Origin of the sequence: Acinetobacter sp. AC1-2 (assembly GCF_016124155.1) — a bacterium.
GTDB classification, from domain to species: Bacteria; Pseudomonadota; Gammaproteobacteria; order Pseudomonadales; family Moraxellaceae; genus Acinetobacter; species Acinetobacter calcoaceticus.
Genome location: NZ_JABFFO010000001.1, coordinates 692058 through 749728 on the forward strand (window position 1 = coordinate 692058; position 57671 = coordinate 749728).

Below are 57671 nucleotides of genomic sequence, written 5' to 3' on the forward strand. Positions count from 1 at the left end.
CTGTTCAAGAGCTTGCTCAGCATGGCGTGATGACAGGTCAAATTGGTGGCAATACAGTTTTCCATATTCCTCAAGAATATGAAAATATGTTGACTCAATTACAACAAGGTCTTATTGATGCATTAAATGAGCAATGGCCTGATACCCAATTTACAGTTGAATATGGTGCTGTAAATACGGCTACACCATATATCATTCAAAGTGCGCGTAAAGAAAAAGCCTTTCAAAGAGCAGCTGAGTTATTACAACAACAGCCAGTCATTAAAAGCCTCATAGAGACCTTTGATGGCGAATTACAAAATATTCAATTAAAGCCTTAACTTTTTAGTCCTGTGATGAGCTTGGAAAATATACAATTCCATGCTTTTTCACGGGATTGAAACATTCAGGTCACGTCACTGTCATTGTACTTTTCTATGTTAGCCATTTTAGATTTTAAATGGATTGTACATAGACATGAAAAGGCAATACGCAGGAATAACTTCTTTTAAATATTCATGTTTTTTATTGATCAGCGCACTTTTGCTGAGTGGTTGTAACGACTCATCAAATGATAATTCAAATGCACCAGACACAGGTAAAAAGCCTGTAATGCGCTGCGCTCCATAAACTTAAATAATAAAAAGAACCTGATCATGATTACACGTCGTAAATTTTTAAATTACTCTTTAAATATGGGCTTTGGTGCTGCGGCATTGGCGGCTTTCCCATCTAGTATTCAAAAAGCTTTGGCAATTCCTGCAAACAATAAAACAGGCACAATTCAAGACGTCGAACACGTTATTATTTTAATGCAGGAAAACCGATCTTTTGACCATTATTTTGGAACATTAAAAGGCGTTCGAGGTTTTGCTGATCGTTTTACGATTCCTCTACCGAGTGGCCGCCGTGTATGGGAGCAACTCAGAAGTAATGGGCAAGTTTTAACGCCTTTTCACTTAGATGGCACAGCCAATAATGCACAGCGAGCAGATGGTACGCCTCATACGTGGAATGACAGTCAGTTAGCATGGGACAATGGGCGTATGGCGAATTGGCCAGCCCATAAAACTGATATATCAATGGGATATTTTAAAGAAAAAGAAATTCCATATCAGTTCGCACTTGCGAATGCCTTTACGATTTGTGATGCCTATCATTGCTCTATGCACACTGGTACAGATGCGAACCGTTCTTATCATTTAACGGGTACAAATGGGGCGACACCGACCAAGCGTTCATTTGTAAATAATGAATGGGACTGGATTGATGGTAATCCAGCTACAGCAGATCGCGGTTATACGTGGAAGACTTATGCAGAACGTTTGGAAGAAGCCGGTGTAAACTGGATTTGTTATCAAAATATGCCAGATGAATGGGGCGATAATATGCTTGGTGCATTCCGCTCATTTAGAAAGGCAAATATCGCATCTGGCTATCCAGTTGCAAGTGGTGGTGAACCGAACAAACCCTATGCCGACACGGGACAAAAATTACCGTATAAAGCTTATGAAGCTGCGATTGATAATGCCAAAAATCCATTATATAAGGGCATTGCAAATACTTTACCGGGCAATAAACCAGAAGATTACCTCGACGCTTTTAAACGAGACATTCGTGAAGGAAAATTGCCGCAAGTCTCTTGGATTAATGCGCCATCAATTTATTGTGAACATCCAGACCCTTCAAGCCCAGTTCAAGGGGCGTGGTTTATTCAAGAAATTATTGATGCATTAACTGCTGTGCCAGAGGTTTGGAGTAAAACAGCACTGATTATCAATTTTGATGAAAATGATGGTTATTTTGACCACGTACCATCACCATCTGCGCCATCTCGACTTAAAAATGGTCAATACGCAGGGAAATCAACATTAAGCAGTGCCGATATGCAGGATGAATATTTTGATCATGCTGCACCAGAGGGAAGCCATTCTCAGCCTACACCTGATGGGCGTGTTTATGGGCCAGGGCCTCGTGTTCCATTATATGTGATTTCTCCATGGAGCCGTGGAGGTTGGGTCAACTCGCAAGTTTTTGACCATACGTCCGTGCTTATGTTTTTAGAAAAACGATTTGGTGTAAAAGAGCCGAATATTAGTCCATACCGCCGTGCAGTGTGTGGTGATTTAACCAGCGCATTTAATTTTAAAACTCCAAATGCTGATGTTTTACCGCAGCTCAATGGAAAGCAAACACGTTTACAGGCAGATGAATTAAGAGAAAATCAAGAGGCTTTACCTGCTGTTCCAGTACCAACAGATAGCAAGTTACCGATTCAGCAAAGTGGTATACGTCTGTCACGAGCATTGCCTTATGAGTTGCATACGAGTGCGCGTTGTAAAGCGGATGGAAAGGTGCAATTGATTTTCTCTAATACAGGTCAGCAAGCGGCGGTTTTTCATGTATATGACAAGCTCAATCTCGACCGTATTCCAAAGCGTTATATTGTAGAGCCGAATAAAACCTTAGATGATGAATGGGATGCTTTAAAAGATAACTTAGGTCGCTATGATTTATGGGTGTTAGGCCCAAATGGTTATCATCGTCATTTTAAAGGTGATACTCAACGTATTGTCGATAGTGGAATTAAACCTGAAATTCGAGTGTGTTATGACATTGCTAATGGTGATGTTTATGTAGAGCTTATGAATGACGGGGCTAAGGATGCGATATTAACGGTAAAACCGTGTGCATATCGACAGGATGCTCCATTACAACTTACCGTAAAAGCTGGTCAAGTTGTTAAGCAACATTGGGCTTTGGCTGATGTAGGGCATTGGTACGATTTTGAGATCACATGCCAAAGTGATGTGTCTTATTACCGACGCTTTGCTGGTCGGGTTGAAACGGGTGAGGACTCTTTTAGTGATCCTGCGATGATCTAAATAATGAAGAGGCAAAAAGAACAACTCATTTTCTTTTTGCCTCATTTTTTTATAATAAAAATTTCTCTAAAACGTCACGAGTAGACTCAGAAATTGGAACCGTTTTTCGGGTTTCACGGTCAACAAAGACATGCACAAAATGTCCTTGAGCTGAAGCTTGCTCTTGGCCTTGTTTAAAGATGGCCAGTTCATAGCGCAGTGAAGTGGTACCGATTTTACCAATCGCAACACCTACCTGAATAATTTCGGGAAAAGATAATTCCTGAAAAAAACTACAAGCTGAATCGACCACTAAGCCAATTGATTGTGATTGATGAATATCAAAACCTGTTTTTTGAATGAGTAAAGCATTTGCTGCCGTATCAAAATAGCTATAGTAAGTCACATTATTCACATGACCATAGATATCGTTATCTGCCCAGCGCGTTTGAATATCTAAAAAGAACTTAAATTGATCGCGGTTTTTTAAAACTGGTTTAGTCATTAATGAATCGCCTGATAAATTGCCAAAGCAGCAGCTTCTGTCATGTCACGAGGGTTATTTTGTAGCAAGCGAGTTTGTAGCATGGCATCTTGAGCAAGCTTAGGTAGACTAGACTCTTCAATATCCAAATCTCTAAGCTTTAAGACCAATCCACTACGATCTAAATGGTTTTGCATATGGTCAATAAACAGATCACACAAACCATCTGTGCTGCCATTGCTATATGGATCTAGCCATTGCATCAGTTCCGCATAGTATTTTTTTGCATTTGGTGCATTAAATTTTAATACTTCAACCAACACTAAGGCATTGGTATGCCCATGCGATAAATGAAAATGCCCGCCAAGTGGGTAAGCTAAAGCATGCACAGCGGCAACGGGTGAATTTGCAAATGCTTGACCTGCAAGCATCGAGGCGAACAGCATGTTTTGCCTTGCTTCTAGGTCATTACCGTTTTTAAGAACTTTCGGTAAGTTATGGTTCAGTAACTTCAAAGCATTTTTGGCTAAAATATCAGTATAAATATTCTTTTTATGCTTAGAGGTATATGCCTCAATGGCATGCACCATCGCATCAATACCTGTTGCAGCAGTAATATGTGCTGGAAGGTTTTGAGTAAAAGTAGCATCAAGAATTGCAGTATCTGCATACAGTACCGGAGAGACAATCCCCATTTTTGTTGTCTCGCCCGTGGTCACAATTGAGATTGGGGTCACTTCTGAGCCTGTACCAGCTGTAGTGGGAATTAAGATAAGGGGAAGGCGAGCTGTAGTTACCTGATTTACGCCATACATATCTTGCAAACTTTGAGTTTGGTCGGGATGTGCCAACAAAGCAATTACTTTTGCAACATCTAAAGAGCTACCACCCCCAAAACCAATAATGGCATCTACATTTTGCTGTTTTGCATAATTGGCTGCATCTAATACCACTTGTTCTGGTGGGTCAGCTTGAACATCGGCATAAATGACATGTTCAATATTAAGCGTATCTAAAATTTGAATGATGGGAACATGTAATTGATTTTTGATCATGCCTGCATCAGTCACTAGTAACAACTTACGGTAAGCTTTTGAAGACAAAACATTCTGTAATTCTTGTATAGAGCCTAAGCCTGAGATGATATTTGGAACGGTTTGAAATTGAAAATGGCTCATATACGTTATTTCCTTATTTTTGAACATTATTGTAGAAGGGTTCTTTAGGATTCAATCTTTAAGTAACTTAGCATAAGACACTTTAAAATAAAGTAGTTCTGAAGTGATTATGTTGAGTGTTGTATGAGATAAGCACTACTTTCATATGGTAGGAAGAGGAAGGTAGACGGAGATCCGCAAGTTATTTAAACGTTTATGGAAAGGTGGGCTTTTTGTTATTTATACTGTTTGGTAGATTTTCCTGAAGGCTACTAATTTATATAATGCTCTAACAATTTATAATTTTATTCGGTTCAAAAGTGAAAATTTCTAAAACTGTACTTAGTCTTATTGGATGTTCTTGTTTAATGCTTAGCTCAGTAGCAATGGCGAAAACCAGCTCTAGCGTCTATTCACCTAAAAATGGTGTAATTTGTGACAAATATATCTGCGCTGACAAGAAAGGTGTATCTAAAAAACTTACAGCCAAATACTTAGGAACTAACAAAGCGAACAGAGCATTCTCTCAAGGTGATTTTGATACTTCAGCATTCACACTCTCAAATGGTGTGTTCTGTGATACCAAAACAAAACTATGCCATGTTGATCGATACTTTGAAAATGGACATCGTAGTAAAGTTGATAGAAAAATGACGGATAAACTTTTTAAAAATAAATGATTTTTATCCTAGTTTTACTAAAAAGCCCATAATAATTGGGCTTTTTTACATCTGAATAAAAAGTGAAATGAACAGAAAAAAATAATATAAAAAAGTTATTCCTTTGTGTAAAAGCCCTCTGATGAGGGCTTTATTATTTTCTTGAAAATTAGAAGATCAGATCGTTTGTCGACTGATTTATCAACTTTTAATCTATTGATAAACATTATTTTCCTTTTCAAGCCATGTGAGTTTTGACAAAATGCAACACGTCACAATGGTCAATTCAATTCTGACAATAATTTATAGTTTTGTTAGGATTTTGCATGCACCATATTTATTTCTATGTAATTCAAATATTTGGAAGTAATTTCTAATGGAAACACAATATAAGGTGTTATGTGTCTGTTTAGGAAATATTTGCCGTTCTCCCACGGCTGAAGTGGTTTTTAGACATTATTGTGATGCACATAAACTCAATATACTTGTCGATTCTGCTGGAACGAGTAATTATCATCCAAACAAAGCACCAGATCAGCGAAGTCAGCTGCACGCTAAAAAAAGAGGTTATGACTTATCTTCTTTACGTGCAAGACAGCTTTCAACTCAAGACTTTTTAGAATTTGACTTGATTTTGGCAATGGATCATCAAAACTTTGATGATATTCATGACATGCTACAAAGTGCGGTTTCTCAGTTTGGTACACATCAAATTCGTGCAAAAGTAGCGTTAATGAGCGAACATGATCCCCAATATCTGCAACAAGCCTTGCCTGACCCTTATTATGGCGGTGCTGAGGGTTTTGAACGTGTACTCAATCAATGCGAGTCCAGTAGTTTGGCGTGGATAAATATTTTAAAAAAACAATTGAATGTTTAAGAATAGGTTTTTCAATACGATGCAAATTCAAAATCATGTACAGCTTAAGCCATTCAATACTTTGAGTTTAGATGCAACAGTGTCTCACTACACCAAAGTTCAAACTATTCAGGATATTGAGGAAGCTTTGGGTTTTGCTGAGCAGCATAATTTAAATGTACTTGTACTATCGGGCGGTAGCAATATGCTACTGCCGCAACAGATCAATGCTTTGGTTATTCATCTAGATATTCAAGGTATCGAAGTTTTATCGAACGATGATGACTTTGTTCGAGTTAATGTTGGTGCAGGTCAAGTCTGGCATGATTTCGTTTTATACAGTACTCAGCAAAATTGGTTTGGCTTGCAAAATCTCGCACTTATTCCTGGCTTAGTCGGTGCTTCACCTGTACAAAATATTGGTGCTTATGGGGTAGAAGTAGGTGAGTTTATTGAGTCGGTACAAGTATATGACCGTAAATTAAAAGAAACTCAGACAATTTTAGAAGCAGACTGCCATTTCGCCTATCGTCATAGCATTTTTAAAGATGATCCGAACCGTTACATTATTACGCATGTGACTTTTAAATTGCTTAAACATCCCCATTTAAAGCTTAACTATGGTGATTTGAAGCAAGCAGTTGGAGATAATCAGACTGCCGAGAACTTACAAAATCAAGTCATTCATATTCGTCAAAGTAAGTTACCTGATCCAAAAGAATATCCAAATGTCGGAAGTTTCTTTAAAAATCCGATAGTTAATCCTCAAGAATTTGAGCGCTTAGTCACACAATTCTCAACAATTCCACATTATCCTCAAGCCAGTGGAAACGTTAAAATTGCAGCAGGATGGTTAATTGATCAGGTGGGTTGGAAAGGTAAACAACTTGATATGGTGGGTATGTTTCATAAACAGGCATTGGTTTTGGTGAATTATGCCAATGCATCTCTTACTGATGTAAAGAAAACTTATCAGGCTGTGCAACATGATGTTGATCAGCGTTTCCATATTATGTTAGAACCAGAGCCTGTGCTTTATAACAGTTTAGGTTTAATTGAAAATCATACGGAATAGTTTTATGCCACAAGTACACTTAATGGTACGTTTAGTACAAGTAGTCACCGCGCTATTTTTACTATTGGGCTGTTTCGTGGTTTTTTTATATTCGCCGTTTTATTCAAAATTAATTGTAGCTGGACTTAATTATTTTGTACCGGTTGATGTTAATCAAGTCGCTGCTGAAAGCCAGAGACAGGCTGCATTAAGTGAGCATGACAATTTAGAACCAGGCTCAAATCTATGGATTGCTCGTCAAGCATATTTAAAGCTGACTGAAAAAGCTTTACGTGAAAAAAAGACAACAGATCTGACCTATCTTCAAGAAAACTATAAGGCTTTACAGCAAATTATTCTCTTAGAAGAAAAGGAGCAAGATTCAGAGGCAGCCGCTTCCGTAACGGTTCCTTTAGTGGTTAGAAACTCAGAAATTGATGCGGCGGATGAAGCAAGTGGCCCTATTGATGAAGCTCTCTTTATTAATAGTTCGGAAAATAAAGCACTTACAGAGCAATATACTGAGTTTTTAGCAAGAAAACCTGTGGTACCAGAGCATCAAAAAGCTGTCAGTGAACCTGAACAGAAAATTGAATATGTGCGTAAAAATCCATTACCAGTGCAACCTAAAAAGTTATCAGAACCTTATGCAATTGTTGTGTTGGGTGGAGGATTAACTTTAGATAAAAATGGTAAGGATATTGTTGTTAATGGCTATACGCGTTTGCGATTAGAAAAAACTTTAGAAGTTGAAAAACAAAATCATCTCCCGATTGTGCTTAGCGGTGTAGAAGCACCCTATATGCAAGCTTGGTTAAAAGAGCGCGGTGTTGACGCAAAGCTATTAGAAAAGCGTAGTATGAATACCTGTGAAAATACACGTTTTAGCTCTTTATTGCTTCAGAAAAAGGGTGGAGCACCGACGGTCATGCTGGTTACAGATGAATACCATATGCCGCGTACACGCCGACTATTTGCTTTAAATGGCATAGAAACAATTCCTGTGGTAGCTCAAATGCCGACAACGCTTACCCGTTGGCAGCCTAGTCAACAAAATTATGACCATAGTCGTCGTGCAAATTATGAATTACTTGCGACAATTCGCGACATGTTGTTTGGCTCAAGTGATTGTCGAGAGGTACCTTAATGTCAGATATCCCATTTCTCAATCCTGCCGTATTAAAACAATTAGATTTGCCAGTTCCCAACCGTGATCTTACGCCACAGGTTTTAAGCCCACTCAATTTAAATACATTAGAGGAACCATCTCGAGATTTGCTGGCCTACCGCAAATTGTATGGTTTGCATTTACTTGAATGTGATCATTGGCAGGGTTATGTTCAGATGCCTTTATTTCGCTTACATGTGCAGGTTTTCAAACCTAAAATAGAAAAAATACAAGGTACCGTCTGTTTGCTACATGGCTATCTTGAGCATAGCGGTATTTATCAGCCTATCATTCGTGAAATTCTTGAACAAGGCTTTAGTGTTATTACCTACGACTTACCAGGGCATGGTTTAAGCAATGGTTCACCAGCAAGTATTCAAAATTTTGACCACTACCAACAAGTTTTGATGGCAGTTTACCAATATGTGAAACATGCAGACCAGCTACCAAAACCGTGGGTTGGAATTGGGCAAAGCACGGGTGGGGCAATTTGGATGCATCATTTATTAGAATATGCTGAAAAACGCCAAGATCCGATTGTAGATAGAGTCTTATTACTTTCACCTTTAATTCGTCCTGCAAAAACCGCATGGTGGCATAATCCGGTCGGGTTAGGCATTATTCGCCGTATTAAACGCCAAGTACCAAGACACTTTAGACGTAATAATCATAATCCTGAATTCTTACGCTTTATTCGCTTAAAAGATCCGTTGCAACCTCGGATGATGGGAATGGACTGGATTTTGGCAATGTCAAAATGGATGCAAGAAATGGAAGAACGGCCCGCTTGCCGTATCCCTGTCTGGCTTGCACAAGGTGCTCTTGATCAGACGGTTGATTGGCGTTACAACATTGAATTTATTCGTCGTAAATTTAGGCTTCAAACGCTACTAATGCTCGAAGAAGGTTCACATCAATTAATTAATGAACGTGCAGATATACGTGCGGCTTTAACAGGATTGATTCCAGCCTTTTTACATGCGAAACCAAAACATTTTTATTATTAAAAAATAATGCATCTATCCAATAATTCTGGATAGATGCATGACTTAATCTATCTGCTTTATTTTGAATTTTGATAAAGCTGCATAAAGTTCTTATAAACTGAAGATTGTTTTTGTGGACTATACATATTGCGTTCAATCGTTCCTTTATCCGTTTTTATCAAAACGTTTACATTTTGAGCATTTTTAAACTCTTGCAAGAATTGGCTTGGAATAATAAAGAAAGTTGTTGAGTGTTTAGGTACTAATCGACTTACATTCGTTTTTTCAGTCGCTTGAGCGGGCTGATAAGTAAATCGTTTGCCATCAATATCAAATATTAACTCATTAATATCATAAAAGTTATAACTACTACTTAAATGAACATCTACGCGGAGCTGATCTTTTTGATTCTCGTTCCATTTAACGAGCAAGCTGGGACATAATTCAGTTGGTAAACAGTTGAGCTGACCAGCTGTCTTTACTACTGTAGGAGCTGTTGCTTTATCTGTACCAAATTGTGTGGTGCTGCAAGCCGTTGTAAGTAGACAAGAACCCAATAAGAGTAGAGATTTCTTCATCATATAAATTCCAAGATAGTATGTTTAATATTATTTATGTTAAGGCCAATAATTTTGACATAAATTAACGTGTAGTTGGGCTTAAAAATACAAATGGTTTTGCAATTTTAAACGAAGAAGTAGCATCACCTGCATAGATATGGCTTTGATCGGGCCCTAAATCAAGTCTACGTGTTTTACCATCTTTAAAGTTAATCCTTTTTAAGTCAACCCAAAACACATTTGGTGATAGGGCAGATTCGAAAAAATAGAGCATCTGTTTATGATCGGCCACAGTTCGCCAACGAGTCGAAGAGATATTAGGTTCTTCTTGAGTATTTAGTCCATAGGGAACAGATGCATTTCGAATGACACTAAATACAGAGGCTTGAGTCTGTTTACTATCATCATTTTTAGGAATTGCATTAATATAAAATGATGCACGTGCAAAGCGATCAGATGCTCGGTTTGTACCAGGGAGCATGATCGTTCCACCAATTTGTTTCCAATATTCGGCAAGTGCGAGTTGCTTATCGAAAGTAGGTGAGTTAGTCATGACTTGATAGCTACGACTATGGTGAATCACTTGCTTTCCGTCAATATATTCAATAATTGCGCTATCACCTGTTTTGTCAGAAATAGATAAATGCAGGGTGGTAAGCCTTGATTCACCTGGAACATTGTCGGTAACAATGGTGTAAGGTTCTTTTTCTAAGGCTTTAACAGCCTCATCTACAGTTGCGAAATTATCGAGTACATATTGTGCCCAAGCAGCAATGCTTAATAATGGTTTATTAGATTTTTTTACATCTGGATATTGAGATTCTACTAACCATAAAATATTGGCAACCAATCCAGCTTCATTCATGCCATCTGTTGTGGAAACCTCATAACCTGTAGCAATCACACTTCCATATTTAGATGTCCATTTTATTGAATTGGAGCCTGCACTACCATCACGGGTAACCCCGCTTGGCATAATCCACAAATTTGTACCCGTATCAACTTTCCAGTCCATCGAACGAGCAGTAATAATGTGCTGGTTATTGCCTAAATATACAGCGCGTGTACAAGCAACAGCATAGCTACTTAAGCCTACCGCCAGTGCAACAAAAGAAGAGATGAATGTTTTTTTCAACATAATGAGATACCTTCTTGTTATAAGCATTAAAAAGTTTTTATTAAATAAAATTAAAATGTGTACGTTATTTATACTTTTATATTAGGTGAAAAATCGATTAAATACAAATTAAAAGGAGAGTGGAATTTAATCAAAAATCACATATTATTTTTAAATATGGAAGAGCATCACACTATGAATGTAATGCTCAAATTATAGGCTTAATATAAATCAAAAATGATTGGCATCAGCCATATTCCACATTCGATAATAAAAATTATCATCGTCGTTATTAAGTTCAGATTGTAAAAGTTCACCTTCTTTTAAGAAAAAATGCAATTGAGCATAGTTCTTAATTTCACGATCGTTTACTCGCTGAGCCAAATGATGGGCTTTAATATCCGAAGGATGGCGTAAACCAGCCGCAGCAATCATTTCTGATAATGCATGCAAGGTATTTTTATGAAAATTAAATACTCGTTCTGATTTGGTCGGTACATCAATTGCTTTTTGACGGTCTTTATCTTGGGTTGCAACACCTACAGGGCACTGGTTAGTGTGACAGCTTTGTGCCTGAATACATCCAACAGCAAACATGAAACCACGTGCTGAGTTAACCCAATCTGCACCTAGTGCAAAAGTACTGGCAATATCGAATGCACTAATGATTTTACCACTCGCACCAATCTTAACTTGATCTCTTAGCCCTGCGCCGACAAGTGTGTTATGAACAAAGCGTAAGCCTTCACGTAATGGTGTACCAATATTATCGCTAAACTCAATTGGTGCTGCACCTGTACCGCCTTCAGAACCATCAACAACGATAAAGTCAGGAACAATTTTTGTTTCAAGCATTGCTTTAACAATACTCATAAATTGCCAAGGCTGGCCAATACACAGTTTAAAACCAACTGGTTTACCGCCAGATAATGTGCGCAACTTCTGCAAGAAATGCATCATTTCAATTGGGGTAGAAAAACTAGAATGCTTTGCAGGAGAAATACAGTCATGATCGCGAGAGACGCCGCGGATTTCGGCAATTTCTGCGGTGATTTTATGTTTAGGTAAAATACCGCCATGGCCCGGTTTTGCACCTTGGGAAAGCTTCAGTTCAATCATTTTGATCTGTGGTAATTGAGATTGTTTGGCAAACTTTTGCTCGTCAAATTTGCCATCTATGGTACGGCACCCAAAATAACCACTGGCAATTTGCCAAACAATATCACCGCCATTTTCTAGATGGTAAGGGCTTAAACTACCTTCGCCAGTATCATGATAAAACCCACCTAACTGTGCTCCTTTATTTAACGCACGAATTGCGTTGGCACTTAAACTACCAAAGCTCATGGCAGAAATGTTCATGATTGATGCGCTATAAGGTTGAAGGCATTGTGCATTACCAACCTGAATACGGAAACTCTTTGGATCTGCTGGGGGGCAAGGGCTTATTGAGTGGACAATAAAGCGATAGTTTTCTTGATAAACATCAATAATTGAACCAAAGGGTTTATCTGCATTTTCATTTTTAGCACGTTGATAAACTAGACTTCTTTGCATACGCGAAAAAGGTAGAGCATCTTGATCCGCTTCAATAAAGTATTGACGAATTTCTGGGCGTATATCTTCAAACAAAAAACGGAAATGCCCCATAATTGGGTAGTTTCTTAAAATTGAATGTTTATTCTGCAAAACATCATAAAGGCCTAATAAGCTTAGTGCACCTGTGAGTACCCATAAACCGTTAAGTAGAGTATCTGAAATAAAATAATAGATACTATGAGGGGTATATACGGTGCGAAACCATGTAATGCTGAGTGCAGTAAAAATACATAAGAACCAGAGAGAATGGCGTGAAAAGAATGTATTGAGAAATTTATGTCGAATGATTTGTGCTGGACTCGCCATATTGGAACAAATTCCTAATGTTTTACTGGCACATACCTTGCCAAGAAGCAAGTAAAACTACAAGTATGAAATTGTTAGTTTTAGGGGACAAGAAAGAGTACATTCAAAGGTTCACTTGATTTGGAAATATATTTTTAAATAGAAAGTATTTTGACTATAAATAATATTTAATCTGGAGATTTTAGCATTAAGATAAATTATAAAATTAATGGATTTTATAAATATTTAGTTGTACTGAAAAATATATTTTGTTAAATTTTTTTTAAAACCTGTATATAAACTAAATGTAAATTTAGATTTATTTAAAAATGGAAAAATTGTTTGAATGCTATTTGTACATTTTTGGTTTAATTAAGACTGTGCTATTTAATTATTCTTTGCTAATATAAATAAATTGAAATAATATTTTTTAATAGACATTACTACAACTATATAAGATTCTAAAAATTATTTAAGGACTGAAATGAATTGGAAATTATTAATATACTCTATTCTTCTAACAGGAGTCTTTTTATTAACTTTAATGTTCTATTTAGGTTTTGATTTAGATACTTTTAAAAAAGTCGCTCTAATACAAAGTTTGTTAGTAGCTGCGGCTATCATATTTGACTCTATGGAACGAAAGAATAATCCTATTTTTCCAGGATGTATCGTTTATCCCTTAATTGGTATTGTATTTGTTTTAGGGTTTACGCCTATTCTAGATTTTTTTGCTGAAAGACCAAAAGGATTTCATAGTTGGGATATTAGGAATATGTTTGTGATCAACTTTAGCAGTGCAGACTATCAATTTAGGGAACTGGCTTGGTATGGCAAAGCCTATATACAGTTAGGTTTTGCTATGGTTGGTGGATTTCTTGGCTTATTTTTTCATCTAATTTTTAGAAATAGTTAAGTTAATGTCACTTTCTTTTTGGTAGGTGAAAAGTGGTTTTAATTATTGAAAATTCTTAAAAAATCCTAGAACTGTTATAAGTTACTTAGATTTCTTATTCATAAAATATCATTTTCTTATTCATTTAAAATATATAGAACAATCAGTAGCTTACTTTTTGTTCTTGTTTTTTTTGACCAATGGTTAAAAAATTATAAAAGACTAAAAGTGATGGTAAATTTTAACTAATGAAAAGCTATCATTTTTTAGTAAAACTAATAAAAGCTAAATGCAAGTATCGAAAATTGATATAAAAAGTGTGATAAACCATAAAAATTTTTCTAATTGAGAAATTCATCAGAAGTTGAATTATTAATTGATATTTAGAATGAAATTTATGTTAGTGTTTTTGTTGTTTTTTTGTATTATGCGCGGTCAGTAGAGTAAAAAAATAACGCTTTGAAAAAACAGTCAGAAAAGCTAGTGATTGTGATGGGGAAGGCTAGTTTTTACATCTATTAATTTTATTGGCGTAATGTATAAAAAGGTTTTTTACCATGAAAAAGTCTCTCATTTGTTTACCAGCAATTGCTATGGGTTTAATGTCTATCACTGCAGCAAATGCTGCAACAGCAACAGGCACCTTGACTGTTAAAGCAACAATTACAAATAGTTGTGTATTGAATACTTCAGCTACTGGTACAACAGCTAATGCAGTTTTAGATTTTGGTACTTTAAGTTCTCTTGCTAGCAACGTCGATGCAGATACTACAACGACAGGTGGTACGGCCATCAAAGTTTTATGTAACAACACTGTGCCATGGACTTTGGCTTTTGATGCCGGCAAAAATGCTCAAACAACTCAACGTCGTATGATTGGTGGCGCAACAAGCAACGAATTTATTCCTTACAACCTCTTCTCTGACACTAACCGTGCAACAGCAATTGGTATTTCAAGTACTGCATATAGTGGTACTGGTACTGGTGCGCCACAAGCAATTAACGTCTATGGTCGTATCCCTGCTGGCTCAACTTTGCCAAGTGCAGGTAGCTATGTTGACACTGTAACTGTAACAGTGACTTATTAATTTTTAATAAGTTTTATTGTGTCATTGCTAGCTCTTGATTGAGAGAGCTAGCCTAATTTGAGAAAAGTAGTTCTGGGCAAATCATGAGAAAAAATATCTTTGTTATTACAAGTTTATTGTTATTTTTGCCTAGTATGCTGAACGCTGCATCAATTCGTCTTTCGCCTGTAAGTGTTGAAATATTAAATGATCAATCGGCGTCCTCAATTAGTTTATATAATCAGTCAAATGAAAGCACTGATTTGCAGGTACGTGTATTTGAATGGCGCCAAAATGCCGGGCAAGATCAATTAATACCTACAGATGAGATCGCGGTTAGTCCACCGTTTTTAAAATTACAACCTAATGATTCTTATAATTTACGTGTAGTTAGAATTAATCCAGCACCAGTTTCTGGTGAGCAAACATACCGTATTATTATTGATGAACTACCAAAACCGATTGATAATCGTAAAGCGGATCAAGGGATTAATGTACTACTACGTTCGTCATTGCCACTATTTGTCGTAAATAAAGATGCAATTACTAAACTTACTTGGTCAATTCAACAAGAGCAAAATACTTCTTCTCTTATGATTAGCAATGTTGGCAATCGACATGCACTTTTAAATAATTTAACGCTTGTTGATGTGACAGCAAATAAAAGCTATGCCATTAAAGTAAATACGGTGAATGGTTATATTCTTGCTGGTAAAGCAAGAAATTTTAATATTAGCCCTGATTTTAAATTTCAAACGGATCATAAATATAATATTTCATTGAATATTAACGGTAAGCAAACATCTCTTTAAAGAGGCACACATGAAATATCTCGTAAGTGCCTTATGTGTTATGTATTTGCCGATTCATGCTTTTGCTGAATCATTGCAAGATAACACCAATATTGCTTTACCAAGTATTCCGGAAGTTACAAACTCTTCTCATCAGGTATTCAGTTCTGATAAGGCGTACACACAGCTTTTTTTAAAGATTTCTATTAACTCGAATATTTCAACAGATTTAATCTCGGTACACCAAGATCAAGATGGAAAGCTGTATATTCGTGCTCGTGACTTAAAAGTTTTAAGGGTAAAAATGGATGAACACACTCCAGATAGCCAACGGGTGTGTATTAATGAGCTAAAAGGAATTCAGTTTAAATATCTTGAGAATGAGCAAGCTTTAAACTTACAAGTTCCGTCGAACATGTTGGCGGATTATTCAGTTGACTTAAATGGCCAGCAGATTACCAGTCCTCATTTACTAAAAATGAAGCCTTTAAACGCAGCCATTTTGAACTATAGCCTGTATCACACCATGACCAATGACGAGAATGTTTTCTCCGGTTCGGCTGAAGGGATTTTTAACAGTGCTATTGGTAACTTTTCATCAGGCATTTTATATAACGGAAGTAATGAAAATAGCTATAGCCATGAAAAGTGGGTGCGTCTGGAAAGTAAGTGGCAGTATGTAGACCCTGAAAAGATCAGGATATATACCTTAGGAGACTTTATTTCCAATAGTTCTGACTGGGGGAGTAGTGTACGCCTTGCTGGTTTTCAGTGGTCGAGTGCTTACACCCAACGAGGAGATATTGTCACTTCGGCACTCCCACAATTTTCCGGTTCGGCTGCATTGCCTTCGACATTAGATTTATACGTTAACCAACAAAAGATTTATTCAGGACTAGTGCCTTCAGGCCCGTTTGACATTAAGCAGCTCCCGTTTATTTCTGGAAATGAAGTCACGCTTGTGACCACCGATGCGACGGGTCAGCAGAGCATTACCAAACAGGCTTACTATTTTTCATCTAAAATTTTAGCAAAAGGCATCAATGAATTCTCAGTAGATGTTGGGGTTCCACGTTATAACTATGGGTTGTATTCAAATGATTACGACGATGTCACCTTTGCTTCGGCTGCGATCCGATACGGCTACAGCAACTCATTGACCTTAAGCGGTGGTGCAGAAGCTTCTACAGATGGCCTATCAAATCTGGGCACAGGCTTTGCCAAGAACCTGTTTGGTTTTGGGGTAATTAATGCTGACATTGCAGCGAGTCAATATAAAGATGAAAACGGTTATTCTGCCTTGGTTGGTTTAGAAGGGCGTATCAGCAAGAATATTTCGTTTAATACCAGTTACCGTAAAGTATTCGATAACTATTTTGACCTTGCCCGTGTGTCCCAAGTTCGATATTTAAAAGATAATCAAACCGATGGTGAACCCAAAAATTATTTGAGCTACAGCGCACTGGCAGATGAGATTTTTAGGGCAGGAATTAACTATAATTTTTATGAGGGGTATGGAGCTTATCTGGGTTATAACCAGATCAAATTTAGCGACAATTCTTATAAGTTAGTGTCTGCCAATTTAAGTGGGAGCCTGAATAAGAACTGGGGATTTTATACCTCAGCGTATAAAGATTATGAAAATCACAAAGACTATGGCATTTACTTTGCACTGTGTTATACACCATCTACTAGAGTCAATGCGATTACAAGTATTTCTAATGAAAGTGGTAAAACAACGTATAGACAAGAAATAAATGGATTTAATGACCCACAAATCGGTTCATTTGGATGGGGCGGCTATGTTGAACGCGATCATGATGTCAATCAAAACAATGCATCTATCTATGCATCTTACCGTGCCCGTGCTGCTTATCTGACAGGTCGATATAACAGAATAGGGGAGAACGACCAAGTTGCACTTTCAGCGACAGGATCATTGGTTGCGGCAGCAGGGCGGATTTTTGCAGCTAATGAAATTGGAGACGGCTACGCGGTCGTGACCAATGCTGGACCAAAAAGCCAAATTCTAAATGGTGGAGTCAATTTAGGAGCGACTGATCGAACCGGTCGATTCTTAATTTCAAATTTAAGACCTTATCAGCTTCATCATATCTATCTAGACCCATCATATTTACCTTTAGAATGGGATGTTACTTCAACTAACCAAACAGCATTCGTAGGTTATCGCCAAGGTGGTCTTATTGATTTTGGCGCTCATCAGGTCATTTCAGGGTTAGTAAAAATTGTTGATCAGAACAATTCGGCATTATTACCAGGTTATAGCGTTCGAATTAATGGACAGCAAGATGGGGTAGTTGGCTACGACGGTGAAGTATTTATTCCAAATCTATTAAAACAAAACAAACTTGAAGTAGATCTTCTGGATCATGGTTCATGCCAAGTTAATTTTGCGTATGAAAATAAGCAATACAGTGCTAAAAAGTTGGGGCCTTATGTATGTCGATAACTACTGTCAGTCATAGTTTTTGGATGAAGGGTAAAAAGCTTTCATTGGCCATAAAGTATATTTTAGCAATTGTTCTGTCTTTTATATTATATGCATTTTTTAGCTCTGCACATGCGGCTTGTACGGTAACTGGAACGACTAATAGTACGTATACCTATACGGCTGCCACAATTAATAGTGATGCAAACATCAACTTTTCTGGCACGATTAGCTGTCTTGGTGGGCGTACTACTCCTGAAATTTCAGCTTATATGTGTATGAAAACCGTATTTACGGGAACCACAAACACCAATAACAGTGTTTCATTACCTTATACAGTCACTGCAACTGTAGGGGGGGCAGGTTCTTCCACAACAAATCAAACTTCAAATGTGTGGTATGGACCGGTTAGAACGGTCGCTTCAAATAATATTATTAGTTACTCTGTAAATGTAAAAGTCCCAGCCCGTACTGGTTCGCTCATTGCATATCCTAAAGGCACATATACTGGTACGGTTCAGCTTTTTTGGGACATGCAGGCAAGCTCTAGCAGTGTCTGTGAAGGTAATAGCGGAGGCGGGTGGGATTCAGGTAATGCCACTATAACTGCTAATTATGTTGTACCTAGCTTGTGTCAATTAGATTCAACATCAAATGTTGATTTTGGCAATATTAATGATATTGGCTCGGCTAGTCGTGATTACACTGCGCAAGGTGCGGTGAATACGACTTGTAACAATGGAACGCCATACAGTATTTACTTGGGGGATGGAAATAATCGTATTGCTGGAGGTTTTAGACGTATGACAAATGGTAGTAGTCAATATATTCCCTATCAGCTATATCAGAATTCGACTTATAGTACGGTATGGGATACTACAGGTGGTGTAACAGCGGTGGGAGGTTCTGGAGGTGTTTCCAAGACGGGATCGGGGAGTGCTCAAAGCACAAATGTGTATGGAAAAATTCCACAAGGTACTACTATTTCAACGACTCCTGGTAATTACTCAGATACGATAGTTGTTACAGTAACTTATTGATTAAATTTATGAATTTAATGTTAAATATGTTTTAGGGTTGGTAATGTGAATATCCGTGATTTTTTAATGTGATGCTTTAAGCCAAGTTTGATTCGCACATTTAACTCTACCTAAAGGAGCTATCTATAAATTTGATTTTTAATTGTTCTAATTTAAAGGAAGTAGAAAAATTTTTAAAGAAAAGATAGTTGAAAAAAAGACGGTTAACGGTAATGTTGTTTTAGAATAAGTAAAAACAGAAAAAGACAAATTAAAAAAATAAGAAAAAACATCTGATGAATAAATACCTTATGAATATTAAATGTATTTTTACACAAGTTAACACATTGTACAAATTAAATTACAGTTCTCTTAGCTTTATTTAATCTTTCTTATCAATAAAAAAAGCTTTCAGAGGCAAAACTGGTTATTAATAAATTAGTTATTTGCATTGAAAAACAAAATGTTAGAATTGTAGGCTTGGGAGTTCTCAGATAAGTTGTGATATGACTTTGATTAACTAAAGGCCCTCTTCGGAGGTTCTTTTATATTTGATTTCAATTTGCCGAGCATATTTGGGTACTGGGTACAAAGAGTCCCGCTAAATATCGATTATTGGCGGGGACTTTTACTTTATGTGTTAAGCTGATCTTTATAATTATATGGATTAGTACAATGTTCATTTGCATTGGTGGTGATTTAGACGGTGAAGTTATAAATAACCGTGAAGGTACGTACTTGGAAGCCAGTGAAATAGATTCAAGTAAACAATCAACATACAACCGCCAGAGCTATATTATTGGTGAAAATACATATCGATTTTGGCTGTGTGCGGAGTTGACCTATGCAGAGACAACAAAAATAGCGAATGATTACTTGGCGCAAAAACATCCATACCTTTCATAATTCAGATATTAAAATTAAGCCCGCCAATTTTGCTGGGCTTAATTTATCTAAGATGAGTCGGCTAAATACAGGTTAAGTGAAAAAAACAATTAAAAAAGCCCCTCATATCTGAGAGACTAGTCATATCAATTTTCTGGAATGAATGGCTGCAATTTCTTAAATAACTAAACAAATCAAATTGATAAAAGTAGTTAATAGTATAATAAATCAGTGCACTAATTTATTCTTTATAGTAGCAGAGCCTCAAAACAACTTCCAAGGCACTGTTAATAAGAAATTATTTGTTATTAGGATCAGGTTGTTCATTATTCTCAGGCAGATCTTTTACGGTGCCAGGAACTTGTGACGGCTGAGTTTCAGTAGGTGGTGTTGCTGCAGAATGCTTATTCATTTTAGCTTTGATGACATTGGCGTGGTTAGTTGTATTTTGAGAAAAACTTTTAAAACCCGACATTTTTATCTTCTTATCTTCACTAGGGAGAGTTCATAGTACGCTTTAAAAGCCGTTACATTGCGGTAGTTTTAAGACTTATGTGTGTTGATTTGTCCTAGAAAAGATCTTTATCTCGACGACTTATTTCATAAATAAAATCAATTATATATAACCTGTTGAGTCTTATCCTTTAAATTTTGAAATTACGTTATCCAAGTTTCAAGTAGGGGTACATAAAGCACACATATCTAAATTTTTTCAAAGTATGGGTTTAATAAAGTTTTAAAAATTAATTCAATCTCGTTTCCTACAAAATATTGATAGTATAAAAATAGTGTTGAGCATAATATGTATGATTAAATTGGAGCATTTTGATGCTAAAAGACATTACAATTATTGATTTCCAAGGTAAAGAAAAAAGAGCGCAGGCAAACTATACAGAAGTAAATACTAATAAAATCAATCATTCATCTAGAGTTCAGAGACCCAAAGTTGAATATATTTTGTTAAAAGGTGAATGTATTTACCCTACTTTAAATTTGGTTTTCAACAGTTCTGATGGAAACAGCTATTATATAGAGTAAACATGACCCACTTCGGTGGGTTTTTTAATAGTTGATTTTAATTTGTCGAACGTCTTATTGCACAAGAGGCCTCGCTAAATATCGATTATTGGCGGAGCTTTTATTTTTAAGTACTCCTTTAAGATTATCTGTTTGGCTTAAACTACTTCCACTGAGAATCTTAAAGTCAAATTTGAAGAAAATATTTTATATGTATTTAATTTTATAGCTATGAATTAAATACTAGCGCGTATTTGTTAGTCTAATTATTATGGTGATTCAGTAACATAAGTTCATCGTATTTCGGTGACTTTATCAAATAAAAAATATATTAAGAGATGTTTAATGGAGTTTAAATATGTTTAAAAAAAATAAAATATTGATAGTAATTTTTTCAAGTCTACTGATAGTGGCTTGCCATGATAGTAATGAGTCAAATGGCAATAGCAGTGAGTCTAAGCCTAAGGTATTTGAGCAATGGTCAAGTTTTCATTTTGCTGAAAGAAGTATAGGTACTGGAGTGGAGGAGGCTCCTTTTAAGTATGTAATTACAACAATAAGGTCCACTTTAACAATTGATGATAACAATTTATTTGAAAAAAAGGATTTCTTTAACTTAAATGAAAAAGAACAAAGATTGACACCTAGCTATGCCACTTATACAGGTTTTTATGGCAGCAATGAAAAACATCAAGAGTATGGTGATCATTTAGGGAAAATTAATACATCGACTATTAATCAATGGACTTTTTCTCCAACACTCTTAAATGGAACACGCGAATTTAACCGGATTACTAAGTACAAAGTCTTAGATATATCAGGTCAAAATGTTCTTGATACTTTTGATCCTAATTTATCAATTAGATTTAATGGGGTCCCATTATTTGATGATGTATATGGTCTTGCTGCATTGAAATTTTATAAAAAATTATATAGTAGTAACTTTCCTGTAGGATCAAAATGTATTCAGCTCATATCAGTTGAGCAAAATAGTGATGTTTTAACTTTAGAAAGATATCCAGAACCAAATGTTGATCCATATGATCAAAATACAATTAAAGAATGGTGGGAAGATAGCAAATCACAGGGAGATAAGGTTTCTATATATAAGGATACAGAAGCATTTATTCTAGATTTTTCTAACTCCGGAGCAGCTAAAGTTAATAATACATATTATTGGGCTAAACCGAGTTTGAAAGGTGAAGTTTTTTCATTTGCTAAAACTGTGGCAAAGAATAAAGAAAAGTTTGTGGATGAGGAAGAACTATATGAATCAGAAATAAAATATTCTGAAATCTATGGTGAGTTATCAAAAAAATCATGTCATTATTTTAACCCTGAAGCTATGATGTTTGTTAGTAAGTTGGCTGATTTATAAGATATTAACTCGAGATTAAAAATAATTTAAATGCATGTGTATTTAATTGTTTTTAATAAATTAGTATAGTTAAAGATTTAATTATATTAAACTAAACCATATAGATAAGTTGATAATTATTTTTTTGCTTTTATATAATCTGCTTTTATATATCGTTAACCTTATATTAATTTTAATTTAAGGTTAACTTGAAATGAAGGCCTTTTTGTTTTTGTTTGCTTTTTTATTGGTTATCTGTAAACCAATTACCTTGCATGCTGATACGACTTACGAAACTTTTGATATACATTTTGTCATTCTTACTTCTAATCCCTCGGCTCAAATGGTCGCAACATTAAATCAAATGCAAGAAGAAGTTAATATTTTAAATAATTACTTTGTAAAAGAAGACAGATCTCCTGTAGTAAAGTTTCGCTTCAAAAGTGTATCTTTTTATAATGATGTAAAAAACTCAACATGTTCATTTGTTTCGACTGTTAATTCTGCTACTCCATATGATTCAGATGGATGGGCTACTTTGTTTAATAATTGCAATGATCCTAAAGTTAGAGATAAAAATGCTTTAAATTTTTATGTTTATGATGGTTATTCTGAAGCAAATGGTTTTAATGAAGCAGATAGTCATGGGAAAAGAAATTCTAATAGACCATATGTAATGTTGGACTGGCAAAGAATCAATCACAATATTCAATCACCTGAAGAGCATGAAATGGGACATGCTTTTGGCTTAGAGCATGTATGTGCTCCCGGAGCTACCTATAATACTTCAACAAATATCATGACTACTGTTTGCACTGGATCATCTGGTGGTAAGAGGGATATAGGATTTAATGCAGCGCAAGTTAGTACAATTATGTACTATGTGCCATTAATAAAAGCAAAATTATCGTCGCTTTAATTTTTTCTTGATTAGAATCCCCGTTATATGGGGATTTTTATAGCTGGTGGCCATGGTCTGGCGGTCGTAGGGGAAAGCTTGCAACAAAGGCGTGGACTATTGATCGTTACGATGTAGCTGAAGAGATGGGCTATACCATAGTTCGCCTGAAAGCAACAGCTACATTTAAGATTGATGAATTTGGGCCATTACAAATACGAGCAACTTTTGGCAGCCAATCCGCACATGGCCGCAGCAATACATGACTATGTTAATGACGGAGGTTTTGTGGCTTGGTCATTTATTGAGAAAGAAAAAGAGGACTGCGTTACACAAACGCATAGATACTTCTCCTTGGCATTTACCACCAATGGACAGTTATCATTTACTAAATAGAAGCTAATAATTCAGTAGCGATGGCGGGAGTTGAACCCGCGTCTTTAAGAGCTCTCTTCGGAGGGCTTTTTTATGCTATGAGCTAATACAATTTGAGAAAATTAATACTTTTAGGTTTTTAACTCAGATAAACATCGGCACCTCTTTATTATCCCTATCAACAATAAATCAATTTAGTTTTATCCAAAATGATAGAATTGCGCAGATCAGTAATTTGATGTGTAGTTTTTGCTTAAAAAGTATGTAGTTTACAAATTTTTTTAAATTGATTTGAAATTAAATTTGTAGACTAGTGAAATGCAAAATACAGTATATCAGTGCAAGTGGATGCAACTTTAATTATGATTAACTTTTTGAAAATGCAAGATAAAGCAACTTAATGCAACCACTTACAATCCAAACTAGACTCGGCGGATTCTACTTCTTTTATTATTCCATTGTTGGCACATTTATGCCTTACTGGAATTTATATCTTCAAGATCAGGGGTTTAATTATCAAGAAATTGGTGTTTTATCATCAATTGCCATTGTAACGCGTTTTTTTGCACCTTTAGTATGGGGATGGATTGCTGACAAATCTGGTAAGCGAATGCTATTAGTACGGTTGGCGACTTGGATGGAATCATGTATATGGTTGGCTATTTTTATAGTTCCAAATACGTTTCAATCCATTGCTTTGCTCATGCTTATTTTTAGCTTCTTTCAAAATGCTATTTTAGCTCAATTTGAAGGGGTTACTTTATTTTGGTTGGGTGATCAAAAAGCTAAACTTTACGGCAAAATCCGTAAGTGGGGATCTGTTGGATTCATTGTGGGTGTTTTCGTTATTGGAGCACTTCTAGAAATAGTACCTATTTCGATGCTTCCGATTTTATTATTAATTATTGCTTCATTGGCATTTATCTGGTCTTTCACAATTCGAGAACCGGATGGTGCACCTACCTCACAAAAGCAGTTAGAGCCTTTACTTCCCGTGCTTAAACGCCCGACAGTAGCTGCATTTTTTACAATTGAATTTATTTTACTTTTTTCACATGCGCCTTTTTATAGTTTTTATAGTAATTTTCTGAAATCTTTGAATTTTAGTACGACTGAAATTGGATTTTTATGGGCTATGGGTGTTTGTGCAGAAATTTTTATGTTTTCAATTGCTCCAAAGATTTTTCAACGTTTTTCATGGCGTAGTTTAGTGATTGTGTGTTTGTTAGTGACGAGCATACGTTGGATGTTGGTTGCACTATTTTCGCATTACTTTGTTGGTCAACTTTTTGCACAGTGTTTGCATGCTTTTAGTTTTGGTCTATTTCACTTAATTGCGATGCGAGTTATTTTTCAAAATTTCTCGGCTGGGCAGCAAGGACGGGGACAAGCTCTTTACAGCACTATGTGGGGTTTAGGTGTGGCTTTTGGTAGTGTTCTGGCTGGACATTTTTGGAAAATTCTTTCTGGTGAAATCATCTTTATGTGTGCCAGCTTGGTAGTACTCTTAGGCTTATGCTTTGTAATGTGGCTTCCTAAACAAATCGATTCTTCAACGGCTTAAGCTCGAAATAATAAAAACAAGGTATTTATATTGAAAAAAGCAAGTAAATATAAAATTGTTTGATGACTTGTTGTAGCACGTTACAGTTGAAAAATATTGTTTTTATATGGTTATGAACCAGTGAATTTGTCAAAAAATATGCTAACTTAAGTTCATGCGTTTAATGATTAATAAATCTATGAAAAATATTTATATTATTGGATTATTGTGGGCTTGTTCTGGTTTAGCTGTGGCAGAAACGGCGACTCAGCAGCCAGTCGAACAACCGGTTCGGACAGCAAGTAATCCTAATGCTATACGTATTGTTACGCGTCCTGAAATTATGGGATTATGGGGAATGGAAATTCCAAATAATAAGAAATGTGTGGAATATTATAATTTCCGTAGTGGTAATGATGTAGTGATCAAAAGTGGTCAAGAATGGTCATATGGCTTATATGAATATCAACCGTCCGATGATCCTAAAGAACAGTTAGCTGCTTTAGTCATGCAAATTAAATTTGATAATAATAAAATAGATTGTTCTGGACAGAAACAAGATCAGACAGGTGATGTTTCTCAATATTTTGTACAGTGGAAAAATGATCATACTATTAACTTCTGTTCAACCGCTAAGGGTGAGCAGTGTTTTGCGACTTTGCGTAGAGTACTACCATAAAGTAATAGATATAAAAAAAGCCTCTTATTTATAAGAGGCTTTTTTTATTATGCAGTTTCAGCTTTCTTCTTTTCTTCCAATTGCTTTAGCAAGTGTTTTTCAAGGTAATGGATGTCCATTGCTTGAGAGCAGAAGCTCTTATCTTGCAAAATAAGATCTTTATGCAGAGGAATATTGGTTTTAATTCCTGTAAGGATCATTTCATCTAACGCTTGACGCATACGTGCAATTGACGTTTCACGGTCTTTACCATGAGAAATCAGTTTGGCAATCATAGAGTCATAGTAAGGTGGAATGCTATATTCTGGATAGATATGAGAGTCTAAACGAATACCAGCACCGCCTGGCGCATAGAAACTTTCAATTTTACCCGGTGAAGGTAAGAAAGTTGTTGGATCTTCTGCATTGATACGACATTCGATGGCATGTCCTTGAACTTTGATATCTTCTTGTTGAAGTTCTAGTCCTAAGCCGCCTGCAATACGTAGCTGTTGTTCAATAATGTCAACACCAGTCACCATTTCAGTAACAGGGTGCTCTACCTGAACACGAGTGTTCATTTCAATAAAGAAGAATTCGCCGTCTTCAAATAAAAATTCAAACGTACCAGCACCACGATATTGCATTAGCTGACATGCATGAACACACGCTTCTAAAATATCAGCTCGAGCTTGTTCTGGTAGGTTTGGTGCAGGCGCTTCTTCTAGCACTTTTTGGTGACGACGTTGTAATGAACAGTCGCGGTCATATAAATGAATCGCATGACCATTACCGTCACCAAGAATTTGAACTTCGACATGGCGAGGTTTTTGTAAAAAACGCTCCATGTATACAGTATCGTCACCAAACCACATTTCTGCATCGCGTTGTGCTGCTTGAACTGATTCAAGTAGTGTATCTACACGCTCAACAATACGCATACCACGTCCACCACCACCAGATGCCGCTTTAACAATAAGCGGGAAACCGATTTCTTTAGCTTCTGCCAAGGCATTGTGGATGGTCACGGCATGGTCGCAACCCGGTACAGTAGGTACACCAGCTTTTTTCATGGCAACAATCGCAGAAACTTTATTCCCCATGAGGCGAATATGTTCTGGACGAGGACCAATAAAAGTAAAGCCTGAACTTTCTACAATTTCAGCAAACTCAGCATTTTCTGAAAGGAAACCATAACCAGGGTGAATGGCATCAGCACCAGTAATTTCTGCAGCAGTAATAATTGCCGGGATATTTAAATAGCTATCACTACTTGCGCCCGGACCAATACATACTGCTTCATCAACAAAACGTAAATGCATCAAATCCTTATCAGCATCTGAATAGATACCAACAGTCTTGATTCCTAATGTTTTGCAAGCCCGGGTAATTCGTAAAGCGATTTCACCACGGTTTGCAATTAAAACTTTTTGCAACATAGACGTCCCCGAGGTAATTACGCGCGATAACGGAATAAAGGTTGACCGAATTGGATAACATCACCATTTTTCACTAAAATTTCTTCAACCACGCCACTTTGAGTTGCTTCAATTGGGTTCATGATTTTCATTGCTTCAATAATACCCAAAGTTTCACCAGCAGATACAGTTTGACCTACTTTAACAAATGGTGCTTCGCCTGGGCTTGGAGCAGCGTAGAACACGCCAACCATTGGAGAAGGTTCAACTGCTCCACGTGGTGTTTTTGCAACTGGTGCTTCTGCAACAGGAGCTGCCGGAAGTGCTACACCAGCCGCAGCAACGACTGGACTACGACGAGTTAAAGCGATTGATTGATCACCTTCTTTAACTTCAATCGCTTGCAAGTCAGACTCAATCATTAAATCGATGAGTTTCTTAATTTTGCGGATATCCATGGGCGACTATTCCTAAACTAGTTTGGGTTAGATGGTTGAATTTTTTCAATGGCGTAATCGAGTGCAAAACTATAGCCTTTTGCACCTAGACCACAAATCACGCCAATTGCTTTATCAGATAAATAAGAATGGTGTCGGAATGCTTCTCGTGCATGAACATTCGACAAATGTACTTCAATAAATGGAATGGCAACGCCAAGTAGAGCATCGCGTAGAGCAACAGAAGTATGAGTGAGGGCGGCAGGGTTAATAATAATAAGTTTTACGCCTTCAGTTTGTGCCTGATGAATACGGTCAACAATGGCACCTTCCCAGTTGCTCTGGAAAGTATCTAATGTAATTGATGCGCGTTGAGCTTGGGTAATAAGTTGTTGGTTAATATCACCTAAGGTAAGATGACCATATACTTCTGGTTCGCGTTTTCCCAGCAAATTCAAATTCGGTCCATGAATCACCAAAATGGTCGAACTCATTCAGATTGCTCCAGCTCTAAAGTTGCAAATATTCTTTGCAAGATGTCTGCAAAGTTTGCTTATTATGGCATATGTTTCTACAATTTTTTTATAATTTGTTTTAATTGTCGCAGAAATGGTACGCCAAATTCGGCTTATATATTGTAAATTTTGCGATGATTTAGCAATGTTAAAAAATGACAAAATTTCAAGTAATTTAATGAAGCTTATTTTAAACTGAATTGACAAAAACAGTTCATGTATTTTGTGTAACGGCTGTAGAGTTCTCTTCAATTACGAGTAGCTCATTCCATCGGGTTAGATAGTTTTTTGAACGGTGACATTGTTTCATATGCCAAGATGGGCTACGCGAATGATAGCCCACTTGTAAATAGTGACTACCGAATCGATTACGGACTGTACTTAGTGTTTTCATTAGTTGTTGTCTTTGCTGGATCAACTCAAGAGGTTGCCATAAATCATCAATGTGATGTTGACGGGAGTGCAAACCACAAAATAGAACTCCAATCTTAATGTATCTTTTGTTTTCTTTATATAAAACATCAATTTGTTGCATTGCTGCTTTGGTTAATATGCATAGATCATCTGTTGCATAATTTAAGCCAATGGCTTGAGATGACGCTTTTTTATAAGGTGGTTTATCTGTTTTTTCATAAAGCATGACTTGAATGCAGGCACAGAGTTGTTCTTGTTTCATTAAACGCCGATGAGCACGATTGAGATGGAAGATAAGCGCTTGTTTAATAATCTCAATGCTGGATAAAGCTTGAGCGAAACTTCGTGATGCTAAAATTCGTTTTGTTAGGATGGCAGGATCATCAAGTTGAATGCAGGATTGGCCTTTTAGCTCACGAATGGTACGTGCCATAACCACAGAAAAAGCTTTGGCTAGATGGTATTCATTGGCAAAAGTTAAGTCTAGGCATGAACAAATTTCATAGCTTCGTAGTTGTTTGACCAATTGGTAGCCAATTCCCCAGACTTCTTTAACAGAAGTTTGTTGCATGAGGTCTTCAAGAATTAGAGGATCTAAAGTAGTGAAATTACAAATTCCATTAAAACTTTTAATTTTTTTGGCATAGTGGTTGGCTAACTTGGCCTGAGTTTTTGAATATCCGATGCCAATACAACAAGGTAAGCTTAACCATTCCTCTAGCGTTTCTAAGACTTTGCCACAATAAGAATGGATATCTAGAGATTGGAGGTAAGGGGTAAGGTGGATAAAGCATTCATCAATAGAGTAAGCCTCTAAATCATCGGATGAGAAAAACTCCCCAAGAACCGAAAAAAAGCGACGAGACATCTCGGCATATAAAGTGTAGTTGCTTGAATAGACGTGTACGCCTGCTTGGAGAGCTTCTTCTTCAATTTGATACCATGGGATTCCCATCTTTATACCCATGTTTTTTGCTTCTTCACTGCGTGATACAACGCATCCATCATTGTTAGAAAGTACCACAACAGGCAAACCAATAAGTTTGGGATTAAATAGTCGCTCACAACTGACATAACAATTATTAATGTCTACAAGTGCATAAATTTCTCGATGTGAGATTTCCATTATGATTCCCCTTAAAAAATATTGGTAAAGCCACATGCATGAATTGAATTTCATAAACACGATGTTGAAAAGTGTTGGGAGAAAATCACATCTTGAATATGTAACGAAATCAAGTTAACAAAATTTCTGGTAGAAAGCTAGGGTAGTCCCGACAGTTGGTTTCAAGTCGACAAAGAAAAGAAAATAGGGCTTAAATAATTTTTAAATAAAAAAAGGAGACCGTAATAGATCTCCTTTTTTGTGACACATGCTATCTAATTTTAATTACCACTTATGGCTATAAGAAACTTTAAGCGTTGCGCCATTTGCGACTAAGTGGCTGGTGTTATTACCAGATCTTAATAATTGACTATAGAGAGGGTAGTATTTGCGGTTAAACATGTTCTCTAAACCAATCGTCACAGTGTCTTTTTTGTTAAGCGCAAAACTACTGATTAAATCGGCTGTTGTATAAGTTTTTACATCATAGCGACCAAAACTATTTTTGCCATTTAAGCGGTAATCTTCTGAACCGAAGTAAGTTGCTTGTAGGCGGTTCGTCCAAGTTTCAGTTGGGCTATAAGAAACGTAAGCTGTCAGTTTTAATGGTGGAATACGGAAGCCTGTCATGTCTTGTTCAGCACCGTTTTGAGGTTTTTCACGGCCTTTCATCCAAGTAACGCTACCACCAGTTCCCCAAACATTAGCATCGTCAAGGTAGTCAAAAGTTGCTTCCACACCAGTGACTTTCTCTTTTGTTCTAGTCATATCCAAACTATTACTTACTGGTTGCACGGCACCAAGGTCAGAAGTAGAGTGGAAGACTGCTAAACTTGAAGAGAAGTTATTGAAGCTTCCTTTCCAGCCCAACTCATAGTTATCAACTTTTACAGGTTCTAAGAATGACGAGCCAAGGTTAAAACCTGTGCTGGCATTACGAATGACTACACCAACATCAGGCAACTGAAAACCTTGATTAAAAGATGCATAAATCGAGTGTTGGTCATTTGGAGAGAAAGTCACATTAGCATTATACAACCATGCATCAGCTTTCACTTTTCCACCCTGAACTGTGTAAGGGTCGGGCTTACCTAATTGTGATAATGGGACAAAGCTATCAATTTGGGCATAGCTGTCTTCATAACGCGTACCAGCTTCAGCCGACCATTGGTCATTAAAGCGGTGTTTTAACTGTACAAAGCCACCCACACTTTGTGTGGTAAGTTCAGGTAAATAAATAAGTTTGCCAGTTTTTACAAATTCTAGGCCACCAGATTGGTCATAAATATCAGGATCGAAAGTATCTAAAGGCATTTCGCTTTTTTCGCGGCTAAAGTCACCACCCCAAACTAATGAGGTATCGCCTAAAAACTCAAGCGGTGTGGTCACAGTTAAACGGCTACCGAGTACGTTATTTTCTTGAGATACCTGATCCACTTGTCCACCACGTGGGCTGACTTGATTTGCAGGAACACGTGCATCAAATGGTGAGAAACGAGTAAAGAAGTCGCGGTAATAAATTTGAGCATCAACCTTATTACCAAACAGGTCTTTATGGTTATAGGTTAGATTGTATATCTGGTTTTCGTTTTTAGTCTGGTCTTTGAGTTTTAAGCCTTTAATGGCTTTCGCTGGTACAGTTCCAGCAGGGGTATTTTTAACACTTGTGTCAGATGCATAATCTGAGTCTTGTTCGGCATTATAATAATTAGCGGCAAATTGTAGGTATTGATTGTCATCAATATGGTAACCCAGCTTGCCGCCTACGCTGTAGGCATCGGCATCATAAAGGTCGCCCTGACTTGGTTCTGGTGCAACACGGTCACCACTTGCATCGTACGGACTACCAATACGTTGATAGCCAAAGTCGAGTGCATAGTCAAAAGCGTTAAAGCTGCCTGTGAAATATTGATGAATATCGCCACTTAGAGCATTAGAACGGAAATTTGTTAAAGGGGTTTGAAGTCCAACGACCGTTTTTGCTGTAGGTTCGCCACCAGCAGCTTTCGTGGTAATTGAAATAATACCGCCAGAAGCACCGCCACCATAAATTGCATTACTGCCTCGGATTACCTCAATATTTGCAATGCTTTCAGGGTCAATTGAGGAAAGTCCTCTTGATGTGTCCCGTGTAAGGTTCATTGGAACGCCATCGACCAAGATCAGGGCATTACGTCCACGTAAAGTTTGACCATAATCGGTAATGGTTCGGCTTGAGTCAGACAGGCCTGGTACGGCTTTGGCTAAAACGGTTGCAATACTTCCAGAGGAACCATTTCTTAAAAGTTCAATTTGTTTTTCATCTAGCTTGGTAACTTGCTTTGCAGAAGTAGAAAGTTCATCTGCGCGTGAAGCGGTAATTGTAATTGTAGGGAGTGCTTCAGGCTTTTTTTCAGCATCTGTTGTCTCAGGAGACGAGGCTGCAAATGCTGAATTTGAAAGAAAAATGGCCCCACCAAGTGAAAGGAGTGGAATGATATTTTTAACTTCTGACTTTCTCGTAAAAAGTTTATTACTTTTTATCTTATTTCCCATTTTCTCGCCCTGAGAGTGATTTTAAATTGAGCGAATTATAAATGAGAATCATTGTAATTAACAATATTATTAATTGCTTAAAAAATAATATATCTGAAATTTATTCAATGCATTAGGGGAATAAGTGTTTATTCCCCCAAAAAAATTGAACAGTAATCAGATTTCTTTAAAAGCATTTAGGTGATTTTGATGAGCACGGCGAATAATGCTTCGGTCATCTCCGAGCACAAAAAGCTGAACAGACTGTTGTTTCCAAGCCGCAATATCTTCAGGTTTTCGGGGAATTGCGCAGAAATGCTTATTGCTCATTTTTGTCTTTACATACATCTCTTGGACTTTTTCTTTGACCTTCGGATGGCTGGTTTCCCACGGCATTCCCATAGATTGGGAAAGGTCGGCAGCACCTTCAAGAATAATATCGATGCCTTCGACTTTTAAAATCTCATCAAGATGTTCTAGTCCTTCCAAGCTTTCAATCATAGCAACCACAACCGTCTCGCTTGCAGCTTGTTGAACAAAAATGGCTAAATCGTCCATGCCATATCTATTTGACCTTGTCGAATTCAGACCTCTTTGCCCAAGCGGCATATAGTGACAATAGTTCACAGCCTCTTGAGCTTGCTGAGCATTTTCAATACGCGGAAACACAATACCCGTTACCCCTGCATCGAGCAGAGGTAAAACTAGGTGATTAGCGTTTAAAGGTACTCTTACAAACACATCGAGGCTCATGGTTCTAGCGGCTAAAATCATGGTCTCGACTTGAGACGTACTAAATAAAGTATGTTCCAAGTCAATAATAATAAAGTCGTAGCCCGCAAGTGCCAGTTGTTCGACATTAATCGGAGAAGCTACGGAACAAAATATTCCGTAGAACGTCTCACCATTTGCTATTCGTTTCTTAAAAGAAATCGAATGCTTATTCATATTCAATTTCCTTAATGAGGCTGAGCGGGTTCGGCGTGGTTTGTACTCTTAAGCGAATTTCCGGAAGGAAACGACGGCTTGCGAGCTGTTCAATATCAATAGTGTCATCTGTAAAGTTAAACAATTCATATCGCTCGGCAAACTCTGGGTGAGCTTCTTTATGCTGATTGATGATGGTTCTTAACATGGTCCAGAATTTGATTTCATCGAAGTCATAATGTTCATTTAAGAAAATTGCTAATTCGGCCAGATTTACAAACCAAAGCGCATCTTGAGTAAAGTCTCTTAACTCATTTGGAGAGTGGGTTTCCAAGAATGAGTTTGGGTTAATTTTGGCATGTTCTTTTGGCGCATCTTGCAAGTTAGGTAAAAGCTCCGGCTCACGTAAAAGATGACGGCTAAAACGAATTCCATCATGGAAATCTTTCAAGGCCGCTTTAACGGGTAAACCATTTTTATGAATCAGTACCATGTTTTGTGCATGTGACTCTAAAGCGAGGCCGTGGCACCATAAAATATGCATGATTGGTAAATAAGCATTGGTGAGTAATTTTTCTAACCAGAACTCGATACCGTACTCTTGAATCCACTCATCAATTAGCGGTTTTTGATCCGTATCAACTTGCATTAGACCCGTTACAGGAGTTGCTGATTCACCTTCTTTTAAGTAGCTGTAAATACTTTCGCGCCAAATGCAGGCAAGTGCGCCGTATTGAACAGGTAAAGCAATCGGCTGGTTAACCGAAAGACCGCCAATCTCTCTTAAAATAACAGGCTTGCGCTGTTTTTCTAAAATATGATCTTGCTCAACAATGTTATAAAGCCAGTCACTCATTTTTGCCGCATTTTGAACGGTATGCGGTGCCAATACACGAGAGGTAGAGGTATTGACCAAGTTCATTGCCAACTTGAGAGAAAGCGCCGAGATATCACTAATATTTGATAAGGTTCGAATCGATTGCTGTGGTAAATAAGTTGGACCTTCAATGTCTAACGGAATGATCAGTTGGTTGCTAATTGCATCTTGATAATATAATTCAATAATTTTATCCCACTGCCACGGATGAATTGGGGTGAGAATATAATCTTTAAAATCTACATTTTGCTCTTTCAATTGATCATTAATGGCTTGTAGATCTTTTTCTGAAAAATGCTGTTTATAAAGCTGCTCTAAGTTAATGGTTTCGCTTAATACGAGCTTGCATAAACTGTTATGAGTTGCTACCCATTGAACCGTAAAACCTTCAGAAAGTTCCGGTGCATATTTCTGGTTTTCTTTTAAATCGAAGCCGATACGAGATTTAAAACTTGGGTGATATAAATGCGCATTGGTAATTCGCGCTTCTTGCTCTAGGTAAGGCAAGGTTCTTAAAGGTTGAGCAGGTGCTTGGCTCAAAGTCTGCGCATGTTTAACGTAAGTTAAATTCAGCTCATCATTAAAGTTTTGCCATTTAACTGGGTCAGCTTCAATAATATTTTTTAAATCGGCAAGTAGCGTTTTTAAGTTAGGGCGAGTTTCAGTGTCTAAAGTAATATCAGAACGAACTAAGCTTGAAGGATCTAACTTAATTCGTTTAAAACTAAAATGTCGCTTGGCCGTGCAGGTATAAAAAACGGTATCGGAAATATAGAACTTGATTTGACCATTAGAAAACTCGTATTTAAAGGTATTTTCAAAAATGAGCGCTTCTAATAATTGGCCCATCACGCGATTTTCCGCGAGGGTTTTATAATTGGTTTGTTGTGTTGGTTGAAGAGGGCAAAGCGCTTCTGCACCGCGATATTTATAAATAGGGTTTTCAACTTCAATCCAGATTGGATTGCCACCACTGTGGTAGAGCGTATTTAACATATTTGCCTTGATTGGTAATGTGAATGAATGAATTAATAAGTCGCGGTACTGTTGACCTTTGGCAGTAAAGTTTTCTTGTGTGAGCGTAAGACGGGTGGCTTGCCAAAGTTCAGATTCTTCAATGGCCGTAACTCGTGCAATTGCACTGATGAGATGAGCAATATGATTGATCACGAGGTAATATTTTAAAAAGGTCCATGCATCTTTTTGAGAGAACCAAACGGTACTATCTTCAGAAATAGATGAGTCGTCTTCTATCATTTCTGGAACAATGCTAATGCCTTCCATATCTCGAAGAATAAGACGATGTGGATAGCCGTTTTTAAATTCCATTAAACTGTTTTGCATGTGCGCTTCTACGCTAATGCCTTTGTTTGCAAATAACTCAACTAATGGAATAAGTGAAACTTTAACGTACTGTTTCCACCAAAAAATAATGAAGTCTTTCGCATCGTTCGATTGTAAGTTTTGGTTGGGTGCTGCTTGTTGAATAAAGCTTAAAAGCGGGATTTCATGGTTTTCGTTTTCTTCAACCAAGCCACCTAGCATTCTGGTATTTTCTAATACATCAGGTGTGAGCCCGGCTCTATAAATAATGCCAAATGAACTCTCAAGCTCTGGAATTCTGACTGTTTTTGCCTCTAATTCCGGCAGAATCACAAGGTCAGGATATTGTTCATTAATCTTGTGATTAATAATAATTTTGCTCGCATCAATCGCGCGTTCCATTTCATCCATTGGGTTATTACGAATGAAACTGGTAATTCTTACATCAATTGAGAGCTTTAAGAACAGGTTCGATTGAGGTAACCACACCGTGCGAACGGATGAGGTTGGCCATACAGTTTGACCTAAAGCTCCCAGATAGATCACGTCTTGGCTGTCTAAATGTTTCTTTAACGATGGATGTTGAAGTAAGAAATTGGCTTGCCATGGATGGGTTGGCATGAGCTCATAGTTTGTGAAGTTTTCTTGCAAACGCTCTTTTGCAGCTTCTAAAACTTCATTTTCAATACGGTGAGAAGGTTCGGTCTCACTTACAAGTTTTTGGATTAGAGAAGAATGAACCGCAAAGTAATGGAGTTGGAAACTTGCGCCTAACTCAGGACTATATTTTTTCATGTCTTCTTTAGAAAAACCTAAGTTGGCTTTAGAGGTCACATGAAAAGGATGCCCATATAACATGCCTTGCTCAGTTGCTTGAAAACCGCTTAACGCTTTAGTTGCTATTTGGGAAGGCTTATTTTCTAAAAAGAATTTTGTATTCTCGATACTATTGGCAATATCGGAGTACAGGTTCTTATTTTGGTTTTTATCTTTAAATAGACTATTCAGCTCATCTGTAATGAGCTTCACTAAATTTTTAGGGTGGGTGAGCGAGTCCAATGTATTGTCGTTTAAGTTTTGCAGTACAAAACCACGCTGATATCTGTTATAACCAGTGGTGGATAAGTGCTGAACTGCGCCATAAACAGTCGTGTTAGATGCATGAAATGTATAAGCAAAATACAGGGTGTCTGGGCGCTCCGCATATAGTGTGAATAAAGGAGAGTCTTGAGCTGGAATAATGTGCCCTTCAAGATTCACTTTGAGTTCACGAAAGAAAGTATTCAGGTACTGTTCGAAAAGTTTATAAGACCATGCATCTGTTGTAATAATTGAGTTCATTCTTGTGCCTCTTCTAAAATTGTATCCATTAAGAATCTGTTCAAAATCACCACTAATCCCGCACCGATAAAAAATAGTGAGGTGCAGATTAATGCAGCGGTGATATTGAAAAATGAGTAGGTGAGCGTGATGGTGATTGGGCCAATAAGTTGTCCTAAGACAAAGGCACTGTTAGAAATACCAATCACTTTTCCTTGGCTTTGAGTGCCAGCTTTTAGAGAAATGGTGTGTAAGATCGAAGGAATAAGGGCTGCAAAGCAAAAACCTTGTATGAGTCGTAATACAAGAATCAGCCAGAGATTTGACACCCAGATCAATGCGAAAATCGTGATACCGCAAATTAAAGATGCGTAAATGAAGTTATTAAAAGAATCTCCTTTATCATCATTTCTTTTTCCCCAATAGGTTGCCGCAATAAAAGCCGCTCCCCATGAAAGCGCATGGATTGTGCCCGTTAAGCTTGCAGCAGATAACGACGAGTGAATGTTTTGGCTTATTTCACTAATATATAAAACGAAGCAAGAAACTAAACCAAAGCCGCCGGCTTGCACCAAGATGCCGGCACTCAACCAAGAAAAAATTGTTCTATCAAAAAAGTCTGGAATTTTAGATTTTTCTTTGGTTTTTACAGCCTCAGTTTTAACTGGATTGGCTAATAAAAAGGATGCGATCACAATTAATGTAACTACAATAAATGCAGTTGCATTAAGTAATATTTCAACCCGCCAGTGGTCCATAAATATACCGCCGAGTACTGGACCACATAGGCAAGCTAGCGCAACACTACTTTGTAGTTGCCCAAAAGCGGCACCTCGTTGTTGTTCATTCGAAAGATATGAAACATAGGCATTCAAAATGACTGAGAGACCGCAAAAACCGAGTAAAATCCGCGCAAAAATAAATAGGTATAAATGCTGGGCGCTCGCCATGAGCAATATTGAAATACAAAAACCAGCCAATGAAAGTAGGAGCGCTTTCTTATGGCCAAAAGTGTCGGATAGGTGACCAACAATCGGTGCGGTAAATAAACTGCCAATTGCTGGTGCAGCGAGTGCCAAACCTGCCCAGATTGTGGGAGCACTCATATGCGCCGTCAGTTTTTCCATATAAAGCGGCATGATCGGAATAAGCACCATGAGCCCGAAAGTGGAAAAAAACTGACAGAGCAAAATAATGAAATGATCTAGGCGAGATGAGCGCATGATTTAGATATCCATGGTCTCATAGCTAGAAACAGATAAGCTTTGATAAGGGTTTGACGTGGTTCCGATTTTGCTTGGCATTCCCGTCGAATCACTTTCTTGGGCTAACAGCGGCGTAAGTAGCTGTTTGAACGGCCAAGTATTATTGTCAAAAAGATAGGTTTGAATTTGAGACTTTGTCTGTTCTGAAATCGGTTGGGTTTCTACAAAATCTTGAATAATGTCTTGAACCAACTCCCAGAAATCGCTTTCTGTACGATCCGTATATTTCAAGGCAGCTAAAGCAATTGGGTAGAGGTTAATTTGAATCCCTAAAGTAATGAAGTAATTAAATAAGTCTTCATTTTTAGTAAAGATAAGATTGTTCGGTGTGCTTGTATCAATGGTATAAATTGGAGGTGTGAAGCCACTTTCTTCAATTGCTGGTGTACATATTCTTAAGGTATCGTGGTCACGCAAAATAAAGCATTTGAACTTATTATTTTCATAACACACCATAGTGTTTTGCCCGTGGCATTCAGGCATGATTCCTTTTGACCAGAGCGTTAAGAATGTTTGAATAAAATGAATACTTAAGTCTTTTAATAATGACCATTTATCACCTTCAACGCCTAAAGTTTCCCAAGGGTCAACATAGATACAGCTTAAAGCCGACATGGTAATTGGGGTGACGTTTTTATCTTGGCAAAAATCGGGTAAATGTCTGACTTGGCAACCGATTACACCTAAATTTTTTACAATGTGCTCTTGTTTACCCAGTACCCACCAGTGAGTTTCATTACTCAAAAAGAGTCGATTTTTTAATGAAGGAGTTTCATTAATAACTTCATTTAAAAAATCATACGCTCTATGCCCATTCATTAAATAACGTCCAGGCATAGAACGGATCGCACCTAATGTTTTGGCATTCGTTGATAGTTTTAAATGCAGATTAGAGTTTGAGTTGTGAATAAGGGTTCTTAAAGATGAAGTCGGTAAACCAATTGTGGTGACATGGTTCAGGTCAATACCGTCATACTTATTTTCTTCAAATTTTAAATAGCGATGTTGAGTCTCTAACAAAGGAAGTGCTAAGTATTCATCTGAAAGCTCGGCCATTTTTTTAGTAAAATGATTGTCCTCAGCTTCTGATAACAGAAGCTCTTTATGAGGAATCGATTCCATATTATTGATCACGTCATCTTTCTTAAAAGCCCACCAATACACCTCAATTTCTTTTTGAGTCGTAAGTGGTGCAAGTTCACCTTTTGAGTGAGCGAACGGATGAAATGGACGATCAGCAACTAGAGAGAGCAATTCACTGGTAATTAAAGGCGAAGAAAATGAAAGTGCTGACTGTAAAATCTGAGGGATTTTTTCAGCCGTTACTAAATTGTCGAGCCAATAATCAATCGCTTTTTGATGATGCGGTGAAGGCCACCAAGAGGCTTTTGTTAAATAGGTAAAAACTTCAGAAATAGAAATTTTAGAAGTCGTATTACTCAAGACGTTATGAAGTAAAACTTCTGGTTGAGTAACATAGAAAGGATTTACACCATCTACTTTTAAACAGCTGAAATAGAGTTCCAACTCATCATTTAGAGTGATTGCCAGATAAGGCTTTTTATAGGAAATATGATCTCTAAAATCTCCATAATTCTCCATGTAGAGGGCATCTATTGTTTTTTGTAGTTGTGCTGTGTAAATCCGATCTAACATTTTAGTTATTCCTATTCTTATAAAAGTGGTAGAACCGTGCCAACGTTTTGTTCTTGTGCGGCATTGAAGAACCATTTAGCGCAAACAATGTCGTCAATCGCCATGCCCATTGGGTTGAGCAAAATGATTTCATCTTCATGTTCGCGGCCGTTTTTATGACCAATAATGATGTCCCCAAGTTCAGCATGCAGTTTTTCACGACTGAATAAGCCATCTTCAACCAGTACGTTGATGACTTTCTTTTCTCGATTTGATTGGTCCCAGTCGTCCACAATAACTTTGTCAACTTTTAAGAAGACTTCAGGCTCAATATCCATAATTGAAATATTTGAAACAAAGCAGCCTTTTTTAAGCCATTCAAATGGGATGTAAGGTTTATCTGAAACTGTGCAGGTAATCAGCACATCTGCTTGCTGAATTGCAGATTTGGCACTGTCATGAATTTCAATTTCTAGATGTGGATATTCTGAGAGGAACAATGCTTTGAGTTTTTCAGCGGCTTCAGGGTTCACATCAAATAAATGGATTTTTTTCACTTGAGCGTATTGTTCAAGCACAGTCTTAATCTGCATTTGAGCAATTGGTCCGCAGCCAATCACGGTAATGTCTGAAAAGTCTTTTTTAGCTAGATACTTAATCGAAACACCCGTAATTGCAGCAGTTCGCATTGCGCTAATTAAGCTGCCTTCCATCACTGCGACTGGGTAATTCGTTTCTGAGTCATTTAGAACAATCAGTGCGCTGGCACGTGGAATATTGAATTTTTTAGGGTTATGTTGTCTTGAACCAATCCATTTGATTCCAGCAATCGGGTCATTGCCACCTAAATAGCAAGGCATTGCAATAATACGGTCAGCAATGTGGTCTGCACCTTGCCAGCGAAGGTAAGGTTTTAGGGGTTGTACAAACTGTTTATTTGCATGCAGGGTTAAACCTTCAGTAATCGCTTCAATAAATGAATTGCTATGATTTGCGCCAAGATTTAATAAATCTGATTGACTAAGATAACGAAGGGTAGCCAAATTGCTCATGAATATTTCCTAAGGAGAAGGTTAAACAACATTTTGTAAAGTAAGGTTTTCTTGACGTCGTACATTTCGATTGAAGTGACGTTTCTTGATCATTTCGAACCATTCATCTGCATAAACTAGATCTAGATAACGGTCGCCTCGATCAGGCAGCAACGTTAAGACGCATGAACCTTCGGGAATGGTTGGAATGAGTTTTTTTATGGCTGAAATAGATGAGCCGCTTGAGCCACCTGCAAAGATTCCTTCATGTTCAAGAAGTTCTCTGCAACCGACTGCCGATTCATAGTCATCCACATAAATGACATCATCAATTTCATCGGGAGAGAGCAAAGGCGGGACAGTACTTGCACCGATGCCAGGAATTTCACGTGGACCAGAGGTGCCACCAAACAAGACAGAGCCGACAATATCGACTGCAATCACTTTTAATTCTGGGAACTTTTCTTTGAGGCGACGGGACACGCCCATAATCGTGCCGGAGGTGCTTGCCCCGATCACGAGGTAATCAATCTTGCGATCAATTTGATTTAAGATTTCTTCTGCTTCACCAAAATAGTGGCTTTTCCAGTTATTTGGATTTGCATACTGATTAATCCAGACAGCATTCGGCAGTTGTTGGCATAGCCGCTTTACAGTGTCAATTCTGGTTTTTAAATAACCACCGTTTTGGTCTTTTTCAGAGACCATTTCGATATTGGCTTTGTAAAGCTTCAACATTTGTAAGTTTGCTGAAGCAATTTTCGGGTCAATAACGGCAGTAAATTTTAATCCATATATTTTACATGCCATTGCAAGTGCGATGGCTAAGTTTCCTGAAGAACTTTCAACAATATGACTATCTTTATTAATTACTCCAGATTTCAGGCCTTCCTGTAGCATGAATAATGCTGGACGGTCTTTAATACTTCCTCCTGGATTTAACAATTCCATTTTCGCAATCACTGAGATCGATTGATGCGTGAATAGCCTTGATAATTGTAATAGTGGCGTTTTACCTATGCAGTCGAGAATATTTTCATGGATCATGGTAGATCTTCTCAGGTTTTTATGTGATGTGAATGATAATGATTATTAATTTAATTATTATTACCAATTGTGACATGATTGTTGCGGTTTGTAACGCAAAACAGGGGTGACTTATAGGAATTTTCACTAAATTTTTTTGTGTAATTATTTGAATGTTAATATTTATATTTTATAAAGTGACTAATTAATAAATGTTTTAAATATAACTAGATAGGCAATAAATTACTTTTCACCTATAAAAAATAATTTAATGAGCATAGGGTTTTGGAAATAAAAACTCGTGACTGAAATTGCTTTAAAATTAAATCAGAATATTTGTGCTGATTAACATATTTTATGCAGCCTACATTTTGTAGAGTTTATGACCATATTTAATGCTTATAAAAAGAGCAATATTTAAGGGACTTATTAAAATGTTAAGGCTGATTAAGTGAAATTGATAATGTGTCAGTTATTGATATGAAAATGTCTGAAAATGATACGTTTAGATGGATATGATCATGTCCATAAGCGCTATATTTTAAATGGATCAATTGAGTCCAGAAAATATAGTAATGCGTGTTTCGCATTTTGTCTTATGGGTCTTTCAAGCTGTCTTTTATATAAAAGACAGCTTTTTTTTGTTGATTGATAGGGCGTGTTAGACGAAATTAAGCTGCTTAGCTTGTTCATAAGCCGCAAGATTGATGCATTTATGACCCAGTGCATTGATTTGCGTTTGGTCTAGCTGAAGCTCATCCCACTTCTGCATTTGCTGAAAGAGCCAATAAAAGTCTTCTACTTTCGGAAGAGCGCTTTCTTTTACCAAATGACGGACAATATTCTGAATCATATAGTATTTGTCGACATGCACTTCTTCTGAGCAATGAAAACGAACAATTCCAAATTCGACCAATAATTTTAAAATTGGAGCAAAGTCTTCTAGTTCACTAAGTTCTTGCTGAGCTTTCATAATTGCAGCGGTGAGCGCAACCAGCGTTTGTGGATGCTGTTCAGCCCATTCTTGCGTTACGGCTAAAACCTTGTCAGCCACAGGTGGAATAATGTTCTGGCTTGAGCAAATCATTTTACTTAAACCAAGAAGCTCGCCCTGAGTATTCCAAGGTTCTCCGACACAGAAGCCATCAATCACATGCTTATCTAGTGCTTCGACCATATAAGGTGGTGGTAAGGTTTTGAGCTGAATCGATTGAGCGAGTTCAGGGTTTGCTAAAGCTAACCATTCTCTTAAACAATAATGATGAATGGAGTGCTTAAATACATGAGCTAAAGAAAGGGAATGACCTTGTTCAATGTAATGCACCACTTTTTGCGCCGTTACTTGAGCTGTATCATTTTCTTGAAGTTTAAGTTGATGCGTTAATTTTTGGGTTAAGCTGATAAATGCACGATTTTCACTCAAAATTAGTGAGGTTTGCAGTGGCGTACCAATCTGATCTGATCCTACTGCGGCCGCAGGTAACATTGCAGATAAGCAGTGAGCTGCATCTAATAAACCAAAAGCAAGGCGGTCGCGAAGACTTGCCCATGAAGCTTCTTTAACTAAAGTAACATCGAGCCCTACTTCGTCAAAGAAACCTCTTTGTTTTGCCCAAAGCAGTGCAAGACAATCAAGCAAAGGAATATAGCCGAGTTGTAACTGAGTCTTTTCTAATGTGCTCATTTATTCATCCTTTAGTTGATTGCCAAGTAATTTTTGGGCGTCAAGTAAACGCCGCGCCATTTCTCCAATCGTGATACGGTGGCTCATGGCATTTTTTCTGAGCAGCTGGAATGCTGTATCTTCAGGAAGGCCATGGAGTTGCATAAGTAAAACTTTGGCTTTTTCAACATCTTTACGATCAGCGAGTTTAGTTTGAGCATCTTTTAGATCCCCTTCGAGTTTTTTGTGTTTTTTATATTGCTCAATGGAGATTTCTAAAATGGTATGTAAGCGGGCAGGGTCTATGCCATCAACAATATAAGCAGTCACCCCCGCATCTATGGCTTGTTTGATTGTGTCTTTATCTGAATTTTTGGTGAACAGAACGGTAGGAAGGTCATAGCTACTGACACAGCTTTCAATAATGTCACGGTGAGGATGGTCCATATCAAGCAAGATCACATCAGCTTGTAAATGTTCGAGGCGAAAAATATTCAAGTGGTCCAAAGTAAGGCAAGCGACCACTTCAAAATCATTTTCAAGCAGACTTTTTCTTATATAGTCGGCTCGCGCATGATCATCATCAATAAGGGCTATTTTGAGTTTTGGCATAAGTTCAGAAAATCAGGCTAAGAAAATGCGCCAATTCGACGCGTTTTTTGTTATCAGTTTTTTAAGCAAGATTAGTGCCATCGAAAACTAAAGAAAAAATCGAGCTTTAATGGCACTTTAGCATGCCAAATCATCAGTCTGATCAATCTTGGTGCAAAAATACGATTCATTTTGTAGCAAGGCGTATTTTTATTTAAACCATATAAGTGTGCAGTGATAGAGCAGGGAAAATAAGACTCAATTCTTTATGTGCACATTAAAAATCATTATCTATATGAAATTAAAGATAAAAAATATTATCTTATTAAGTTTTTAAAATATTGGCATGCAAAGTGCTTACTTAATTACAGGTCGAAGACGACCATGAGTTTTAAAGACGGCCAACGATGTCCGTTCTGATCGAGTTTGTGAGTGCAACCGTACACACAAAGAAGTTACGTTCAGTCGGAGTGAAGGTCATGTCTTTATTTTTATTGCATAAAAAAGTTACATCTGAATTATTTAAATTTTCAGTTCCAGCGATGCGAGCCTTCTCTATGAGGGGGCTCGCTTTTTTTATTTCTTTTTATGACTTTGCTGTGCATTGGGCGTCGTCAACGAGTGAAAAAAATTGGTTTCAAGCAGCTACATGCTTCGTGATGTTGATTCGCTTCTCGGTAGAGCACAAAGCAAAAGAACAACGTCTATTTGAGAACGCAATAACGCAGCTTAAAAGCAACGTGATTTGAGGAGAAACACTATGAAATTGGTAATGATTGGTCATGGTATGGTGGGCCACAAATTCATCGAAGCCATTTTAGAAAAAGCAGATGATGAACTGGAAATCACTATCCTCGCGGAAGAACCTCGTATCGCGTATGACCGCGTACATTTGACTGAATATTTTTCAGGGAAATCGGCAAAAGATTTATCTTTAGCTCGTTTTGACTTTGCTGATGCTCATGGCATAGACCTGCGTTTAAATACCAAAGCAACTGCAATTGATACTACTGCACAAACAGTAACAACCAATCATGGTAATGTGATTAGCTATGACAAATTGGTGTTGGCAACAGGTTCGTATGCATTCGTTCCTCCAATTTCGGGTAATGACCGTGAAAACTGCTTTGTTTACCGTACCATTGAAGACTTAGATGCGATTCGTGCAGCGAGCTTGAACGCTAAAACTGGTGTAGTCATTGGTGGTGGTTTGCTTGGTCTTGAAGCAGCTAAAGCATTACGTGACCTAGATTTGGAAACGCACGTTGTTGAGTTTGCTCCACGTTTGATGGCAGTTCAAATTGATGACTTGGGTGGTAAAGTTCTACGCCGTAAAATTGAAGATTTGGGTGTAAAAGTTCACACGCAAAAAGCGACTCAATGCATTGAATGCGGTGATAGCACAACTCATGTGATGAAGTTTGCTGATGGTAGTGAACTTGAAGCAGATATCATTTTATTCTCGGCAGGCATTCGCCCACGTGATGAGTTAGCACGTAATAGTGGTCTGGCGATTGGTGAGCGTGGCGGTATCGTGATTAATGATTACTGCCAAACTTCAGATAGCAACATTTACGCAATTGGTGAATGTGCACTTTGGCAAAACAAAATCTACGGTTTGGTTGCACCGGGCTATGACATGGCACGTATTGCAGCTAAACATGTGCTAGATGAAGAATGTAACTCTTTCGCTGGTGCGGACATGAGCACCAAGTTGAAATTGATGGGTGTTGATGTTGCATCTGTAGGTGACGCGCATGCCATGACTCCGGGTGCATTAAGCTACTTCTATACAGATGAGCATGCACTAGTTTATAAAAAGATTGTTGTAAATGCAGACAAAACTAAATTGCTTGGTGCAGTTTTAGTGGGTGATGCTAAAGAATATAACGACCTTTTACAAATGATGTTAAACGGTCTGGATTTACCTGAATTACCTGAAAGTTTAATCATGCCAGGCTTTGAGCAATCAGCAGGAAAATCTGGTGGTAGCGGTGTAGATTTACTTCCAGATAGCGCAACGATCTGTTCATGTAACAACGTATCAAAAGCGGACATTTGCCAAGCAATTAGCGATGGCTCGACTTCTTTAGGTGCATTGAAGAAATGCACCAAAGCAGCAACTGCATGTGGTGGTTGTGCACCATTAGTGACTCAAGTATTGAAATCTGAGTTACAACGTCAAGGTGTAACCGTTAACAACCACATTTGCGAACATTTCCCGTACTCACGTCAAGAGTTGTATCACTTGGTTCGTGTCAATGAAATCAAAACTTTTGACGACTTGATTGATCAACATGGTCATGGTTTAGGGTGTGATATCTGTAAACCTGCTGCTGCAAATATTTTGGCATCTTGCTGGAATGACTTCGTACTTGAACCAAGTCATGCCGGTCTGCAAGACAGTAACGACTACTACTTGGGTAACATCCAAAAAGATGGTTCTTACTCGGTCGTACCACGTATGGCTGGCGGTGAAGTGACTCCAGATGGTTTAATTGCCATTGGTCAAATCGCGAAAAAATATAATCTGTATACCAAAATCACTGGTGGTCAACGTGTCGATATGTTCGGTGCACAAGTTCATGAGCTTCCATTCATTTGGGAAGAATTGAATGCCGCTGGTTTTGAGTCTGGTCATGCTTACGGTAAGTCATTACGTACCGTGAAGTCTTGTGTGGGTAGCACATGGTGTCGTTACGGTGTAGATAACTCGGTTGGTTTAGCGATTGAACTAGAAAACCGCTACAAAGGTTTACGTTCACCACATAAATTAAAAATGGCGGTGTCTGGCTGTACACGTGAGTGTGCGGAAGCGCAAGGTAAAGACGTGGGTATTATCGCGACTGAAAAAGGTTGGAACCTTTATGTGTGTGGTAATGGTGGTATGAAACCGCGTCATGCCGAATTGCTCGCATCTGACCTCGATAAAGAGACACTAATTCGTTATATCGACCGTTTCTATATGTTCTACATTCAAACAGCAGACCGTTTACAACGTACTAGCGTATGGCGCGACAACATGGAAGGTGGTTTGGACTACCTTAAATCTGTGGTGGTTGATGATTCTCTTGGGTTGGCTGCTGAGCTTGAACGCCGTATGGAACATGTGATTGGCACATATCAAGATGAATGGCGTACTGCGGTAGAAAATCCTGAAGTTCGTAAACGTTTCCAAACTTATATCAATGCAAGTGCGAGTGAACAGGCCGATCCACACATTCAATTTACGACTGAACGCGGTCAAATCCGCCCATTATCAGATGTCGAGCGTTCAGAAGACCGTATTCCAATGGTTGAAGCATAAACAGGAGAATTTCTATGAATATTGTACAAGACAAAAATATGCTTCCTGATGATCAATGGATTGATGTGTGTGCACTAGATGATTTAACCCCAAACACTGGCGCTGGTGCGCTAGTAGGTGATCAAGCGGTAGCAATCTTCCGAGTTGGACATGAAAAACGCGTTTATGTGTTAAGCAATAAAGATCCGTTTAGCCAAGCAAATGTGATGAGCCGCGGCATTATTGGTGATTTACAAGGCGAGCGTGTGATCGCATCCCCGATTTATAAACAACATTTTAGTTTGGCAACTGGTCGCTGTTTAGAAGATAAAGACCAAAAACTTTCAGTTTATCCAAGCAAAATTGTTGATGGTCGTGTTTTGATCAACCCAGTGCCACAAAAAACTTATATTACCAATACAGGCGTGTCTCAAGACAAACTTAAACTAGTACTGATTGGTAATGGCTTAGCAGGTATGCGTTGCCTAGAAGATTTACTCGACATGGCGCCAGATCGTTATGAAGTCACGGTGATTGGTGAAGAACCTTGGGGTAACTACAACCGTATTATGTTATCTCCGGTTTTATCGGGTGAAAAAACCATTGAAGACATTATGCTGCACCCACCAAAATGGTATAGCGATAAAGGCATCAAATTTATTGCAGGCGACAAAGCTGTAAAAATTGATCGCCCACGTAAAGTGGTTTACACCGAAAAGGAACAAACAGTCGATTATGACCGTTTGATCTTGGCAACCGGTTCTGCGCCATTTATTCCTCCAGTTCAAGGTGTCGATTTAAAAGGTGTTTTAACCTTCCGTGATATTTATGACGTTAACACCATGATTGAGTACTGCGGTTCAAAAAACAATGCAGTAGTGATTGGTGGTGGTTTACTTGGTTTGGAAGCAGCTTACGGTTTAAAGCAACGGGGTATGAACGTGACCGTATTGCATTTAATGGACCGTATTATGGAGCGTCAACTCGACGGCCGTGCGAGCCAGTTACTGCGTCATAGCATTGAACAAAAGGGCATTAATATTATTACCGAAGCCAATACAGAAGCATTGGTAGGTGATGAAAATGGTCATGTAAAACAGATTCGACTAAAAGACGGTACTGTTTTAGATGCAGACCTTGTGGTCTTCGCAGTCGGTATCCGACCAAATATTAGCTTGGCACAAAGTGCAGGTTTACGCTGTAACCGCGGCGTATTGGTGAATGACACTATGCAAACCTTTGACCCAAGTATTTATGCTGTGGGTGAGTGTATTGAACACCGTGGGCAAATATTTGGTCTGGTTGAGCCATTATGGGGCCAAGCCTTTATCTGTGCGACGCACTTGGCTGAGCATGGTAGTTTGACCTTTAAGGCACCGACTGTACCAACTCAGTTAAAAGTCAGTGGTGTCGATGTATTCTCTGCGGGCAATTTTGAACCGAAAGATGATTATGAAGATATTATCCTGAACGATGAAAAACGCCAGATTTACAAACGCATTATCATTCAAAGCGATAGAGTAATTGGTGCAGTATTGTTTGGTGATACTGAAGATGGCATGTGGTATGCAGAGTTAATTGCAGATCAAACCCCTGTTTCTTCATTCAGAAATAAACTGTTATTTGGTCGAGATTTTGCATTAAAAAATGCAGGCTAAATAGGGAAAGGAGCAGTTATGAACAGTATTCCAAGCGTTGAAATCGATAGCTCCGATCATGTGGCAAAAACAACTAAAACAACATGTCCATATTGTGGTGTTGGTTGCGGTGTCAGTGTACACGTTCAACAAAAACCTCAAGGGCCTGTGGTTCAAGTTAAGGGGGATGCCGAGCATCCTTCCAACTTTGGACGCTTATGCATTAAAGGTAGCCGTCTTGCGGATACTTTGGGGTTAGAAACACGTGTTTTACAGCCAATGATGGGACGTAAGTCTCATCGGACTGTAACTACATGGGACGATGCAATCGATAAGATTGCCGATAAATTTCAGTCGTGTATCGATAAATATGGTCGTGACAGCATCGCTTTTTATGTTTCAGGACAATTGCTTACTGAAGACTATTATGTCGTTAACAAATTTGTAAAAGGCTATTTAGGTACAGCCAACATCGATACTAACTCGCGTCTTTGTATGTCATCAGCGGTCGCTGGACATAAACGTAGCTTTGGTGAAGATCTTGTACCAGCAAGCTATGAAGATTTTGAACACGCAGACATGGTGGTATTGGTGGGTTCCAATACTGCATGGTGTCATCCCGTACTTTATCAACGGATTATGCAGGCAAAGAACCAAAACCCAGATATGTTTGTGGTGGTGATTGACCCACGCTTTACCAGTACCTGTGAACAAGCCGATTTACATTTGCCGATTTTACCGGGTCAAGATGTCGCCTTGTTTAATGGCTTATTTCAATACTTATATCAAAATGGTCATGCCGATCAGGCGTTTGTAGATACCTATACCGAAGGCCTACAAGAAGTTTTGGCGAGCAGTCAGCCAGAAATTGATATGGAGTATGTGGCAAAGCGTACAGGAATTGCGCTAGATAAGTTACAGCAGTTCTTTGAGAAATTTGCTCAGACAGAAAAAGTGGTAACCCTATTTTCAATGGGTGTGAATCAATCCACTCAGGGTGTAAATAAAGCCAACAGCATTATTAATTGTCATTTACTCACTGGAAAAATTGGCAAACTGGGTGCAGCACCGTTCTCAATGACAGGGCAACCCAATGCGATGGGTGGACGAGAAGTGGGTGGCTTGGCAAATATGCTAGCAGCTCACATGGACTTAGATAACCCACTGCATCAAAAAGTCGTTCAAACCTTTTGGGATAGCCCATTTATTGCTAATCAAGCGGGTTTAAAAGCAGTTGATTTGTTCCGTGCTGTTGAATCAGGAAAAATTAAAGCCATCTGGATTATGGCAACTAATCCAGTTGTGAGTTTGCCAGATGCAGACCAAGTCAAACGTGCATTAGAAAAATGCGAGCTGGTCGTGGTGTCAGATATTTGTGCAGATACCGACACGACAGCATATGCAGATATTTTACTTCCTGCTTTAGGTTGGGGAGAAAAAGACGGTACTGTAACTAATTCTGAACGCCGTATTTCACGCCAGCGTGCTTTTCTACCTGCTCCAGGTGAAGCAAAAGCAGACTGGTGGTCAGTGAGCCAAGTTGCGAAAAAATTAGGCTTTAATGGTTTTGACTTTGCGGGCCCTAGTGACATCTTTAATGAGCATGCGGCACTATCTGCACAAGATAATGTAGATATAGATGCGCGTGAAGAAAGCAGTATTTTTCGTTATTTCAACCTTAAAGGTTTGATGAACTTAGATGCTGCTGAGTACGATGCTCTGCAACCTCTACAATGGCCAGTGTGGGATAAAACCCAAGATGCTAAAGCCGTTCAGCAACTGTTTGGCAAGGGCCAATTTAGCTATAAAAATGCGAAGGCAAAACTGATTCCAACGGTCGCAATTGATCCGGTTCATGCAGTTTCAGAAGACTATCCACTCATTTTGAACACTGGCCGCATTCGTGATCAGTGGCATACCATGACCCGTACTGGCTTGTCAGTAAACTTAACCAGTCACCGTGCAGAACCGTTCTGTGAGATTCACCCGAGCGATGCGCTAAAGTTTGGTGTACGTGATCAAGGTTTGGTTGAAGTTCGTTCAAAGTGGGGAAGTTGTGTATTGCGTGTGACATTCTCATCGGGTGTACGTCGCGGGCAAATTTTTGCACCCATTCATTGGACTGAACAAGTTGCCTCCGATGCTCGTATTGGTAAAGTCGTTAACCCAGAAGTCGATGCAATTTCGGGTGAGCCTGAATTTAAGCATACACCTGTCACCATTCAGCCGTTCTATACCACTTGGCAAGGCGTGCTCTATGTTCGTGAAGGCTATGATTCACTTGTGCAAGATTCGCTACATCACTGTGCATGGTGGACTAAGGTCAAAATGGTGAAAACCAACCGTTATGAACTTGCAGACCGCAAAACTTTTCATGATACTCAAAAGAACCTGAAAAATTTCTTGCCATTTGCCGATGAAACTTTTGAATGGTTAAGTATTGAAGATATCTCTTCACAACTGAGCCATAGCGTTATTTTGAAAGATGGCATTGTAATTGCAAGCTTATATATTGCACTGCCAGATTTATTGCCAGACCGTGATTGGGTGGCTAGTCTGTTTAAACGTGAACGTTTAAGTGCCTTGCACCGCAAAGCTTTGCTAGCGGGTATGCCGATGTCGGCTACTAATAATGATGGGCCTTTAGTGTGTAGTTGTTTTAAAGTAGGTAAGAATAAAATTATTGAAGCGATAAAAACACAAAATATTACCCATGAAAAACAGGTCACTGCTTGTTTAAAAGCAGGTGGGAACTGTGGTTCATGTTTACCTGAAATCCGTGGCCTGATTAAAGCTTGCCAACAGGAGGTGGAAGTGTGAATAAGGGATATCCCGTAACTGATCTGGTCATTCTGGCGGGTGGACAAGCCCGCCGTATGAACGGTTTAAATAAGCTGTTGCAGCAATTTGATGGTGAACCCCAACTTCTTAAAATTCATCAGAAATTAAAATCATCGGTATCTGAACTTTGGGTGAATAGTCATCGCGACTACTCCATCTATCAAAGTATTGTGCCAGATATTAAATGTTTTCAAGATGATGCTTCAGGCTTTTTAGGTCCACTGATGGGAATGAAAAGCGCATGGTCACATGTAGAAGCAGATTATGTTTTGTTTATTCCTTGTGATGTGACCTATATACCAACGCAAGTCGTTGCGAAATTACATAGTGCACTTCGGAAAAACAAACAAGCTCAAGCAGCTTATGTGTCAATTAATGGAGATTCCTTGTACCCATTTTGCTTGTTAAAGCGAGAGAGTCTAATCACGATAACAGAGCAAATTGAAAAACAACGATTAAGTTTGAAAGAGTGCTTTAAGCTTTTACATGCACAAGTCGCCATATTTCAAAAACAAAATTTATTTTTTCATAGCATCAATTCTCTAGATGAGCTTCAGCAATACAAACAAATCACAGCATTTAAAGAAATTTTTACAGCAAATTAACGATGTATTTGAAGAGCTTTTAACCTTACATTGGTCGTGCGAAAAACGTTTTTAATCTTTGTGCCGTTGACTATTTATTATATAAGTTCTATTTTGGAACTTGTTATTTTAGTTCTATCCATATGCATAAAAATAAAGGGAGTCAATCGAAATGGTAGAAGCGCTAAAGCAAAACAAAACGGATGTTACCGCATGTATTTTGTGTTCAAGAAATTGCGGGTTAAGTGTCGAAATTAAAGATAATCAATTTGTCAAAATTAAAGGTAATCCAGAGCATCCATTTTCACAAGGCTACATTTGTCAAAAAGCTGCAAGATTACAGCATTATCAGCAGCATGCAGACCGATTAACCACACCTTTGAAGCGTCAACCAGATGGTTCATTTCAAGAAATTAGTTGGGATAATGCTATACACGAAATTGCTAATCGATTAGTCCAGATTAGAGATGATTTTGGTGGGACTGCTTTTGCTTCTGTAGGAGGGGGCGGTCAAGGTAATCATCTTGGTGCAGCTTACGGGCGTCAACTTTTGCTGGCGATGAAAAGTTATTATGCTTACAACTCTCTTGCCCAAGAAAAAACGGGTGATTTCTGGCTGAATGGACGTTTATTTGGAAGTCAGGCCTGTCATACCACCGAAGATGTTGAATACGCTGATTATGTACTTTTTATTGGTACAAATCCGTTTCAGGCACATGGAATTCCAAATGCACGAGACACGCTAAAGCATATTAAAAAAGACCCAAATCGTACCATGGTGGTATTTGATCCGCGTGTTACCGAAACGGCAAAACAAGCAGATATTCATGTGCAGTTAAAACCCGGGACAGATGCTTTTTTAATGTCGGCCATGATTGCCATTATTATTAAAGAACAACTTTATGATGTGAAGTTCATTGAACAGCATACACAAAGCTTTGAAGAGGTAAAAACAGCTTTTAGCTGTGTCCCGATTGAAGAATATATTGCAAAAGCTGATGTACCAGTCGATTTGATTTATGAAGTGGCTAGAGATTTTGCAAAGGCTAAAAGAGGCTGTGTGCGTATTGATTTAGGTATTCAGCATACTTTAAATACGACATTAAACGGATATTTAGAAAAATTACTGTATTTATTGACTGGAAACTTTGGAAAGCAAGGCACTAATAATTTACACACTATGTTCATTCCAATCTTAAGCGATACAGATGAAAGAAAATCGAAATATCGACGTAGTGTTTACCATAAAATGTTTCCCATCTCAGGTCTTTTCCCACCCAATATTTTACCTGACGAGATATTAAAAGCAGGCGAAAAACGAATTCGCGCAGTTTTTGTAGATAGCTGTAATCCTTTATTAACCTATCCTGATACACCTGCCTACGAAAAAGCATTTAAAGCATTAGATTTGTTAGTCGTAGTCGATGTTGCCATGACGGAAACAGCTAGATTTGCAGATTATATTTTGCCTGCACATACGCAATTTGAAAAATGGGAATTTACAGGTTTTAATCTTGAGTTTCCTAAAAACGGTTTTCACCTGAGACATCCGGTATTCAGTGCCCAAGGCAATACGTTACCCGAAGCAGAAATTTATACACGATTACTTGAAGCCATGAAGGTCATTCCTAAAAGCTTTCCAGTGTTAGAAAAAATAGCTGCGGTCGACTCGAAAAAAACAGCCTATTTACCTTATCTGTCGGCTTTGGGTTTAACTTTTGCTCGACATAAAAAATACATTCCTTTTGCAGCTTCAATTCTCTATCGCACTTTAGGTAAACATTTAGAAAACTCAGCTGCTTCAGTTGCTTTTTTATTACCTCTGTCTATTCAATATGCTGTTTTACATACCAAAGCGGTGCGCCGTGCAGGTTATAAAGGTAATCCTTTAACGTTAGGTGTTCGGTTGTTTGAGCAAATTTTAAATCAGCGTTCAGGTGTAGTGTTATCACAACATGAATATGATGAAATGTGGAAGCTCGTGGCATATAAAGACAAAAAAATACGTCTGGTTATCCCAGAGATGTTGAGTGAGTTGGCAAATTTAAAAAACCATCAATTTAGTATTGAAGAGTTTCCGTTCATACTTTTGTCGGGGGAGCGCCGTAGTTATAACGCTAATCAGATTTACCGTGATCCTGCATGGCGAAAAGTAGATGCAGAAGGTGCTTTGCGAATTCATCCTGAAGACGCAACAAACCTGAATGTAGCAGTAGGAGATCAACTCAAATGTATCTCACAACACGGAGAAATTCAGGTAACTGTAGATTTTGATGAGGGTATGCGAAAAGGTGTTGTGTCACTTCCACATGGTTATGGCATGCGCTTTCAAGGTGGAGAGCCAATAGGGCCACAATTAAATCTTCTGGTGTCTGGTGAGCATTGTGATCCTTTATCTAAAACGCCGTACCATAAATATGTACCCATCCGTCTAGAAAAATGCTAGAAATAATGTAGGGCATACAAGAGATTGGAGTCGCACTAAATTTATACAGTTATAAAATGACAGTTGAAGTGGTGCGGCAAAAGATCTATTAAAAAGCTAAAAAGTTATGGATGATAAATAGAATTGGAACAAATTTTGCTTAAACGGCACAGCACTATTGAAGAGCAAATTTCTATTTTAATTGCTCAGAAAAAGTGCCCCGCAATATTTGAACTGTTCTCAATATGAGTGCAAATGATGAAACAATATCACTCTGAAAATACGCCTTTGGTTCTTCAAGACCAATATGGCCGTATAAAGCGAAAGCTACGTATTTCCGTAACTGATCGCTGTAATTTTAAGTGTGTATATTGCATGCCTGAACATCCTGAATGGTTGAATAAGCAAGATCTGCTTGGTTTTGAGGCACTCTTTCAATTTTGTCATTTTATGGTGCAACATGGTGTTGAAAGTATCCGCATTACAGGTGGCGAACCATTAATGCGTCAAGGCATTGTGCATTTTGTTCGTGAGTTACAGGCCTTGAAAGCGCTGGGCTTAAAACGTATTTCAATGACTACAAATGGGCATTACCTTGCAAAATACGCTAGGCAGTTAAAAGATGCGGGATTAGATGACCTAAATATTAGTTTAGACAGTCTTGATGCTATTCAGTTTAAAGAGCTAACCAAGAAAAAATTAGAACCCGTTCTCGAGGGTATTCAGGCTGCTAAGGATGTAGGATTACCATTCAAAATTAACTGCGTACTGATGAAAAATAAAAACGACGATCAGATCTTACCGATGGTTAAATGGTCAATCGCCAATCATATTCCTTTACGCTTTATTGAGTTTATGCCACTTGATGGCGATGCGCTTTGGTCTAGCAAAGATGTAGTGAGTGAGGCTGAAATTTTAGAGGCTTTGCAACCCCATTATTCAATAGAGGTTGTCGAACAACAGCATGAGCCAGCACGCCAATATCTGATCAATAATAGCTACTCTCTTGGAATTATTTCCACAATCACTCATTCATTTTGCCATCAATGCGACCGTATACGGTTAACTGCACAAGGCGAACTATATAACTGTTTATTTGCACCGCAAGGTCTAAATATTAAACCTCAGCTTCAATCATTATTACGTGCACGTACGACAGCTGATCATGCAATGTATATTCAACAGTTAACAGATATGGTTATGCCGTATATTTGGCACAAAGCTAAAGGCTTTCATGCCTTACAACATCAACAAACCCGTAAAATCAGTATGCATATGCTTGGGGGATAAATGCAGCAATCTATCCAAATTAAAATCGAAGCGTTTGGCGCAATTGAAAAATTGCTTCCTCAAAACCTTTCGTTGGTTTGTCCCAATCATATTTTGGTTAAAGATGTATTAGATGAAATTGTTTCATTACATCCAGAATCTACACAAGCCATGGAAAAATGTGCATGTGCGATTGGTGATAATGTCATAACGAGACAATCTGCTTTAAGTGAGCCATGTACATTGGTTTTATTGTCACCAGTTGCAGGAGGGTGAATCATGCGAGATTTTGCACGTATACAAGAGCAGGCTTTAAGTTTAGATACTTTTGATTCTATCCAATCATTTCCTGAATGTGGTGGAATCGATATTTTTATAGGTACGGTTCGTAATCACCATGAGGGTAAAGCTGTTAAAGCGTTGAAATATACGTCATATAAGCCACTTTCTGAAAAAATGATACGTGAAATTGAACTGGAAATTGAGAAAAAGTATCAGGTATCTTATGTGCGGGTCGTTCATCGAATCGGTCATCTGGATGTAGGTGAGACAGCCATTATTGCGATTGCTTATGCAGCCCATCGCCGTGAAGCTTTTCAAGCATGTGAAGAAGCGGTTGAGCGAGTGAAGCATGAAGTGCCAGTTTTTAAAGAAGAGTTCTTTACAGACGGTACAAGTCATTATGTAGAAGGTTGTTGTATTCGCAAAGATGCGCCACAAGAACACAAGCATCACCACCATCATGCCGACCATGAACACTCACACTGAAATATGTACGTCTAGGATAAATAATGAAAAACGTAGGAATGAAGCCGGAAAGTTATCGTGTTGCTGAAGCACAAGCGATTTTATATGCGCCTCCACATTGTATCGAGCTATTAAGACAAGGGAACACCGAAAAAGGTGATGCATTAAAAACTGCACGTGTTGCAGGAATCTTGGCAGCCAAACGCACCGATGAGCTGATTCCTTTGTGTCATCCACTGCCAATTTATCGTGCAGATGTTGAATATGAATTAGAACATGATTTTGTAAAGATTATTACCGTGGTCGAAACCATTGGCCCTACTGGGGTAGAAATGGAAGCCCTCACGGCTGCAAGTCTTGCAGGTTTAACCATTTACGACATGTTAAAACCACATTGTGAGCCAGAAGAACTCTGGATGGATCAATGTAAACTGCTTAAGAAAAAGGGTGGGAAATCGCACTTTAAACGTGTTCTTCGTCAACCCGTTTCGGCAGCAGTCATTGTGTTATCCGATACCGTTGCAGCCGGTAGAAAACCCGATACCGCCGGAAAATCTGTGGTAGAAACTTTAACTGAAGCAGGGTTTGATCCGATTCATTATCAAATTTTGCCTGATGAAGCAGATGTTCTAAAAGATTTAGTGCTTGAGCTGAGTAAGTCATACGCATGCATTATGACGGTCGGTGGAACGGGAATTGGTAAGCGTGACATTACGGTTGATACGCTAGAGCCACTTCTTGAGCGTAAGCTAGATGGCTTAATGGAAGCTGCACGATCTTTTGGACAAAAACGCACGCCATATGCTGCAATGTCTCGCGGAGTAGCAGGTTTTATCGACCGTTCTCTAGTGGTGACTTTACCGGGAAGCCGTGGTGGAGCAAGTGAGTCAATGGCTGCGATTTTACCAGCATTGGTCCATATTTTTGATGTGTGCCGTGATTTACCGCATCCAGGAGGCTATGAATAATGTCAGGTTGTGGTACAGAGCGTGGATTAATTAGTGTAGATGAAGCACTTGAGCTGATTATTAAGCAGCCAAAAAAGTTGGGTTCGATTAACCAAGTTCTTCAAAACAGTCTAAGTAGATATCTCGCT

General features: G+C 38.1%; 49 protein-coding genes and 1 pseudogene (2 of these 50 cut by a window edge). 31 read left to right on the top strand and 19 right to left on the bottom strand.

What is annotated here, in order from left to right; translation table 11 throughout:
• A protein-coding gene (locus HL290_RS03200; protein ID WP_198495571.1) for a DNA polymerase III subunit gamma/tau crosses the window boundary here: on the top strand, positions 1-320 show its end. The gene continues 1798 nt to the left of window position 1, outside the view; 320 of the gene's 2118 nt are visible here — the last part of the coding sequence; its start codon lies off the left edge, out of view; its stop codon occupies positions 318-320.
• A 315-nt stretch (positions 321-635) separates the two neighbouring features.
• Positions 636-2864, top strand: coding sequence for a phosphocholine-specific phospholipase C (locus tag HL290_RS03205; protein ID WP_198495572.1), 2229 nt, complete (start codon positions 636-638; stop codon positions 2862-2864).
• A gap of 49 nt (positions 2865-2913) precedes the next feature.
• Here HL290_RS03205 and HL290_RS03210 read toward each other — a convergent pair whose 3' ends face one another.
• Both HL290_RS03210 and HL290_RS03215 read right to left on the bottom strand, forming a co-directional pair.
• Entirely contained in the window at positions 2914-3348 is a 435-nt protein-coding gene (locus HL290_RS03210; RefSeq protein ID WP_198495573.1) for an acyl-CoA thioesterase, read from the bottom strand.
• Positions 3348-4505 (bottom strand): iron-containing alcohol dehydrogenase, encoded by a 1158-nt coding sequence (locus HL290_RS03215; protein WP_198495574.1) that lies wholly within the window; start codon positions 4503-4505, stop codon positions 3348-3350. Before HL290_RS03215 ends, HL290_RS03210 begins: the two co-directional genes overlap by 1 nt.
• 347 nt (positions 4506-4852) lie before the next feature.
• On the opposite strand from HL290_RS03215, the gene HL290_RS03220 reads away from it, so the two are divergent.
• The 5 genes from HL290_RS03220 (at position 4853) to HL290_RS03240 (ending at position 9231) form a co-directional block, all read left to right on the top strand.
• On the top strand, positions 4853-5164 hold the full coding sequence (locus tag HL290_RS03220) for a YcgJ family protein (RefSeq protein WP_198495575.1): 312 nt from the start codon (positions 4853-4855) through the stop codon (positions 5162-5164).
• A 355-nt stretch (positions 5165-5519) separates the two neighbouring features.
• Complete coding sequence (locus tag HL290_RS03225) at positions 5520-6023, top strand: low molecular weight protein-tyrosine-phosphatase (RefSeq protein WP_198495576.1); 504 nt, start codon at positions 5520-5522, stop codon at positions 6021-6023.
• A gap of 19 nt (positions 6024-6042) precedes the next feature.
• Complete coding sequence (gene murB / locus HL290_RS03230) at positions 6043-7077, top strand: UDP-N-acetylmuramate dehydrogenase (RefSeq protein ID WP_198495577.1); 1035 nt, start codon at positions 6043-6045, stop codon at positions 7075-7077.
• A gap of 4 nt (positions 7078-7081) precedes the next feature.
• Positions 7082-8203: a YdcF family protein gene (locus HL290_RS03235; RefSeq protein WP_198495578.1), complete on the top strand. Its 1122-nt coding sequence runs from the start codon at positions 7082-7084 to the stop codon at positions 8201-8203.
• Positions 8203-9231, top strand: coding sequence for an alpha/beta hydrolase (locus HL290_RS03240; protein WP_005306414.1), 1029 nt, complete (start codon positions 8203-8205; stop codon positions 9229-9231). The genes HL290_RS03235 and HL290_RS03240 overlap by 1 nt, the downstream gene beginning before the upstream one ends.
• 56 nt (positions 9232-9287) lie before the next feature.
• On the opposite strand, the gene HL290_RS03245 is transcribed toward HL290_RS03240, so the two are convergent.
• The 3 genes from HL290_RS03245 to HL290_RS03255 all read right to left on the bottom strand — a co-directional run bounded on the left by HL290_RS03245 (position 9288) and on the right by HL290_RS03255 (position 12792).
• On the bottom strand, positions 9288-9791 hold the full coding sequence (locus HL290_RS03245) for a hypothetical protein (RefSeq protein WP_005039888.1): 504 nt from the start codon (positions 9789-9791) through the stop codon (positions 9288-9290).
• Between the two features lie 61 nt (positions 9792-9852).
• Positions 9853-10908, bottom strand: coding sequence for a linear amide C-N hydrolase (locus HL290_RS03250; protein ID WP_198495579.1), 1056 nt, complete (start codon positions 10906-10908; stop codon positions 9853-9855).
• Between the two features lie 210 nt (positions 10909-11118).
• Entirely contained in the window at positions 11119-12792 is a 1674-nt protein-coding gene (locus tag HL290_RS03255) for an FMN-binding glutamate synthase family protein (protein WP_198495580.1), read from the bottom strand.
• Between the two features lie 463 nt (positions 12793-13255).
• Between HL290_RS03255 and HL290_RS03260 the strand changes: the two genes are divergently transcribed.
• From HL290_RS03260 to HL290_RS03285, 6 genes are all read left to right on the top strand, one after another.
• Positions 13256-13687: a hypothetical protein gene (locus HL290_RS03260; protein ID WP_198495581.1), complete on the top strand. Its 432-nt coding sequence runs from the start codon at positions 13256-13258 to the stop codon at positions 13685-13687.
• Positions 13688-14223: 536 nt separating this feature from the next.
• Complete coding sequence (locus tag HL290_RS03265) at positions 14224-14754, top strand: spore coat U domain-containing protein (protein WP_198495582.1); 531 nt, start codon at positions 14224-14226, stop codon at positions 14752-14754.
• A gap of 83 nt (positions 14755-14837) precedes the next feature.
• Entirely contained in the window at positions 14838-15545 is a 708-nt protein-coding gene (locus HL290_RS03270) for a molecular chaperone (protein WP_151745455.1), read from the top strand.
• Positions 15546-15585: 40 nt separating this feature from the next.
• The gene (locus tag HL290_RS03275; RefSeq protein ID WP_227602248.1) at positions 15586-17994 is read left to right on the top strand and encodes a fimbria/pilus outer membrane usher protein; all 2409 of its coding nucleotides are present in this window, start codon (positions 15586-15588) and stop codon (positions 17992-17994) included.
• A 23-nt stretch (positions 17995-18017) separates the two neighbouring features.
• Positions 18018-19013, top strand: coding sequence for a spore coat U domain-containing protein (locus HL290_RS03280; RefSeq protein WP_413784445.1), 996 nt, complete (start codon positions 18018-18020; stop codon positions 19011-19013).
• A gap of 654 nt (positions 19014-19667) precedes the next feature.
• A complete protein-coding gene (locus HL290_RS03285) occupies positions 19668-19898 on the top strand; it encodes a hypothetical protein (RefSeq protein WP_005046549.1) in 231 nt (76 codons plus the stop codon).
• A 277-nt stretch (positions 19899-20175) separates the two neighbouring features.
• Here the strand turns inward: HL290_RS03285 and HL290_RS03290 are convergent, their stop codons facing one another.
• Positions 20176-20352 (bottom strand): hypothetical protein, encoded by a 177-nt coding sequence (locus tag HL290_RS03290; protein ID WP_004643166.1) that lies wholly within the window; start codon positions 20350-20352, stop codon positions 20176-20178.
• Positions 20353-20705: 353 nt separating this feature from the next.
• On the opposite strand from HL290_RS03290, the gene HL290_RS03295 reads away from it, so the two are divergent.
• The 6 genes and pseudogenes from HL290_RS03295 (at position 20706) to HL290_RS03315 (ending at position 25746) form a co-directional block, all read left to right on the top strand.
• The gene (locus HL290_RS03295) at positions 20706-20915 is read left to right on the top strand and encodes a hypothetical protein (RefSeq protein ID WP_004643165.1); all 210 of its coding nucleotides are present in this window, start codon (positions 20706-20708) and stop codon (positions 20913-20915) included.
• 337 nt (positions 20916-21252) lie between these two features.
• Positions 21253-22272, top strand: a complete 1020-nt coding sequence (locus tag HL290_RS03300; protein WP_198495585.1) for a hypothetical protein — start codon at positions 21253-21255, stop codon at positions 22270-22272.
• Positions 22273-22465: 193 nt separating this feature from the next.
• Entirely contained in the window at positions 22466-23170 is a 705-nt protein-coding gene (locus tag HL290_RS03305) for a hypothetical protein (protein ID WP_198495586.1), read from the top strand.
• A gap of 50 nt (positions 23171-23220) precedes the next feature.
• Positions 23221-23415: pseudogene (locus tag HL290_RS18580) on the top strand (hypothetical protein); the annotation flags it as partial.
• Between the two features lie 509 nt (positions 23416-23924).
• Entirely contained in the window at positions 23925-25088 is a 1164-nt protein-coding gene (locus HL290_RS03310) for an MFS transporter (RefSeq protein WP_198495587.1), read from the top strand.
• A gap of 154 nt (positions 25089-25242) precedes the next feature.
• Positions 25243-25746 (top strand): hypothetical protein, encoded by a 504-nt coding sequence (locus tag HL290_RS03315; RefSeq protein WP_198495588.1) that lies wholly within the window; start codon positions 25243-25245, stop codon positions 25744-25746.
• Between the two features lie 47 nt (positions 25747-25793).
• Here the strand turns inward: HL290_RS03315 and accC are convergent, their stop codons facing one another.
• From accC to sbnA, 11 genes are all read right to left on the bottom strand, one after another.
• On the bottom strand, positions 25794-27164 hold the full coding sequence (gene accC / locus HL290_RS03320; protein ID WP_003652264.1) for an acetyl-CoA carboxylase biotin carboxylase subunit: 1371 nt from the start codon (positions 27162-27164) through the stop codon (positions 25794-25796).
• Between the two features lie 17 nt (positions 27165-27181).
• Positions 27182-27601 carry an acetyl-CoA carboxylase biotin carboxyl carrier protein gene (locus HL290_RS03325; RefSeq protein ID WP_003652263.1) on the bottom strand — a complete coding sequence of 140 codons (420 nt, stop codon included), beginning with the start codon at positions 27599-27601 and terminating at the stop codon, positions 27182-27184.
• Between the two features lie 17 nt (positions 27602-27618).
• Positions 27619-28074, bottom strand: a complete 456-nt coding sequence (aroQ, locus tag HL290_RS03330) for a type II 3-dehydroquinate dehydratase (protein WP_003652261.1) — start codon at positions 28072-28074, stop codon at positions 27619-27621.
• Between the two features lie 235 nt (positions 28075-28309).
• A complete protein-coding gene (locus tag HL290_RS03335) occupies positions 28310-29635 on the bottom strand; it encodes a Y-family DNA polymerase (protein ID WP_198495589.1) in 1326 nt (441 codons plus the stop codon).
• Between the two features lie 264 nt (positions 29636-29899).
• Entirely contained in the window at positions 29900-32149 is a 2250-nt protein-coding gene (locus tag HL290_RS03340) for a TonB-dependent receptor (RefSeq protein ID WP_198495590.1), read from the bottom strand.
• A 156-nt stretch (positions 32150-32305) separates the two neighbouring features.
• Complete coding sequence (locus HL290_RS03345) at positions 32306-33076, bottom strand: HpcH/HpaI aldolase family protein (RefSeq protein ID WP_198495591.1); 771 nt, start codon at positions 33074-33076, stop codon at positions 32306-32308.
• Complete coding sequence (locus HL290_RS03350; protein ID WP_198495592.1) at positions 33069-36596, bottom strand: IucA/IucC family protein; 3528 nt, start codon at positions 36594-36596, stop codon at positions 33069-33071. The genes HL290_RS03345 and HL290_RS03350 overlap by 8 nt, the downstream gene beginning before the upstream one ends.
• Positions 36593-37798: an MFS transporter gene (locus HL290_RS03355; protein ID WP_198495593.1), complete on the bottom strand. Its 1206-nt coding sequence runs from the start codon at positions 37796-37798 to the stop codon at positions 36593-36595. Before HL290_RS03355 ends, HL290_RS03350 begins: the two co-directional genes overlap by 4 nt.
• A gap of 3 nt (positions 37799-37801) precedes the next feature.
• Positions 37802-39442: an IucA/IucC family protein gene (locus HL290_RS03360; RefSeq protein ID WP_198496377.1), complete on the bottom strand. Its 1641-nt coding sequence runs from the start codon at positions 39440-39442 to the stop codon at positions 37802-37804.
• A gap of 71 nt (positions 39443-39513) precedes the next feature.
• The gene (gene sbnB / locus HL290_RS03365; RefSeq protein ID WP_003652251.1) at positions 39514-40527 is read right to left on the bottom strand and encodes a 2,3-diaminopropionate biosynthesis protein SbnB; all 1014 of its coding nucleotides are present in this window, start codon (positions 40525-40527) and stop codon (positions 39514-39516) included.
• A 21-nt stretch (positions 40528-40548) separates the two neighbouring features.
• Positions 40549-41553, bottom strand: coding sequence for a 2,3-diaminopropionate biosynthesis protein SbnA (gene sbnA, locus HL290_RS03370; protein ID WP_198495594.1), 1005 nt, complete (start codon positions 41551-41553; stop codon positions 40549-40551).
• A gap of 524 nt (positions 41554-42077) precedes the next feature.
• Between sbnA and HL290_RS03375 the strand changes: the two genes are divergently transcribed.
• Positions 42078-42197 carry a hypothetical protein gene (locus HL290_RS03375; RefSeq protein ID WP_080593067.1) on the top strand — a complete coding sequence of 40 codons (120 nt, stop codon included), beginning with the start codon at positions 42078-42080 and terminating at the stop codon, positions 42195-42197.
• On the opposite strand, the gene HL290_RS03380 is transcribed toward HL290_RS03375, so the two are convergent.
• Both HL290_RS03380 and HL290_RS03385 read right to left on the bottom strand, forming a co-directional pair.
• Complete coding sequence (locus tag HL290_RS03380; protein WP_198495595.1) at positions 42194-43216, bottom strand: ABC transporter substrate-binding protein; 1023 nt, start codon at positions 43214-43216, stop codon at positions 42194-42196. The two genes, HL290_RS03375 and HL290_RS03380, sit on opposite strands and share 4 nt — an antisense overlap.
• Positions 43217-43807, bottom strand: a complete 591-nt coding sequence (locus HL290_RS03385) for an ANTAR domain-containing response regulator (RefSeq protein ID WP_003652246.1) — start codon at positions 43805-43807, stop codon at positions 43217-43219.
• A 386-nt stretch (positions 43808-44193) separates the two neighbouring features.
• On the opposite strand from HL290_RS03385, the gene HL290_RS03390 reads away from it, so the two are divergent.
• From HL290_RS03390 to HL290_RS03440, 11 genes are all read left to right on the top strand, one after another.
• Entirely contained in the window at positions 44194-44535 is a 342-nt protein-coding gene (locus HL290_RS03390; RefSeq protein ID WP_003652244.1) for a hypothetical protein, read from the top strand.
• 11 nt (positions 44536-44546) lie between these two features.
• Positions 44547-47093 (top strand): nitrite reductase large subunit NirB, encoded by a 2547-nt coding sequence (gene nirB, locus HL290_RS03395; protein WP_198495596.1) that lies wholly within the window; start codon positions 44547-44549, stop codon positions 47091-47093.
• A gap of 14 nt (positions 47094-47107) precedes the next feature.
• Positions 47108-48730, top strand: a complete 1623-nt coding sequence (gene nirD, locus HL290_RS03400) for a nitrite reductase small subunit NirD (protein WP_198495597.1) — start codon at positions 47108-47110, stop codon at positions 48728-48730.
• An 18-nt stretch (positions 48731-48748) separates the two neighbouring features.
• Positions 48749-51529 (top strand): nitrate reductase, encoded by a 2781-nt coding sequence (locus HL290_RS03405; protein ID WP_198495598.1) that lies wholly within the window; start codon positions 48749-48751, stop codon positions 51527-51529.
• Positions 51526-52155: a molybdenum cofactor guanylyltransferase gene (locus tag HL290_RS03410; RefSeq protein ID WP_198495599.1), complete on the top strand. Its 630-nt coding sequence runs from the start codon at positions 51526-51528 to the stop codon at positions 52153-52155. Before HL290_RS03405 ends, HL290_RS03410 begins: the two co-directional genes overlap by 4 nt.
• A gap of 151 nt (positions 52156-52306) precedes the next feature.
• Positions 52307-54580 (top strand): molybdopterin-dependent oxidoreductase, encoded by a 2274-nt coding sequence (locus HL290_RS03415; RefSeq protein ID WP_198495600.1) that lies wholly within the window; start codon positions 52307-52309, stop codon positions 54578-54580.
• A 228-nt stretch (positions 54581-54808) separates the two neighbouring features.
• A complete protein-coding gene (gene moaA / locus HL290_RS03420; protein ID WP_198495601.1) occupies positions 54809-55849 on the top strand; it encodes a GTP 3',8-cyclase MoaA in 1041 nt (346 codons plus the stop codon).
• Positions 55850-56104: a MoaD/ThiS family protein gene (locus HL290_RS03425; protein WP_003652232.1), complete on the top strand. Its 255-nt coding sequence runs from the start codon at positions 55850-55852 to the stop codon at positions 56102-56104.
• A 3-nt stretch (positions 56105-56107) separates the two neighbouring features.
• Entirely contained in the window at positions 56108-56596 is a 489-nt protein-coding gene (locus HL290_RS03430) for a molybdenum cofactor biosynthesis protein MoaE (protein ID WP_198495602.1), read from the top strand.
• Positions 56597-56619: 23 nt separating this feature from the next.
• Complete coding sequence (moaCB, locus tag HL290_RS03435) at positions 56620-57543, top strand: bifunctional molybdenum cofactor biosynthesis protein MoaC/MoaB (RefSeq protein WP_003652229.1); 924 nt, start codon at positions 56620-56622, stop codon at positions 57541-57543.
• Positions 57543-57671, top strand: the 5' end (the start) of a protein-coding gene (locus HL290_RS03440) for a molybdopterin molybdotransferase MoeA (protein WP_198495603.1). It continues 1107 nt past the right edge of the window; only the first 129 of its 1236 coding nucleotides appear in the window; it begins with the start codon at positions 57543-57545; its stop codon lies off the right edge, out of view. The genes moaCB and HL290_RS03440 overlap by 1 nt, the downstream gene beginning before the upstream one ends.

Coding starts and splice junctions, on each gene's coding strand:
- HL290_RS03205 (WP_198495572.1), top strand. CDS start 636: ATGATTACACGTCGTAAATTTTTAAATTACTCTTTAAATATGGGCTTT.
- HL290_RS03210 (WP_198495573.1), bottom strand. CDS start 3,348: ATGACTAAACCAGTTTTAAAAAACCGCGATCAATTTAAGTTCTTTTTA.
- HL290_RS03215 (WP_198495574.1), bottom strand. CDS start 4,505: ATGAGCCATTTTCAATTTCAAACCGTTCCAAATATCATCTCAGGCTTA.
- HL290_RS03220 (WP_198495575.1), top strand. CDS start 4,853: ATGCTTAGCTCAGTAGCAATGGCGAAAACCAGCTCTAGCGTCTATTCA.
- HL290_RS03225 (WP_198495576.1), top strand. CDS start 5,520: ATGGAAACACAATATAAGGTGTTATGTGTCTGTTTAGGAAATATTTGC.
- murB (WP_198495577.1), top strand. CDS start 6,043: ATGCAAATTCAAAATCATGTACAGCTTAAGCCATTCAATACTTTGAGT.
- HL290_RS03235 (WP_198495578.1), top strand. CDS start 7,082: ATGCCACAAGTACACTTAATGGTACGTTTAGTACAAGTAGTCACCGCG.
- HL290_RS03240 (WP_005306414.1), top strand. CDS start 8,203: ATGTCAGATATCCCATTTCTCAATCCTGCCGTATTAAAACAATTAGAT.
- HL290_RS03245 (WP_005039888.1), bottom strand. CDS start 9,791: ATGATGAAGAAATCTCTACTCTTATTGGGTTCTTGTCTACTTACAACG.
- HL290_RS03250 (WP_198495579.1), bottom strand. CDS start 10,908: ATGTTGAAAAAAACATTCATCTCTTCTTTTGTTGCACTGGCGGTAGGC.
- HL290_RS03255 (WP_198495580.1), bottom strand. CDS start 12,792: ATGGCGAGTCCAGCACAAATCATTCGACATAAATTTCTCAATACATTC.
- HL290_RS03260 (WP_198495581.1), top strand. CDS start 13,256: ATGAATTGGAAATTATTAATATACTCTATTCTTCTAACAGGAGTCTTT.
- HL290_RS03265 (WP_198495582.1), top strand. CDS start 14,224: ATGAAAAAGTCTCTCATTTGTTTACCAGCAATTGCTATGGGTTTAATG.
- HL290_RS03270 (WP_151745455.1), top strand. CDS start 14,838: ATGAGAAAAAATATCTTTGTTATTACAAGTTTATTGTTATTTTTGCCT.
- HL290_RS03275 (WP_227602248.1), top strand. CDS start 15,586: ATGTATTTGCCGATTCATGCTTTTGCTGAATCATTGCAAGATAACACC.
- HL290_RS03280 (WP_413784445.1), top strand. CDS start 18,018: ATGAAGGGTAAAAAGCTTTCATTGGCCATAAAGTATATTTTAGCAATT.
- HL290_RS03285 (WP_005046549.1), top strand. CDS start 19,668: ATGTTCATTTGCATTGGTGGTGATTTAGACGGTGAAGTTATAAATAAC.
- HL290_RS03290 (WP_004643166.1), bottom strand. CDS start 20,352: ATGTCGGGTTTTAAAAGTTTTTCTCAAAATACAACTAACCACGCCAAT.
- HL290_RS03295 (WP_004643165.1), top strand. CDS start 20,706: ATGCTAAAAGACATTACAATTATTGATTTCCAAGGTAAAGAAAAAAGA.
- HL290_RS03300 (WP_198495585.1), top strand. CDS start 21,253: ATGTTTAAAAAAAATAAAATATTGATAGTAATTTTTTCAAGTCTACTG.
- HL290_RS03305 (WP_198495586.1), top strand. CDS start 22,466: ATGAAGGCCTTTTTGTTTTTGTTTGCTTTTTTATTGGTTATCTGTAAA.
- HL290_RS03310 (WP_198495587.1), top strand. CDS start 23,925: ATGCAACCACTTACAATCCAAACTAGACTCGGCGGATTCTACTTCTTT.
- HL290_RS03315 (WP_198495588.1), top strand. CDS start 25,243: ATGCGTTTAATGATTAATAAATCTATGAAAAATATTTATATTATTGGA.
- accC (WP_003652264.1), bottom strand. CDS start 27,164: ATGTTGCAAAAAGTTTTAATTGCAAACCGTGGTGAAATCGCTTTACGA.
- HL290_RS03325 (WP_003652263.1), bottom strand. CDS start 27,601: ATGGATATCCGCAAAATTAAGAAACTCATCGATTTAATGATTGAGTCT.
- aroQ (WP_003652261.1), bottom strand. CDS start 28,074: ATGAGTTCGACCATTTTGGTGATTCATGGACCGAATTTGAATTTGCTG.
- HL290_RS03335 (WP_198495589.1), bottom strand. CDS start 29,635: ATGGAAATCTCACATCGAGAAATTTATGCACTTGTAGACATTAATAAT.
- HL290_RS03340 (WP_198495590.1), bottom strand. CDS start 32,149: ATGGGAAATAAGATAAAAAGTAATAAACTTTTTACGAGAAAGTCAGAA.
- HL290_RS03345 (WP_198495591.1), bottom strand. CDS start 33,076: ATGAATAAGCATTCGATTTCTTTTAAGAAACGAATAGCAAATGGTGAG.
- HL290_RS03350 (WP_198495592.1), bottom strand. CDS start 36,596: ATGAACTCAATTATTACAACAGATGCATGGTCTTATAAACTTTTCGAA.
- HL290_RS03355 (WP_198495593.1), bottom strand. CDS start 37,798: ATGCGCTCATCTCGCCTAGATCATTTCATTATTTTGCTCTGTCAGTTT.
- HL290_RS03360 (WP_198496377.1), bottom strand. CDS start 39,442: ATGGAGAATTATGGAGATTTTAGAGATCATATTTCCTATAAAAAGCCT.
- sbnB (WP_003652251.1), bottom strand. CDS start 40,527: ATGAGCAATTTGGCTACCCTTCGTTATCTTAGTCAATCAGATTTATTA.
- sbnA (WP_198495594.1), bottom strand. CDS start 41,553: ATGATCCATGAAAATATTCTCGACTGCATAGGTAAAACGCCACTATTA.
- HL290_RS03375 (WP_080593067.1), top strand. CDS start 42,078: ATGGATCAATTGAGTCCAGAAAATATAGTAATGCGTGTTTCGCATTTT.
- HL290_RS03380 (WP_198495595.1), bottom strand. CDS start 43,216: ATGAGCACATTAGAAAAGACTCAGTTACAACTCGGCTATATTCCTTTG.
- HL290_RS03385 (WP_003652246.1), bottom strand. CDS start 43,807: ATGCCAAAACTCAAAATAGCCCTTATTGATGATGATCATGCGCGAGCC.
- HL290_RS03390 (WP_003652244.1), top strand. CDS start 44,194: ATGTCCGTTCTGATCGAGTTTGTGAGTGCAACCGTACACACAAAGAAG.
- nirB (WP_198495596.1), top strand. CDS start 44,547: ATGAAATTGGTAATGATTGGTCATGGTATGGTGGGCCACAAATTCATC.
- nirD (WP_198495597.1), top strand. CDS start 47,108: ATGAATATTGTACAAGACAAAAATATGCTTCCTGATGATCAATGGATT.
- HL290_RS03405 (WP_198495598.1), top strand. CDS start 48,749: ATGAACAGTATTCCAAGCGTTGAAATCGATAGCTCCGATCATGTGGCA.
- HL290_RS03415 (WP_198495600.1), top strand. CDS start 52,307: ATGGTAGAAGCGCTAAAGCAAAACAAAACGGATGTTACCGCATGTATT.
- HL290_RS03425 (WP_003652232.1), top strand. CDS start 55,850: ATGCAGCAATCTATCCAAATTAAAATCGAAGCGTTTGGCGCAATTGAA.
- HL290_RS03430 (WP_198495602.1), top strand. CDS start 56,108: ATGCGAGATTTTGCACGTATACAAGAGCAGGCTTTAAGTTTAGATACT.
- moaCB (WP_003652229.1), top strand. CDS start 56,620: ATGAAAAACGTAGGAATGAAGCCGGAAAGTTATCGTGTTGCTGAAGCA.